At 67.0% G+C, this 48732-nt stretch carries 22 protein-coding genes and 1 tRNA gene; 10 read left to right on the top strand and 13 right to left on the bottom strand.

The features are described from left to right. A partial coding sequence (locus QH276_RS02675) for a hypothetical protein (RefSeq protein ID WP_280406585.1) occupies nucleotides 1-1777 on the bottom strand: 1777 nt, incomplete at its 3' end. A 365-nt stretch (nucleotides 1778-2142) separates the two neighbouring features. On the opposite strand from QH276_RS02675, the gene QH276_RS02670 reads away from it, so the two are divergent. The 9 genes from QH276_RS02670 to QH276_RS02630 all read left to right on the top strand — a co-directional run bounded on the left by QH276_RS02670 (nucleotide 2143) and on the right by QH276_RS02630 (nucleotide 37125). Continuing rightward, on the top strand, nucleotides 2143-2586 hold the full coding sequence (locus QH276_RS02670) for a GyrI-like domain-containing protein (protein ID WP_280401684.1): 444 nt from the start codon (nucleotides 2143-2145) through the stop codon (nucleotides 2584-2586). Next, nucleotides 2583-3038 (top strand): GyrI-like domain-containing protein, encoded by a 456-nt coding sequence (locus QH276_RS02665; RefSeq protein WP_280401685.1) that lies wholly within the window; start codon nucleotides 2583-2585, stop codon nucleotides 3036-3038. Before QH276_RS02670 ends, QH276_RS02665 begins: the two co-directional genes overlap by 4 nt. Before the next feature lie 266 nt (nucleotides 3039-3304). Then, complete coding sequence (locus tag QH276_RS02660; protein ID WP_280401686.1) at nucleotides 3305-4081, top strand: hypothetical protein; 777 nt, start codon at nucleotides 3305-3307, stop codon at nucleotides 4079-4081. Further along, nucleotides 4071-6221, top strand: a complete 2151-nt coding sequence (locus QH276_RS02655) for an Rv1355c family protein (protein ID WP_280401687.1) — start codon at nucleotides 4071-4073, stop codon at nucleotides 6219-6221. The genes QH276_RS02660 and QH276_RS02655 overlap by 11 nt, the downstream gene beginning before the upstream one ends. 16 nt (nucleotides 6222-6237) lie before the next feature. Beyond that, nucleotides 6238-8097 carry a bifunctional diguanylate cyclase/phosphodiesterase gene (locus QH276_RS02650; RefSeq protein ID WP_280401688.1) on the top strand — a complete coding sequence of 620 codons (1860 nt, stop codon included), beginning with the start codon at nucleotides 6238-6240 and terminating at the stop codon, nucleotides 8095-8097. An 89-nt stretch (nucleotides 8098-8186) separates the two neighbouring features. Further along, nucleotides 8187-9314, top strand: coding sequence for a glycosyltransferase (locus QH276_RS02645; protein ID WP_280401689.1), 1128 nt, complete (start codon nucleotides 8187-8189; stop codon nucleotides 9312-9314). A gap of 266 nt (nucleotides 9315-9580) precedes the next feature. After that, nucleotides 9581-10987, top strand: a complete 1407-nt coding sequence (locus QH276_RS02640) for a hypothetical protein (protein WP_280401690.1) — start codon at nucleotides 9581-9583, stop codon at nucleotides 10985-10987. Continuing rightward, nucleotides 10984-12648 (top strand): hypothetical protein, encoded by a 1665-nt coding sequence (locus tag QH276_RS02635; RefSeq protein ID WP_280401691.1) that lies wholly within the window; start codon nucleotides 10984-10986, stop codon nucleotides 12646-12648. The genes QH276_RS02640 and QH276_RS02635 overlap by 4 nt, the downstream gene beginning before the upstream one ends. 9 nt (nucleotides 12649-12657) lie before the next feature. After that, a complete protein-coding gene (locus tag QH276_RS02630) occupies nucleotides 12658-37125 on the top strand; it encodes a M3 family metallopeptidase (RefSeq protein ID WP_280401692.1) in 24468 nt (8155 codons plus the stop codon). Between the two features lie 16 nt (nucleotides 37126-37141). On the opposite strand, the gene QH276_RS02625 is transcribed toward QH276_RS02630, so the two are convergent. The 6 genes from QH276_RS02625 to QH276_RS02600 form a co-directional block, all read right to left on the bottom strand. Then, the gene (locus tag QH276_RS02625) at nucleotides 37142-37639 is read right to left on the bottom strand and encodes a DUF4254 domain-containing protein (RefSeq protein WP_280401693.1); all 498 of its coding nucleotides are present in this window, start codon (nucleotides 37637-37639) and stop codon (nucleotides 37142-37144) included. Nucleotides 37640-37826: 187 nt separating this feature from the next. Beyond that, a complete protein-coding gene (locus QH276_RS02620; protein ID WP_280401694.1) occupies nucleotides 37827-38306 on the bottom strand; it encodes a DUF5994 family protein in 480 nt (159 codons plus the stop codon). Further along, complete coding sequence (locus QH276_RS02615) at nucleotides 38303-38890, bottom strand: DUF5994 family protein (RefSeq protein ID WP_280401695.1); 588 nt, start codon at nucleotides 38888-38890, stop codon at nucleotides 38303-38305. Before QH276_RS02615 ends, QH276_RS02620 begins: the two co-directional genes overlap by 4 nt. 117 nt (nucleotides 38891-39007) lie before the next feature. Further along, the gene (locus tag QH276_RS02610; protein ID WP_280401696.1) at nucleotides 39008-39457 is read right to left on the bottom strand and encodes a DUF5994 family protein; all 450 of its coding nucleotides are present in this window, start codon (nucleotides 39455-39457) and stop codon (nucleotides 39008-39010) included. A 19-nt stretch (nucleotides 39458-39476) separates the two neighbouring features. Then, on the bottom strand, nucleotides 39477-40487 hold the full coding sequence (locus QH276_RS02605) for a glycosyltransferase (protein WP_280401697.1): 1011 nt from the start codon (nucleotides 40485-40487) through the stop codon (nucleotides 39477-39479). 143 nt (nucleotides 40488-40630) lie between these two features. Beyond that, nucleotides 40631-41938, bottom strand: coding sequence for a fatty acid desaturase family protein (locus QH276_RS02600; protein ID WP_280401698.1), 1308 nt, complete (start codon nucleotides 41936-41938; stop codon nucleotides 40631-40633). 520 nt (nucleotides 41939-42458) lie between these two features. On the opposite strand from QH276_RS02600, the gene QH276_RS02595 reads away from it, so the two are divergent. Further along, nucleotides 42459-43121 carry a TetR/AcrR family transcriptional regulator C-terminal domain-containing protein gene (locus QH276_RS02595; RefSeq protein ID WP_280401705.1) on the top strand — a complete coding sequence of 221 codons (663 nt, stop codon included), beginning with the start codon at nucleotides 42459-42461 and terminating at the stop codon, nucleotides 43119-43121. Between the two features lie 2 nt (nucleotides 43122-43123). On the opposite strand, the gene QH276_RS02590 is transcribed toward QH276_RS02595, so the two are convergent. The 6 genes from QH276_RS02590 to QH276_RS02565 form a co-directional block, all read right to left on the bottom strand. Continuing rightward, nucleotides 43124-43891, bottom strand: coding sequence for a TetR/AcrR family transcriptional regulator C-terminal domain-containing protein (locus QH276_RS02590; RefSeq protein WP_280401699.1), 768 nt, complete (start codon nucleotides 43889-43891; stop codon nucleotides 43124-43126). A gap of 324 nt (nucleotides 43892-44215) precedes the next feature. After that, nucleotides 44216-44291 (bottom strand) — tRNA-Ala (locus QH276_RS02585). A 118-nt stretch (nucleotides 44292-44409) separates the two neighbouring features. Further along, the gene (gene sepX / locus QH276_RS02580; RefSeq protein WP_280401700.1) at nucleotides 44410-45420 is read right to left on the bottom strand and encodes a divisome protein SepX/GlpR; all 1011 of its coding nucleotides are present in this window, start codon (nucleotides 45418-45420) and stop codon (nucleotides 44410-44412) included. Nucleotides 45421-45680: 260 nt separating this feature from the next. Next, nucleotides 45681-46331, bottom strand: a complete 651-nt coding sequence (locus tag QH276_RS02575) for a GNAT family N-acetyltransferase (protein WP_280401701.1) — start codon at nucleotides 46329-46331, stop codon at nucleotides 45681-45683. 11 nt (nucleotides 46332-46342) lie between these two features. Beyond that, a complete protein-coding gene (gene glp / locus QH276_RS02570) occupies nucleotides 46343-47602 on the bottom strand; it encodes a molybdotransferase-like divisome protein Glp (RefSeq protein ID WP_280401702.1) in 1260 nt (419 codons plus the stop codon). Nucleotides 47603-47639: 37 nt separating this feature from the next. Next, nucleotides 47640-48605 carry a UTP--glucose-1-phosphate uridylyltransferase gene (locus QH276_RS02565; protein ID WP_280401703.1) on the bottom strand — a complete coding sequence of 322 codons (966 nt, stop codon included), beginning with the start codon at nucleotides 48603-48605 and terminating at the stop codon, nucleotides 47640-47642. Between the last annotated feature and the right edge of the window lie 127 nt (nucleotides 48606-48732).

Genomic DNA, 48732 nt, shown 5'->3' with positions numbered 1-48732 from the left:
TCTGCAACGGCGGGAATCCGTACGGATTGCGCATGCGGGTGTCGTTACGGGTCTGGCGGGCTCGCATGTGGTGGTGGATACGCTCGTGGCTCGCACCGGCGTCGATCAGGACGGCCGGCAGCATTTCGGCGGGCACCCGGTTGTTGTCGAGGTATTTCAGCGCGCGGTTGAGCCCGAGTTCGGTATCGATACCACCCCACGCGTCGGCTTCCTGGCGCGCCAGCAGCCGCCAGTTCTGCCGGCCGAGGGCACGCCATTGATGCCCTTCCAGCCGGCTGGCCGCGGATGCGATATTCGCCCGGTCGCTGCGTGCCTTACCGAAGGCCAGCGGGTACAGCGGATTCAGCGTTCCGGCCGCCAACCAGGCGGTGAGCGGTGAGGTGTTGACGGTGTTGAGGGCGGCCAGCGCCGCGATCGATCCCATCCCGGAACCACCGCCGGAACCCTTACCGGCGCCGCCGCCCATTCCGAGCGCGCTTCCGCCCGACCCCGCCGGCGCGCCCTGGACAGCGAGCGCGAACCGGTTGGCCGCCCAGTCCGAGCCGCGGGTGAGGCTCTTGGACAATCGGCCCATCTGCAGGATCGCCACGATCTGCACCACCGCGGCGATCACGATCACCGCTACCACCTGCCCGCGGGCCTGCTGGAACAGATTGCCGAGGAACAGCAGATAGACACCGACGAAGAGGGTGTATGCGCACATCCGGGCCGCGGCGATACCCGAATTCACCAGGTTGCGAATCAGGAAAGTCTGGGTGGGCCCGTAGACGAAACCGCCGGCGGCGAACCCGAATATCGCCATGAACCCCTGGTAGACGGCATCGAGCGCGGCCCGGATCAGCCGAATCGAGAGGATGACCGCGAACAACAGCAGGATCGCCGCCGAGACCAGGAGCACCAGACCCGTCCCGAGCTGGCCGACCTTCGGCTGAGTCGCTGCCGCGGCCGCGGGGTCACCACAGGTATCGAGTGCGCGCCGAGTCTCCTCGGTATCACCGGCCGTCATCCCCGCCGACCATGCGGCGGCACAGGCGGACCGGTCGTCGACGATATGCCCGAAGTTCCACACTTGCACCGGCCGGCGCGCGAAGTTGTCGGCCAGCTGGGTCTGCAGGGCTGATAGCTGCATATCCGGATCCGCCGCGGCCGATCCGTTCAGACCGGCGGCGATAGCGATACCGGCGTCACGCCCGCGGGCGAGCAGCCCGTCCGAGCCGAGCGCACCAGCCAGAGGCGCGGCCAGGAAGAGCGGGCCCAGGACCGCCACGGCGAGCATGGTCAGCGTCTGGACAACGGCCCGGCTGTGGAATCCGCGGACCGTGAACCAGGCCACGAAGAACGCGCCGATGGCCGCGGCCGTGATCAGGACGGCGGGTGTCGCGATCTGGGCGGCGAAGGCATCGGCCGTACCGCGCAGCGCGTCGGCGAACAGGTCGAGCCAGGCGAAACTCAGGGTATAGCCGATGAACCAGATCGCGGTGGTCACGATGATCATGTATCCGACGAATTCGACGCCGATCAGCGTCCACAGGATCGTTGCGCCGGGATCGAGCAGTCCGCCGCGGTCGCTGACGAAGGTGTAATCGGCGAGACCCACGCCGGCGGAATCCCGGATATTCATCCAGGCGACCCCGTCCATCCGGCTCACTCCGGTGGCCCCCGACCCGTCCTGCGCGAGCGCCACCGCCCCGAGACCGCCCGGGACAACGGTGAACACACCCAGCGCCGCGAGAAAACTCAGAATGCGGCGCCGCCAGGGTGCTGCTCTGCCGATCATGCTGGCATTGGTAATGACGCCGAATGAAGTTCAGCTGAACTGGTAGTGGCCGAACATGCCCGCACCAGTGAATTACGAAACAATATCGGATGACGTACCCAGGGTTGAGAATACGGCTAGAATATCCCAATTTTCCTGCGCGGTCCGCTATTCGGAACATGCTGATCGAATTACTCGGCAATTGCTCCCCGATGGCGACTTCACCAGTTCCGGTACATGATGGTGGGTTTGCGGCGCGACGCTCCGATCGACGGCCTCGGCGTGGCGGGTGGACCACCGCGGCGGCCGCCGGTTGATAGCATGGCGAATCCGGCCGACCATCCGGTCGGCTTGTCCACCAGGAGACATCTCGAAAGAGTCGTTCCATGCAGTTTGAAATCGTCGAGCGGGACGAGACGTGGGTGGCCGGTCTTCCGGTTCGCAGCCCCAAACGTGCGCTCGGTGAACTACGCGACCGCGACCTCGAGGGAGCCTGGTCGTCGGTGCTGCATCACGAACTCGGGGGGCCGCTGGCCACCGCGTACACCGACTACTCGCACGATCTGGGCACCTACAACACCCAGATCGTCGGCTATCGGTGCAGTTCGTTCGACGAGGTCACCCGCGGACATCTGGTGGCCCGGCTGCCCCGCGGCACGTACGCGAAGTTCTCCTCGGTGGGCAATTTCCCGCAGATCCTGACCAGCCTGTGGGCCCAGATCGCCTACGCCGAGGAACAACACCAGATCAGCCGGACGTTCACCGGCGATTTCGAGTTCTATCCGCACGCGTACAAGATCGATATGTATCTGGCGGTCGAGCCGCGATGAGCTACACGATCGTGGTGCGCGGGCAAGCGCTGTACGCCGGCCTGGTGTTCCCGAAGGTCCGCCCCAGTTTCAAAGTGAGCAACAGCGAACTCATCGAGTTCCTCAAGGACCGGTTGCGGGAACGGGCCGCCGGACTGGCCGGATCGGCCGATTCGGAACGGCCCATGTACACCGTGTACGTCCGCACGCCGACCGGAACCTACAACGCGCTGGTGTGTTTCGAATACCCCGAACCGGAGGCCGCCCAGGTGGGTGACGTCCTGGTCCGGGTGCCGCGGGGCGTCTACGCACGGTTCGTTCCCAACGGCGATTATCACGATCCGGTAGAAGATGTCTGGGCACAGGTCGACGACGCGACGGCCTCGGCCGAGATCACCCGTGCCTATCGCGAAGAGATCGAGATCTGGCACGGCTCGGAGTCAGTGGAGCTGTTCATTTCCATCAGCGCGTAGCCGCCACCCCGACGTTTCGTTGCGGGGTGTTAACCAAATCGGAACCAACCGGTCTGCTGGTAATTGATCATTCTTGAATCAATCGGCCTGACCTGCAATAACAGCGTGATCTCGGAAACGTTTTCGGAAGATTAGCCAGAGTTCTGGTCAATTGTGTTCATATGACGGATACTGCACTGGGCACGCCGACGAGCCGGGGCGTCGACGAGCTGCTGGACAACAATCCCGTGTGCCTCCTGCGCGCACGGCGAAAGAGTAGGAACTGCATGACTGTCGAAACGATCGCAGTCGGCCAGGAAGACCACCCGTGCAAGGGCCGCACTGCGGGATTTCGCGACAACGTCTCCGGCTATGACATCTGCGCCACCACCCCCGACCGCTCCCCCGAGCTCTGGCAGCGCTACCTGACCGGTGCCTGGGAGACCTACCGGCATTTCGGCAACGAACAGGCGCTGGACTTCGACACGATGGCGGACGGCTCCACCACGGCGCTGTTCTTCGCCGCCACCGACAGCGCCGGCGAGGTGGTCGGCGGCCTCCGCGTCCAAGGCCCCTACACCTGGGTCTCGGACGTGTCCTCGCTGCGGCCCTGGGCCGGGCGGCCCGGCGCGACGGATCTCGGCCGCATGATGGCCCGGCGTATCCCGCGCGGCGTCGTCGAATCCCGGGCACTCTGGGTCGGCCGCGACGCGGCGTGCCGGGGCGATCTCACCGCCGCGCTCTCCCGCTGTATCGCGCACGCCCCCCACCTGCTGGGCGCCCGCTACGGATTCGCCACCGTCGCCTCGTTCACCGCCGAACGGCATCGCGCCACCGGGGGCGTGGTCGCCGAGGCGATTCCGCCGGTCCCCTACCCGGACGAGCGCTACCGCACCGTCCCGATCTGGTGGGACACCCGGACGTATCATATATTTGCCGATAAGTTGCAGTATCTTCTGATGCGTGGTGAACTTCGCGCAATGGGATTAGCTGAACCCAAGTCGCGGCGGCCCATCCGGCCCCTGCGCCACAGTGGGGAGGAATGCTGGGCTTATGGTCGGTGAAGCAGATCTGGGGGTGGAATATCGGCCGCTGGTCCTCGATCCGGGCGATCCGGACGACGAACGGGCCCTGGCCGGCCTGCGCGGCACGTCATATATCGAATTCAACGATCTGCGCGGTTTGCTGGCCGCCGAATTCGGCCGGCTCAACGACCCGCCGGAAACCGGCGAAGGCCCGGCGGACGACCGCTGGGTGTACTACCCGTGGCGGCGCAGTGTCGTGGTCCTGCCGGGTCCGCGGACCTTCCGCGCCATCCGGCTCGACCGCAACCGCAACAAGCTCACCCGCGCCGAACAGGAGCGGCTGGCAACCCTCACGGTCGGGGTCGTCGGCCAAAGCGTGGGGCACGCCATCGCCTACACGCTGGCCCAGGAGGGGGCGTGCGGCGCACTGCGCCTCGCCGATTTCGACGAGCTCGAACTGTCCAACCTCAACCGGGTCCCCGCGACCCTGTTCGATATCGGCGTGAACAAGGCGATCGTCGCGGCCCGCCGGATCGCCGAACTCGATCCCTACCTGCCGGTGGAGGTCCGCGGCGGCGGAGTGGACACCGATTCCGTCGACGATTTCGTCGACGGCGTGGGGCTCGTGGTGGAGGAATGCGACTCCCTCGACATCAAACTGCTCGTGCGGGAAGCGGCCCGGCGCCGGAAACTGCCGCTGATCATGGAGACCAGCGACCGCGGCCTGGTGGACGTGGAACGGTTCGATCTGGAGCCGGACCGCCCGCCCTTCCACGGCCTGCTCGGCGATACGGCGGTCACCCAGCTCCGCGGCCTGTCCACCCGGGACAAAGCGCCCTATGTCGTCGGGCTGCTCGGCGCGCGGGACCTTTCGGCGCGGATGGCGGGCAGCCTGGTCGAGGTGGGCGAAACCCTGAACAGCTGGCCGCAGCTGGGTGGGGACGTGATGCTCGGCGCGGCGGGTGTCGCGACGGCGGTGCGCCGGATCGGGCTGGGCCGGCCGCTGCGGTCGGGCCGGACCAGGCTCGATATCGAATACGCGCTCGATACGCTCACCGATCCGGATCTCGACCTCGTCGACGATCCCCCCGAAACCGATACCGAACCCGGCCGGCCGGCCGCGACACCCGTCGGCCGGATCCTCGCCTGCGCGCAGCGGGCACCCTCGGGTGGCAATATCCAGCCCTGGTCGCTGCACACCGCACCCGGCGAGATCAGGATCGCGCTGGAGACCCGGTACACCACCGCGATGGATATCGGGTACCGGGGCAGCGCCGTCGCGGTGGGCGCCGCGTTGTACAACGCCCGCGTCGCGGCAGCGGCCAATGAGCTGCTCGGCCCCCACGAATTCGTCGAAGCACCGGGCACACCGCTGGCCGCGGTACTGCATATCGGCACCGGCACGGATGCGGCGCTGGCCGCCGACTACCCGTACGCGCTCGACCGGGAGACCAACCGCCGGCTCGGCTACGGCGGCCGGATCCCCGAGTCCGTGCTCGCCGATCTCGCCGCGGCGGCCGCCGCGGAAGGCGCGCGGATGCGGGCCGTCACCGAGCCGCCCGGCCTGCGCACGGCCGCCGCCCTGCTCGCCGAAGCGGACCGGGTCCGCTACCTCACTCCGCAACTGCACCGGGAGATGTTCGCGGAGATGCGCCGGCCCACCGACGACCTCTCCGACGGGATCGATATCCGTTCGCTCGAACTCGCCCCCGACGAACGCGCGGCCCTGGAGATCGGGCGACGCGCCGATGTGATGGCCCAGTTGCACAACTGGTCGGCCGGTGCCGCGCTCGGCGATTACGCCCGGGACCGGGTACGTTCCAGCTCCGCCGTGGTAGCGGTGACCTTCCGCCGGGAATCCGGGACCGAGGGCGGCGGGTTGACCGGCTACGCCCGCGCCGGGGCGGCCGTACAGCGGCTGTGGATCCAGGCGCAACGGGTGGGGCTGGCGGTACAGCCGATGTCCCCGGTCTTCCTGTTTTCGCAAACCCGTACCGAACTGGATGCCCTTTCCCCGGCTTACGCAAGTAGACTGTGCACACTTCAGGGTCGTTTCCTTGAACTACTGGAAGTGCCGGAACAGGAAAGCGTGGCGCTGGTACTACGCCTGAGTTACGCGGCAGCTGCCAGCGTGCGGAGCAGACGTCGCCCGGTATCGGGCGCGGAGCCCCGCGGCTAGTGTGATCGGAGATCAGGTGCCTCGGCGGACACTCGACTCGCTGGTGACTGAGGTCGCCGCGGAGCTGATGGGCGTCGATTCGGCGACCATGGTGTCGGCCACCGAGCAGGTCCTGGCCATGCTGATCGACTACTTCGACGTGGACTTCAGCTACCTGCGGCACAACGATCCGAAGAACCGGTCGACGGTGCTGGTGGCCGAGTGGCCGCCGCGCCAGGACAAACCCGACCCGGATCCGCTGGAGGTCGTGTACTTCGACCAGGCCGATTCGGTGTTCCGATCGCTCGAGCACGCCACCGAACCCTTTCTGGTCCCGGCCAGCGCCGCCGACTATCAGCAGACCGTGCACTCCGCGTCCGGGCTCGGCGATATCAGTTCCGCGGCGGTCCCGCTGGTATCGCGCGGTAAATCCACCGGGCTGCTCGGTTTCGTCAAGGTCGGCGACCGGGACTGGAGCAACCGCGAACTCAATGTCCTCAAGGCCATCGCCACCCTCTTCGCGCAACTGCAGGCGCGGGTGGAGGCCGAGGAGCAGCTGCGGTTCATCGCCCTGCACGACGATCTGACCGGTCTGTCGAACCGCCGCGCTCTGCTCGAACATATGGAACAGCGGTTACAGCCCGGCAGTCCCGGCCCGGTGGCGGCCTTCTTCCTCGACCTCGACCGCCTCAAAGCGCTCAATGATTTCCTGGGCCATACCGCCGGGGACAAGTTCATCCGCACCCTGTCCGAACGGCTGCAGGACAATCTCGATCCGCACGATATGATCGCCCGCCTCGGCGGCGACGAGTTCGTGATCGTGCCCGCCAAACCCATGGACACCGTGGCCGCCGAACACGAGGCGATCCGGATCCAGGAACTCGTCAGCCGCCGGGTCACCGTGGGGGGTGAATCGGTGAGCCGCGGCGCCAGCGTGGGGGTCGCCGTCGGTATTCCGGGTGAGACCACAGTCGCCGACATCATGCGCCGCGCCGATCACGCCCTGCTGTCGGCCAAATCCGGCGGCGGGAACGGGGTCGCCTTGTTCACCGACGCGATGCGCGCCCAGTTCGAGCTCCAGGACGATGTGGAGCTCAACCTGCGCAGCGCCGTCGCCGACGGGTCGCTGATCCTGCACTACCAGCCCGAGGTCGATCTGCGCACCGGCCGGATCGTCGCCATGGAAGCCCTGGTGCGCTGGCTGCACCCGACCCGCGGACTGCTGCCGCCCGGCGCGTTCGTCACCGTCGCCGAGGCCACCAATCTGGCCGGTGAGCTGGGCCGCTGGGTTATCCGCACCGCCTGTGCGCAGTTCGCGCAATGGCGGCGCCAGGGGCTGGCGAGCAATATGGTCATGCGGATCAACGTGTCCCCGGTGCAGTTGGTGAGCCTGGACTTCGTGGAGCGGATCGAGGACATCCTGCGGCAGTTCGGGATCGACGGCAGCTCCATCTGCCTGGAGATCACCGAACACGTGGTGGTGCAGGATCTGGCCCGCACCCAGGTCACACTGCGGGGACTCAAACGGATGGGCGTCCAGATCGCCATCGACGATTTCGGCACTGGTTACTCCTCGCTGTCGCATCTGAAGGCGCTCCCGGTGGACGCGGTGAAGATCGACCGCGGATTCGTGCAGCGGCTCGGTGCCAGCACCGACGATCTGGCCATCGTGAAATCGATCATCGGCCTGGCGGGGTCGTTCGGGCTCGGCGTGGTCGGCGAGGGTGTGGAAACCCCGGTCGCCGCCCGCACCCTGGTGGGCCTGGGCTGCTACCGGGCGCAAGGGTTTCTCATCGCCCGGCCGCTGCCCGCCGAAAAGCTCAGTGAACATCTCAGCGTGGGCCGGATCCCGCTGAACCTCGATCTGCCCCGTTCCGGGCACAATCCCGCTCCGTAGCGGCCCGCAGTTCAAATAAAACCCGTCGTTAACCGCGAGTTCAGCGGCCCGGTTCCGGCGGGCACCCGGCCCGCGTCACGATCGGCGGCGTGCGCATAGTGCAACTGGCGAACTTCTACGGCCCGCGCTCAGGGGGCCTGCGTACGGCACTGCACCATCTCGGTGAGGGATACGTCGCGGCCGGGCACGAGGTCGTCCTGATCGTTCCCGGCCCCCGGCGCGCCGAGGAGTCACTGCCGACCGGGGTCCTGCGGATAACCCTGCCCGCCGTCAAGATCCCGTGGACCGGTGGTTACCGCGCCGCCGATCCGCGCCGGGTCGCCGATACGCTGACCGGCCTGCGCCCCGACGTCCTCGAGGTCTCCGACCGGCTGACCCTGCGCGGTTTCGGGCGCTGGGCCCGCCGCCGGGACGTGACCGGCGTGATGATCTCCCACGAACGGCTGGACCGGCTGCTCGGGCAGATCATGCCGGACCGCTACGCCCGGCACTGCGCCGATATCGCCAATCGCCGCACGGCCGCCGAATACGACATGGTCGTCTGCACCACCGAATTCGCGCAGGCCGAGTTCCGGCGGATCGGCGCGCCGAATGTGGAAATGGTGCCGCTGGGCGTCGATCTGGATCTGTTCAGCCCGAACCGGCACGACCGCGGGCTGCGCGCCGATCTCGGGGTGCCGGGTCAGCCGCTGCTGGTGCACTGCGGCCGGCTGTCGGTGGAGAAACGGGCCGACCGCAGTATCGAGGCGATCGGCGAGCTGCGGCGGGCCGGAGTGGACGCGCGACTGGTGGTCGCCGGTGACGGCCCGCGACGCGACGCGCTGGAACGGCGGGCCCGGTCGCTGCCCCCTCTGCCCGGCGGGCTGCCCGCGGTGCATTTCACCGGGTTCATCAGTGACCGGACACAGGTCGCGACCCTGCTGGCCACCGCGGACATCTCGCTCGCCCCCGGACCGCACGAAACGTTCGGACTCGCGGCGCTCGAAGCGCTGGCCGCGGGCACGCCGGTGGTGGCGAGCCAGTCCTCGGCGCTGGCCGATATCGTCACCGCCGATTGCGGCGCGGTGGCCGCCGACGATCCCGCGGCCTTCGCGGACGCGGTCACCGCTGTGCTGGCCCGGCCACCCGCGCAGCGGCGGGGTGCGGCCCGTCAGCGCGCCGAACAGTTCACCTGGCCGGCGGCGGTGTCGGGAATGCTGTCCGTACTGGACCGCTGAATCCCCACACCGAACTCAGCGATCGCTGTGGCCGCCCAGGGCCTTGCTCGGCCCATATCGTTCGTGTTGTGTAAAAAGTCGCCGAGACGAACCTCGGGACCCTTGCCATGGCTGGCAAGAAGCCGGTTGCGGCTGAACTCCGGGTTGCGAAATGCTTTCGTCCGAGTGTCATCCTGACGTGCAAGCCCGACGATCGCGCAAACCCCTCCGGGTCGATGTTCACCGGCCGGCTTGCGGGACAGGATTCGCCGAGGCGGGAGTGTGCTGTGATCAGGTCCGGAAACCCGGAACTTGCGGACCTGACCGATCGGATCGTCGCCCGGCTGCGTGAGCTCGCGCCGGACGGGTGCCCCCGGTGGGAGGCCGCGTTCGCGATGACCGTGGTCGCCGAATCTGCCCTGTTCCTCGCCGAGGACGGCGATCACCCGATCCGGTGCCAGGTGTCGGATGCGGTGTGGGAGTTGGTGCGCCTGCATCGGGATCTGTCCGCTGTCGTCGAGGACGAGCCGTGGTGGCGGTTGGTTGTGCACGCCGATACCCAGGGGGTCGAGGTCGTCACCGATCGGGGCGCCGAGCCTTTTCCCGGGGAGCAACTGTTTGCGCCGCAGGCGTATCTGGCCGATCTGGAACGGTATCCGCGTAACCGGCTGCCCGTGTGGCTGGCCGCCTACCTCGGGCGCGGCGAATCCCAATCGAGGTCACCGCGCGCGGCCGCGGACGGTGTGCGCGCGGATCTGAGTGCGGGTGTGCGGGCAGTGCCGGTGACCGGCGAGCTGCCGGATCTGGCGGTGGTGTGGGCCCGGTGGGCGGTGCTGGCCGCGGCCTTTGTGGCGGCCGGATCGGAACGAGGCCCGCGGATCGGCCCCTCGGTCGGCATCTTCGAAAGTTCGGGTCACAGCGGTTCGACGTTGACGCTGTTACCCGGCGACCGGGCGGTGCTGTCGGGCGGTGTCTGGGAGGCGCCGGTGTTGGAATCCGCCTACAACGGTCTCGGCGCAATGCCGAAAATATTCGCCGGAGCGCCGGATTGGGTGGCCGACCCGGTACTGAACCCACGCGTGATGACCGGCATGCTGTCGTTTTGTTACTGGTGGGATCAGGGACAGTGGTATCGCGGCGAATCGGCTCCGATGGTGGAATGCGCGCCGGCATTGCCCGCCGTGTGGACGGCCGGCGCGGTGGCGAAAGTGGTCGCGAGTGTGTTGGACGGCCCGTCGCCGGATGCCGTTGAACCTCTGGTGTCGGCCGCGCAGGCCGCGGGCGTGACCCGCGCGGCGATTGTGGAAGTTGTCGGTGCGGACGCCGACGCCGATATCGACGGCGCCCTGTTCCAGTTCGTGCTCGCCGATCTGGTCGCCGGCGATATCGCCGGGATCCGGGAAGCGGAGGCGTTGACCCTCGTCGGTGATCACGTCCGCAGCCGGGGTTACGACACGACCGGATTCCCGCTCTCGACGCTGCGGGCCGAGCGGATCAGCGTGGGCTGGATGGTGCGATCACCGGTGCCCGAGGGGGAGATCGCGCTCGATCGTGCGGTCTTCTATGTGGCCGACGACGGTGTCGTGGAGCGGTCGAGCTCATCGGTGCCGCTGTCGGCGTTCATCACCGATTTCGAGCGCCGGTTCCGGCTGCGTACCGGCGGACCGAGGCTCGCCGGCCGAGGTGGGCGATGAGCGGCGAACTGCGACTGGACCTGGATGGTCTGCGCGAGCGCGGCGCGCGACTGGCCGAGATCGCCGATCTCGTGCAGCAGACGCACGCCGGGCTGCAGTACTGCTTGCAGCAGGCGGAAGGCAGTTTCGGCGACGACTATATGGGCCGTACCTTCGCCGAACAGTTCACGCCGCGCGCCGAACACGTTGTTTCCACCGTGCAGGCCATGGCTGACGGAATGCGTAGTAGCGCGGCGGGAATCACCAGCGCCGCGAACAGCTTCGGTGCACAGGACAGCGGCAGCGCCGCGCAGGTGGCCGGAGCTGCCCAGGATGCGGGCGCGGAACCTGCCGGTATCGCCGAACCGACCCCGGTGGGTACGGCCGGTTCACCATCGCCGGCCGATGAACCCCGGCCGAACCCGTCCGATCAGGCCATGGCGACGCCGGAGCAGAATTCGCCGCTGTATCCTGCCGGCGGGCCACAGAGCACCGATCCACTCCCGGCCGATGGGTACAACCGGCCCGGTAGCGCACCGGCACCGGACGGATCCCCGGGGCAGGCGACAGACAACGGACCACGGTCCGAGTCGCCGTGGAGTCGTTCCGGGCCCGAACCAGGTCCGCCGAGCAACGCTGCGACCGGCGCCCCCGGCCGAGGGCCCGGATCGGCCGCGCCGCAACCGTCTTCCGCGATCTCGCCCCCACCCGTTGCAGCCCCATCCGATTCGCGTAATACGCCCTGGACCTCGGGAGCACCGTCCGGCAGCCCCGTCTCGGGACCCGCGGCACGGACCGCCGCCCCGCAGACCGAGCCGCCGCCCCGCACGACCGGTAATCCCGGAGTGCCCGGCTCCCCCGGCAACGCCGGAAGGCCCGCAAACGCGGAGGCGGATCCACGACCCGGTCCCCCACCACGACCGAACGCGCGGGCCGGTGACGACGGCCGCGAGCGCGATCGCGATCGGCGCGACGGCCGCGAGCGGTCGACAGCCGATCCGGAAATCGAACGGCTGGCCCGCGCATTGGCCGAGCGGCACGGCGTCGAGGTGGCGGGTTTCGATGACCCCGATCTTCAGCTCGCGCCGGTACAGGAGTTCGTGACCGCGGTGGACCGGGTCCTCACCGACTACCCGATGATCGTGCTCGGGCTCGTCGCGATCGCCGAGCTCGGTGATGAGCGCAGCACAGTGCGATGGGATTGTTCGTCGCCGGATATCGAGGGTGCTGTCCGGTCGATAACGCTCGACCGGCACGCCGCACAACAGCCGCGGGAACCTGCCCGACCGCCGAAGGAACCCGCACCCCCGCGGGACGCCCCCGACACCGCGGAATCGGGTGTGACAGCACAGCCGGATATCTACACGGCCACCTTGCGAGCATTCGGCCGGGCACTGGATGCCGCCGGTGGTGGAGTCGCGTGCCGGCGGGCACAACGCGTCCTGATCTCGGAATACCTCGACACCCAGCCGCGTCCGCGCCCTGCGCTGTCCGAGGTGGTGCGCGGCTACCGGGAGTGGCGTGCCGAATTGTCCGGTGATGGCACGGAACGAGACCGATTCCAGGTGGACGTGGCGCTCGGTGTCGCGTTCGCCGAGGTGGTGAAGCACGGCGAGAAGGCCGGCATTCAGGCACGACTGCTGCATGCGGTGCTGGTCGCTGCGGCGACGCGCCTGGGGTAGGTCGCGGCGATGGACGGTTCGCTGTTCAGCCCGGTGGTGCAGCTGCGCAACGCCTTCGAAACCCTGCCCGAGTTCCTGCGGACTCCGATCGAGTTGGTGGTCTTCGGCGGGGAGCTTCCCGGCGCCGACATTTCGGGGATGCGCCGGATGGCAGCCGAGCTGCGTGCCCACAGTCTGGAAATGGAGGGCCATGCGGCCGATCTCGACAGCCTGCTGACGCAGGAGGATTCCGTGGGCGAGACGGCCGAACAGCTGCGTGAAGCGTTGAGTTCCTATCGGCAGGGCGCGGCTCAGCTCGGCAACGATGTGAACGCTCTGGCCGATCAGGCGCAGGCGGCGGCCAACGACGCGGAGAAGTGGCTGTGCGTGATGTTCACGTTCGGCATCCACCTGGCGTGGCGGATCTACGGTTTGCTGGCCACCGCCGCGGCGGGGGGCCCGGCCGGTCAGGTTGCGGCCGCGCCGGCAGTCGAATCCACGCTGGTCAAGGGACGCGCCGAGGTCGCCGTGATGCGGGCCAACCTACAGCGGGCCATTCAAGAGGGTGGTGCCAGGGCAGCTGCCCAGCTGAGCGGTATGGGGCCGATGCAGTTCGCCAAGTGGATGGGTACAGCGGTCGCGCTGCCCGTGGGTGTCGAAGTGGGTGTGCAAGCGCTACAGGTCGCCACCGGGGACAGAACGACCGAGATCATCGGGGAGGACGGTTCCAACCCCACGGGCATCGATCTGAAGTCGATCGAGGTGGCCGCCGTGTCCGGCGCGGGCGGAGCGGTCGCCGGCATGCTCGCGGGCCGGTTCGCGCCGATGGTGTTCCCGCAGATCGCGACCAGTCGTGTGGCCATGGGTTTGGTGCACGGTACGGCGGGCGCCATCGGAGGCATGGGGGCGGCGTTCGCGGTTGCCGGCTGGCCGCAGCATTACACGGAGGTGCTGGGGCCACTGCTCAACGGTGCGTTCTCGGGGGGCGTCTATGCCCAGACCGCCCGTCCGCCGGCGGTCGACGGCGGCGCACCGTTCACGCCGCCCGATGCGATCTCGGTAGGGCCGGACGCGAATACCACGGCGCCGCGGCAACCGATCGATATATCGGCGGATTCGAAACGGGCGTGGGAGTCCGCGACACAGACGTGGAAACCGGCTGCGGAGACCACAGGTGAGCGTGGCGGGCATCCCACCGAGGCGGCGGCCGCGCAGCCACGATCACAGAATGAGCAGCAGGCATCGGCGGTGCCCGACGGCGCCGGTGGTGGTACATCCACCGCGACCGGTAGCCGAACGCCCGCGGAAGCCGCCGGTAGAGCGCCGGAGGGAGCAGGCGGAAGAGCGCCGGGGTCGCAGGCCACTGCCGGTGCCTTGGCCGACGCCGCCGCGGCTCGGCCGCGATCGGAGACGAGCCCATCGGCCGATCGGCCGCCGGCGGACAAGCACGGCACTGCTGGGCGGGCGCCCGTGCCGCGGTCGGTCGAGGCGGTGGGTGAAACCGCGCCGCCGCCGAAGATCCCGACGGACGCGCCGCCGGGCAGCGAGGTTCCCGGACAGGCCGGACCGGACACCGCGGTCGCGGACAGCGCCGGTAACGAGGCATCGGCACGACCCGATCCGGTCGCCGGGAGCGATACCGGGTCGCCGGGCGACCGTGCCGAACACGGATCGCCGGGGGGCGACGAGCATGCGACCGCGCCGCGGGATGCGACCGCCGAGCAGTCCGAGCAGCTGAGACCTGAAGGCTCGACCCGGCCCGAGACGGACGGCCCCGACGCGCCCACTGCGGGCGAACATTCGTCATCCGCGCGCGACGAGCAGAGTGTTCGGGATGCCGATCACGACAGCCTCGCCGAAGCCGCCGGAATGCCCCGTAGCGACCGCGACCGGGCGGTCGATCTGCTGATCGACTTCCACCAGGCCTCCGCCGACCAGGTACCGGAAAGTCAACGCCTGTCCAACCTTCCGGACGACGTACTGAAGGCCGGACTGCACAGCGGCGATGAACACCAATCGCTGCTGGCGACGGTGGAGATCATCCGGCGCGGCACGATCAGTGACGCGGTGCCGGGCGGCATGGTGCTGCGGGTCGAGCAGGCCGAAGCCGTCTACGCGATGAAATCGCGGCCGGTGGAAATGAAGCCCGGCGAAGGCAAATCGCTGGTATTCATGGCGGCCGCGATACAACGTGCGGTACACCATGGCTCGGTTCTGCTCGTGACGACGACCGATGGGCTGGCCAATCGGGAAGTCGTCACATACGAGAAGTTGTTGTCCGACTCCACGCATCAAAAGATGATGACCGACTTCGGGATCGACGTGTTCCGCGCCGATCAGGAGAACGGCTTCGGACCGATCCAGGAGGGCCGGCCGGCGATCGTGGTCGCGACCGGCGAAACCGTCGGGCATTTGTGCAATGCCGGCATCAAGCCACCACGGCATGCGCTGATCGACGAGATGGACGGCATCATCGACCGCGGCGAACGGCAGTTCCTGCGGTCCGAAGGTCCCGAGCAGGCGGCTCCGGAGGAAACCGCCCGGCAGGTGTTCGACGCGCACGATTTCCTCACCAAGGCGCTGGCGGACGGGTCACTGTCGCACAAAGATTTCGGCCTCCGGAGAATCGCCGAGGAAATCGGCGTGCACGCCGACGGCACACCGGAATTCAAGTACTGGTACGACGGTCAGCCCGAACTCACAGCCGCGGGGCGGGCAAAGGTCGAGGCGCTGCCGAACGGCCGGAACTGGCTGGAGGGAATGGGCGCTTCCCGGTTGGAAATGGCGGCCAATGCCGAATTTCTGGTTCGTAATGGCGTCCACTACAAAATGGATGCGGGCAAGATCGTCATCATCGATCAGGCCGAGCACGGGCTGCAACGGAATCCGAAAACCTCGAGCGAATCCCGGTGGAGCGCGGAGCCGGGAAAGGCGAGCCTCGCACAGGCCATCGAGGCGAAGGAATTCCGCGCGGCCGAGGCACGCGGAGAACAGGCCGAGGACCATCGGATCGTGGTGCGCGCGGATGCGGAATCCGCCAAACGTATCGACTCGGTGGAAATCTACCGCGTCGGAGAAGGTTCCTTCTTCGATGAGGTGACCGGTGCGTCCGGTACGCTCACCGACCTCAACCCCGTGCTGGAGAAAATCTACGGTCTGGAGCCGGCGTACGAGGTCGGACGGTCACAAACGCATCGGCTGGTGGAAGGCCAGCACGATGTGGTCGAAAGCACCCATGCCAAGCTGCGCACGATCGCCGAGTACGCGAGCGAGATGCGGAAAGAGGGTACGGGACGGTTCCAAGAGATTCTGTGTCACCGAGACGACCTGGTCGCCCGACAGGTAGAGGCGCTGGTGCGCGCGGGGGTGCCGCGCGAGGCGATCGAAGCGGTCGACGCCGAGCGGATCATCGGCTGGGGTGCCGACTGGGAAGCCCAGTTGCAGAACGTTTTCGACGCGGCCGGTGAGCAGGGCAAGATCCTGGTGATCAACCGGCAGGGCCAGCGCGGCGTCGACATCTCGGTGTCGGATGAGGTGAAGGCCCAGGGCGGCATGCATGTCTGGATGACCGAGGCGCCGGAGCAGTCCTACATTCACGAGCAGGCCAAGAACCGCACGGCACGTAACGGCCAGCTCGGCAGCGCGCAGGTGGTGATGTCGGCCGAAGACGCGCTGATCCGCAATGCCATGCACCTGCGCGGAGTACGTGAGACGGTAATCAGCTACGAACAGGCCGTGGCCGCGCATGCCGCCGATCCGACCCCGCAGACCCACGACGCGGTGGTCGAGGCACGCCAATCCGTTCGCGAGCTGGTGCCCGAACTGCAAGAACGTGCGCTGCGGCACTCCACCGCGGATTTCATCCGGCATCACGCCTTCTCCACCGCCATGCCCACCGTCACCCTCGCCGAGGCCGACACCGGACAGTATCGCCGTGATGACGAGGTCGACTTCCTACGACCGGATGAAGCTGCGGACAGGACCGCACGCCTGGCCGGCCTGCTGGGTATCCCGGCTCCGACCGTCGCGGACCAGATCACCGCACTCGAACGCGACGGTGCCGACGACCCGATTCGCGAGCTACTGCGCCGGGCCGGTATCTCGCCGGCGGCGGCCGAGGCACTAGGGCAACATGTCGACGAGACCGCCCCCGCCGCGGCGCGGGACCGGGCCATGTTCAACGACACAGACGCATTGATCCACCTGGGGCAGTTACGGGGCCGGCTCGCCGAACAACTCGGTATACCGATCCCGGATATCGACGGCGCCGAAGGTATGCGCATACTCGATCCCGCGCTGACCGAAGCGCGGGACGCCCTCGCGGCAGCTCTGGGCTACCCCGCTGCCGGCATCACGCCCGCCATCGCCCGCGACATCCTCGGCGAAAAACTGAGCGATCAGCTGGCCGCCACGAACACCGCGGAACCAGCAGTACACCACGATACTGCGCCGGCTGCGGCGGATTCCGCGCCGGCGGGCCACGACACCCACGGCGGGGCAGCACAGGATGCCGCTGCTCAGCATTCCGACACGCAGAACAGCGACGTCGACCACGGGACAGCCGACGATATCGTTGCCGCCGCGTCACGCTATCTGGCTCTTTCGGCCCTGTTCGATTTGGTTGTGCAGTTCCATCGGCGCAGTCCGAACAGTTGTGTCAACAATGCCGTGACCGGGATGCGGGTGTTGTGCCCCGACAACGCCGACCGTTTCCAGGTACCCAATACGAAGCTGGGGGGATACGGCCGCAACGATGTGCGCGACATCTTCGGCGCCGAACTGCGGAACGCCGGAACGCTGGACCAGGTGGCGGAATCGCTGAAAACACGGCCCGGCGGAATCACCGTCCTGACCTATAAATGGAAAGACACCCACGCCAACGGCACCAGCACCGAGGCCGACGACCATATGGTGCTGCTGGTCAACGACAGCACCTCGGTCGACGAACCGAACCTGGTCGTCGTCGATCTGGCCGCGTCACGCGATCGCCACACCGACAACGACTACGGCCCGCGCGATCTGCGCAATCGCCGCAGCTTGCTGAACAAGGCCGTCGGATTCGATGAGTGGCGCCGCGAACAGGAAGTATTCATCAACCGGCTGCACGTGAACAAGCGGCTGTTCGAAACCATCGAGTTCGACCGGGACGGAAACCTCGTCTCCGGCTCCCAGCCGCGGTCCCCCGCGGCCGCGACCTCCCGAGCTTCCCGGCGGGTGACGGTTTCACCCGCCACTGTGGACGAAATCAATGCAATTATCGAGGAGAAACCCGCGCGGGTCGGCAGCCGTCCGTCGGACAGTGCGGCCGAGCCGTCATCGCCGGATGCCGCGAACCGACGTAACGCCGGGCGAGCCCGATCCCCGTGGCACAGTCCGGCCGAATCTCGCTCCGGACCGCCACAGCCTTCCGACTTCCCTGGTTTCGGCGCGTGGCTGCGCGCGTACCGCGACTACCGGGAACTGAGTGTGGCCGAATTCGCCGCGGAAGCAATCGGCAGAAAGGCACTGTCGGCGTACGAACGTGGCGATACCCCGAAGCTGCAGGGTGTGCTCGCGCTGCTGACCGCCCGAGCGGTTCCCGACGCCCTTGCCCGCAACGTATTGCTCGAATTCTTCGACGGAAGAGGACTCGCCCGGTTCGATCCCGAGGGCAATTTCCTGCCGGATCCCAGCGCATACGAACCAGCGGATCAACACGCCGTGAACAAATGGCTGGTGTCCTTGCGACATTACGTGGGTGTCACGCAAAAGGAATTCAGTGGGTCGGTTGTTCACAAATCCTATCTTGCCCGGGTCGAACTCGGCACGGCGCAACCCGACTCGGCCACTGTGCATGCGCTGATAGCGGCCCACGGATTCCCGGAATCCGTCGCCGAGGCCGCGCTGCGCCGGTTTTTTCCAGAAGGGAGGCCGGCGTGGCTTCGGCCGAACCGGAATCCGTTGCCCGATCCGGTGGAATTCGATCCGGCAGATCGATACGCCGCCAACCGTTGGCTGACCGCCCTGCGCGCTCATCTGGCCGTGAGCGCGGCCGATTTCGCGGCGGGGGTCCACGCGTCGACCATCGCGGCGATCGAACGCCGAGCCGCCACCGTGACCCCGCGGATCCTCTACGAGGTCGTGGCCACGAACAACCTCACACATAAGGTGGCGCGCGCCGCCCTGCTCCGCTTCTTCGACGGTGAAGGACTCGGCCGATTCGATCCCGCTGGCGAATTCAGACCGTCCCCGAGCACATATGATCCAGGTGACCCGCACGCGGTCAGCAAATGGCTGGGCGCACTGCGAAAGTACCTCGGTACCACCACAGAAGAGTTCTCCGGACCGCTGCCGTCGACCCTGATCAAGCATTTCGAAAGAGAACGGCGCATTCCGAAGGCAAGTGCAGTCCGGGATATTGTGCGGGCCAATCGATTACCGGACGATATCGCGGTCGCAGCGCTGCGCCGGTTCTACGGCGGCGAAGGGCTGGCCTGGTATGATCCCGACGGTCGGCTGCTACCGCGACCGACGGATTTCGATCCTGCCGACCCGCATGGGGTGAACCGCTGGCTGACCGCTCTGCGACGCTATCTGGGTGTAACCCAGGCCGAGTTCGCGGGGCAGTTCAGTAGCGGCACGGTCAGTAGCCTCGAGGCGCTGAAGACCCATCCGATCCCGGCTACCGTACGAGATATCGTCCGCGCCAACAACCTTCCGGACGATATCGGCCGCGAAGCAAATGTATGGTTCTTCAATCGCGAGGGGCTGGCCTGGTACGACCCGGACAGCGTCCAAACGCCGATTCCGGCCGGCTATTCGACTGTGAACGAATGGTTGCGAGCCTGGCGTCACTACCTCGGACGCAGTCAGGAACGGTTTTCCGGTCGACTCAGTGCCGGTGCCCTCAAACACTCCGAGCACGGCCGCACCCAGCGCCCCCGGTTGTCCTCACTGCGCGTTCTGCGCGACGACAACGGTATTCCGCAGCATTTGCTCGATACCGCGATCGACCTCTTCTACCGGCACGACGGCGTCGACGATGCCGATCCGGATGAAGCGGCGCTGTTCCGGCGCTACATCGCTACGCGCGTCGACTCGCCGGAAGAGAAGATGATCCGGGACGAAATCTTCGCCCGGTTCTCCTGGGTTCCCGAAGCCGTCGTACGCAAGATGGGGCGCACTGGTGACGACCACGACGAACTGACCCAGCAAGCCCGAATCGAAATCCTGTCGGCGATCGCCAACCACGCCCCCGCCGGTGCCTTCGCCCCACACGCCTGGGCGGCAGCGGTATGGGCGGTGGTTTCGGCGCGTTACGAGGCGGCCTACCCGGGGCTGAGCCGCACCGAGCGCGCGCTGGTCGTCAGGGTCCATCGCGAACTGGGCATCCAGTCCCAGGCACTGCAACTGGACGAGGATCGCGTTCTCGACTCCGCGATCGCCGAAGCCCTGGGTGTCCCTCTGACGGATATCGCGTGGGCGCGGCAGACCCTTTCCGGTGGGTCACTGCGACTCGACCGGTCCGTGGTGGACGACGGCAGCTCACTCGACGAGGTCGTGAGCGACCAGACCGCGCGGTCCCCATTCGCCGATATCGAGCTGGAACAGGCCATTCGGGCCGGTCTGGCCGGCCTCCCCGAACCCGGCACCGCCTGGAATCTATTGGTGCTGAATCTCGTCGAGGGCAACCCCCTCGACGAGGTCGCCGGGCGGCTCGGCATGTCTCTGGATTCCGCCACCGACCTACTCGGTCAGGTCACCGAGGTGATGCAGACCGTGCTGGCGGATCCCACCGGCCGCCGCGCCGCCGCGGCGGATTCGGTCACCCCGGCACGCACAGAAACACCGGACAGCATCGGCAGCCGGCCGTCGGAGCGCTCGGCCGATCCGTCGTCACCGGATACCGGCTTGCGGTTCGATGGCCTCACCGCCGGTAGCGAGGCACAAGCCGACCTGGTGGAACGACAGATCATCGCGTTGCTGAAGGGTTGGTCGGATCCGGCGTATGTGCGGGAGATCGCCGCGGCCGTCGGTGCGTCGATTCGGTGGGGACAGGGACCGATAACGCTCGGGGTCGAGCTCGATGCCGACGCGCTGCACGTGGATCTCGTCGATATCACGGGAGAAAACTCCTATGTACGGGTCGAATGGCGGCTGGGGCGGACTCCGGGTCCGGTCGAGCGAGCCGCGGAACAACCGGCCGAAAGGTCCGTGGAAGAACTCGATCTCGACCGCTTGATGGAGATGTTCGGCGAATCCGAGACCGCGGAGATACCGCCGTACCAGCGGGAGGTGCGCCGGATCCGCAATGCCGTCGAGGGCCGGCTGTTCGAGGACGATCCGAACATCTCCGGCGAGTTGGTGGACAGCATCCTGCTGGCAGTGAGCGAACTGGTCACCAACGCGAAGAAACACCTGTACAGCAAGGCTTCATCGGCGGGCCTCCCTCCGGAGGAAGTCCTCGATCTGTCGATTCAGGGTACCGGCGACGACCGGCAGGTACACGTCGCGATCACCAATGACATCGCCGCCGGCGTCGCCGCGAAGCTACCGAAATGGACACCCGACGAACAAGACGAGGACCGGGAAGGTGGCCGCGGCACCCAGCTCGTGATCGCCGAGAGTACAGTCGCGGTCCGCCGCATCACCTTCGCCAATGGCCGGAACACCGTCGAGCACGCGGTCGAGTACCACGCGACACCTCCTACCGGTGATATCGCCGCCGCACACAGCCGCAACACGGCGCGCGTGCCCGCTACCACACGGTTCGCCACCACGGGCAGGTTCCTGCGCGACTCCGCAGCGGAACCGGGCGAGGCGGTGCCCGACCACATCGTCGCCTGCGCCGGTTCGACCATCCGGTCCGCGTGGGCCGACGGATTGGATGATGCGCTCATCCCGCACAAGGATGCGGCGAGCTGGGACACACTCGTCACCGGCCTCACCACCGGGCTCGCCGAACTCGTCGTGGCCGACGGGACTCTCGAGCAGCGCCTGGCTCGTGAGATAGACAGCCTGGCCGATCCCGAGAACCCCCGGCACAGTGCGGTCTTCGTCGTCGAGCGCGACGGTATCGCGCACGCTTTCTATGTCACCCAGCTCAACGATGCTCTGCTGGTCTACGACACCAACGTCCCGCGTATCGCCGACCCCGACCTGGGCGGCAAGCCCATCGCCCGGCTCCGCGACCGCGATACCTGGCAAACCTTCTTCCGGGAGTCGTTCCCCCGGCCGGACCGGGCCTTTTTCGCCCACTTCGAACGTACTTCGGGTCGTCTCGTTCCGCTTCCGCACGAGGCCGGCGCGGTGCTCGGTGGCACCGCGGCAACAATCCACGGACAACCGAATCCGGATTCCGGCGATATCTACGGCGCTTACGAGCAGACCAGCGACAATCTCACCGCAGTCCTGAGCGAAAGCCCCACCGATGTGATCGGCGCGCGACCGGGGGACGCCATCGGGAGTAGACCACATGACCCGAACGTTCGCACTGCGCTCATCACCGATGGACTGAATTCCGGTGTAGTGCACATCGATCCATTGCCGGGGGCGCGTGGGGTCACGGTCGAGCGAGTGCGTTTCGGCAACGGCTACCAGTGCATCCGAGAAACCTACGACGATGCCGGCGAGGCGGCGAAGCAGTGGCTGATATCGGAGATCGGTGGCGCCATGGGCGCGCCTGTCGCCGGCACGTACCCGGACTCCGCCGACAGTGCGGTGCTGTATCGCGAGATTGTTCCCGCGCGCACGGCCGGCACCGTCCTGCCACAGAAGCTGTCGCGAGCTTACGATCCCGGATCGATCGACGGAGACCCGGCGGACGAAACGCGCGTGGCGCTCGGCCCCCTCGACCGCGGGTACCTGGATTCGGTGTCGGGTGAGCTGCTCGGACTGTTGGACGCGGTCACCGGCGTCCGGCGCGGCACGCTCCACTGGAATATCGGTGCCGACAACGAGGTGACCGGCGGGCGCGCGGCCATCAACTCCGAGGCTGCCCCGCCGAGCCCGTTCGCTGCCGAGTTCACCCGGATTGCCGACGACAGCGTGCAGTGGCAGAACCATTCGATCCCGCGGTCGGCGATCACCGCGATGCGGGAACGGGTGGCCCATCTGGGGCCACGGATAGAGATTTTCTTCGACGCGCAAAAGGACCTGCTGTCCGACCTCCACCAGCGAGTGCTGACCGAGCTGACTCGTGCGGAGCGGCACGCGCTACACACGCCGGACGAGGTGGCGAACGTCAGCGGAACGAGCGCCGACGCGCAGGCCAAGGCACGGTTGGTGGAGGAGTTCACTCTCGACTATCCATACTTCACCATCAGCGGTTTCGACCACCCCAGGGTGCCCGTCGACGCGGTCCGGGAAATTCTCGAGACACTGGCCGACCTGCTCACCCGGTACCGGTACGCGCCCGGTTCTGCCGCGCACCTGACCGATATTCGCGGTCTGGCCATCGATTTCCTGGGCTCGGAGCAGATCCACGCCGCGATGTCGGAACGGGCGGCCGAACGCCGGGCCGGATGGATGCAGCTGAACCTGTCCCGAGTGGCCGACCGGGCTCGGGCGCTGAAGGACGATGCGAAAGACCGCGATACCGGCTTTCATCCGAGGAGCGGACAGCCCTACCGCGACGATGTGATCCACGAATTCGCGCACGCGATCGACCTTGCGGCCGGCCAGCGGCTCAGTCAGGAAGCCGAGAGCACGCTGCGACAAGCCTGGGCCGCACTGTCCGCCGCCCGCCTGATCACCGAACCGTTCGAGGAATGGCGACAGCGCCTGCCCGCGGCAGCGTTCACCGACGAAACAAAGAACACACTCGACCCGGCCGAGGCGGTCGCGGTCGGCTTCGCCGATGTCGAGATCAACGGTCCCGTCGTCGGCAGCCCGCAATGGGTGCTCCACCACTTCGTCACCACTCTGAGGCCCCCCGAAATCACTCCAGACTTGGTGGTGAATCTTCCTCCGGCCGATACGGCATCGGGTAATGCGGGGAATCGGGCCGGGGACACCGACGGCAGCATCGGGGCGAGGCCACCGTCCGAACCTCCGTCTGGTCAGCCTCTTCGGGCCTCCGCACCGCGGAAACGCGGTCCGAACGCGGGGCCCGAACAGCTCACCGTCCCGGAGGCAGTCGAGGCCGTCCCCGAGCAGCAACTCCTCGATCGGAGTCCGGTTCGGCGAGACCTTCAGCCGGTCGACGCTTACCGTGTTCTGGGCGGCACCGCAGGTGTGCGGATGTCGCATGAGGAGGCCGCAGCGCTTCGGGAGACCGCACGTCGATACGGCCGGAAGACCTCAGGCAAATACAAGGATGTTTATCTGTTCGGCGACTTCGCGGTGTTGAACTACCGGGTAAACAATGATCTGCCGGTGGACTTCACGCTCTGGCCGCAGGAACACCGCACATTGCAGGCGATTGCCCAAGCGATGCCGGAGGGGATCGAATCTCCGTTCCAGCAGATCCTCTATGTCGAGCTGGACGAACAGGGGTGTCCGGTATTCGAGATTCAGCGCCGCATCCACGGTGAGCCCGTCCAGACTCTGGCCGATCGGGGCGTGGGTGAGGCGCTTGTTGCCGTTCACCGGCTGCTCCGCCGGGTCCCGGTGCCGCAGGAGTTGCTACCGCTTCCCGATGACTATCCCGAGGATTCGGTGGGCTTCTTCCGTATGCTGAGTGACTATCACGAGCAGCGCTATCAACGTCTCCGTACAATCCCCTTGTATCGTGCGATGTTCGACCGACTGGGTTTCCCCGAGCAGTTGACAACGGGATTGGACGTATTTCATCCCGCTATCAGATCTCAACCGTTCCAGCTTTTGCACGGGGATTTGACCAGGGGCAATATCGTCCGCACGCTCTCCGGCACTATCAAGGTCATCGACTGCGGCCTCATGGTCTACGGTCCGTCCGATTACGACGCGGCGATCATCTGGCAGCGCGACCCGGGCAACTCCGACCAGATGGACAACGTCCCCCATCGTCTCCGGCCGTGGATTGCCCAACTCGATGCGTTCCGTGTTCTCAATGACGTGGTTGGCCTCGTGGACGAGGTGAACACCGCTGTTCCCGACAGGAGCCGGACATACTCGGCCGCTTGGCATGTCCTTACCGTTCTCGGCGCAGTCCAATTCAACTGGTACGGCCGTGTCCACACCATGCCGACGTTGGGTGAACTCATCGATCTCGCAACCGAAGCCAGGACGTCGATCGAGCGCGAGAACGACCAAATCGGCAGCAGGCCGACGGATGATGCGGACTCGGGAGCGTCTCGGCGCTATCGAGACCGGCTCGGGGAGCAGTACCGTGAGCTGGCGGAGCGGTTGAGTATTTCCACAGTCCGGCCATTGTCGTCGTCTCTGCGACCGGAGTTGCCGCCCGTACCGGGCGCGGTACTCGGGGCGCCCGCTCCGGATTCCGGTGCGCTGCGGGCTGTGGTCGACCCGGAACGCCTCGCGACGGTACGCGCCGCGGTAGCGGCCGAAATCACCGCGGCGCGGCACAACCAGGAAGCCACCGCTGATGATCTGACCTGGCTCGAGAACCTCGCGGCCCATCTCGACGAGCTGCACACCGACTTGGCCCGGCGCACCTCGGCCGTCCCACCACAGCGACTACAGCTCCTGGTTCACCTGTTTCAGGCCGCGGACGAGCGTGCGGCCACGCGTTCCGAGGCCGATGAGGCGCCGGTCGGGAAATTCGCGACCGCCTCGCCGGACGCGCTCAACCGCTACCGTGCCGCAAACGAGCGTGTCAGCGCACTCGGCGGAGCACTGAACGAGGTTTCGGAACAACAGGGTCCGTCGGACCACGAGCCCGGCACCACCCCGTGGTCGGCGCGGCAGCGCGACCCGATGTCCCGCGAAGGTAAAGCCGGCGAGGTCGATGTCGTATCGCCCGGCATGCAGGAATCCGTGAACCCGCTCGACGGCGCTCAGGTGGTGCAGTCGATCCTCGTCAGTCCATCGATACCCGTGCAATGGGATCCGCGGGCCGCGGAACTACCGGATGATATTCTGCTCGCCTCGGCGGCTGTCCCCGATATCGCCATCGATGTGATCCGCGGCAGATGGCAGGAACTCGGTGTCGACTATGTTCGCTCGGGTTGGCGGGTCGGCGGAGGTCTGCTATATCGTGGCGACACACGACCCAGTAACGAAATCTGGCGAACGGGGTTCGTGCCCAGGAACCAACGACGCGACGGTGAGGTCGTCTACACCACCGTGCGGGTGGACCGTGCGGCCGTCTACGGGGAAGCGGTAGCGGGCAGCGCTCCACTGAACCCCGAATTGGTGCACCGTATCTACGTCATCGATGCTCCCGGCGGCTTCGGGGTGGTGGACGAGAACGGGGGCGTCGTCTCCGTGCATTGGCCGGGAGGCGTGCGCGGCAACCGCATCATGGGCTGCTTCGAAATTCCCGCAGCGGCCTGGAATGGCGAATTCGCAGCTGTTGCCGACGAACTCTCAAGGTACTGGCAACCGAATCCCGGATACCTGCCGAACGCCGGTGGTCCCGACGCCTCCGTCCCACAGGTTGCGCCCGAGTTCACGCCGCGGCCCGCGCCGCCCCCGGCACAGCTGATGGTCAGCGGGCCGCAATCGGTGGTCGAGGCTCGTCGACACATCCGAGACCTTTTGCAGGATTGGCCGGCCGAGCATGCCGAGACCGCTGAATTGCTGGTGTCGGAGCTGGGCACCCGATTCCTGGATGCCGGACCGGGAGGCATGTTTTTCACCCAGGTGACCGGCAGCCGGGGCAATCGGGTGCTGCGCGTCGAAGCAACCGGCCGGGCGACGGAGTCCGCGACGGTGACCCGTGCAGGCGAAAGCGTGTCCACCGAGTGGACGCTCGAGTTGCTGAACGCCCACGCGCCGCGGTCGGACAGAATCGTCTCGGGCATTTACGAGGCGCTTTGGTTCGAACTCGACGAGGTCGCGCCCGTGGGCTTTCACCACGACGAGTACGAACGCGAACGGGACGGCGCGGAACGCGGCGACGGACAGCCTGGCGCGTTCATCGGGTCACGTCCGCACGACCCGCAGTCGGATCACTCCTCTGTCGAGCCTGCTACAGCTGCCGGTGCCGATACGTCCCGCAATTCACCCTCGTCGAATCCATGGAGTCGCCGGACCGGTCTGTTCGGGCGCGGCGTCAAAAAGGATCCGTGGCCGGGCCTCACCTCGGACCTGCCCGCTCTCATGGCGCTGGCCGATGCGATCTCGTCCAACAAGTGGCTGGTCGGCAAGCTGAACGAGGCATTGGGGACCGACCTGCGGTGGGCGGAGGAGTTCCAGGCCCCCGTCGGTGCGCTGCTGGAGGAGGGCAGCGGCGACACCACGGCGCAGGTTCGCTATTGGTTCACGAAACTCGCCGAGGCCGAAGCCCGGATCGGCCGGCTGGTCGGTGGCACCGCACGGCAGATCATCGACGGCGCGGTGGTGGGGTGGGACTTCGGCCTCCGGCTGCACACGGTGTCGGGGAAAGAGGCCGAACAGCGTATCCAGTACCTGCGGGCGGGGCAGGACCACCGGCTGACGAGATTCACCCCGCGGATGCTGGCCTGGCTCGACGGATACCGTGATTTCGGCCGGCATCCGAATCCGTCGCTGGCCTATGCGACCGAATGGATGCTCGAGGCGAACCTCGGAGATTTCGCCGACTCCTACGGCACGATTACCAAGGCCCGAGCCGAATGGACCGACCTGCCGCCGGTGACCGAGCTCTGGCATGACCTCGACCACTTTCCGCAGCCGGATCCGCAGCGTGCCCTGCGTCCTGTGAACGACACCGTGTTCTCCTGGTCGTGGTACTACAACCGCGTCTTCTGGACAGCGGGGCCCACGGTGCAATTGCGCACCGCCGAGCTGCCGGACGGAGAGGTGGTGCGCGGATGGTGGATTCACCGAGAGCAATACGTTCTGGTCATCGACGAGAACGCCGGCCGGGAACAGATCCGCACCGCACTCGACGAGCATCTGCGCGGCTTCATCGGGGAGTACGTGCCCCGCCAACCGCCCCCGAGCACCACGGTGCGTGGCAACCTGATCACCGTAGGCGCGGGGAGCGCCGGAATTCTGTCGGGAACCGGACTGTCGGCCGCCCTCGATATCGGATTCCTGCCGTGGCCGGTCGCCGGCATGCTGCTCGGCGGAGCCGTGCGCCAGGGCTTCGGAATGATCACCGACTACGCGGCGGACAACCGGAAAATGCAGCGCACAATGCTGGCCGAGCTCTACGACGCCGCGACCGCGGGTGGTATGGCGCCGGTCGCGCGGAAGATCACCGCCGACCAGTACCGGACCGCGCAGCTGCTGAATCCGGTCGCGGAAGCATTGGGCCGCAGCGCGTTGCGGTACAGCCCTGCCGAGGAAACCGCACAGCTGTCCGAGGAACAGCGGGCCGAACTCGGGCACCGGGCGGAGCAGGTGATGCGCGGGTTCCGGCGTGCGGTAGAGGAGGGAACGTGGCGGCTGCTGGTGCCGAAGTCGATGGCGGACGAGCGGCTGTTGAAGCTCCACCTGCAGCCGCTACGGGGCACCTCGCTGCCGGAAGATGAAGGGAGATTCATCTTCCCGCTGGTCGGCAACCAGTTCATGAAGCACGTGACGGTGTCCTACCGGGTCGAGGTCGGCGCGGTGGAGAAAACGCACATCACCTTCCACGACACCGGCAAACTCAACGAATTCGACCTCACGATCGGCGTATCACCGAACCTGTACTACCGCACCGACGAACAGTTGGCGCAAACGTTCTTCACGGCCCTGGCCAATTCGCTGTCCACTGTCGGTAGCGCCTATGCCGATATGCCGGGAACAGGGACCCGGATCAAGCGACCCGGAATCATCAACGGTGTCCTCTACGCGCCGACCACTCTCGCGCTGTCCACCGCGCTCGGTGTCGAGCCCCTGGCCGCAGCAATGATCCTGGGACGGGCCGGTACCGAATTCGGTGCGATCCCCGGCGAGGTGATGGCCGAATCGGCAAGCGCACACCACAGGAAGAACGCCTTCTACACCATGCAGAAGCGGATGCAGTACGACACCTCCACCGGGCTGGGCGCGGCCCTCGGCTGGAAAGCCATCGAGCTGCACCAAACTCAGTACGAGCTGCACCGAGAAGTACTGGCGCTCCTGGCAGTCTCGGCGGACCACGAATCCCCGAATACGCTCCCTGTCGGTGAGAACGTTCTCACCACTGTCGGCCACCTGGTCCGGGAGTGGGCCGAACAGCACGATGAGATCCGCGCCGTCAGGGTCGAAATCCTCGGTGAGACCGGTCTGACCGAGCTGTGCGGTGTCCCGGTAAAAGATGTGGCGGCAGGGGCCGACGATGCGCGGCTGGCCACCATCCGCACGACTTTGCAGGACGGCCGTTCGCTGGTCCTCTATGCCGCGATCTCGGTCAACAGCAACCGGGAGTACCAACTGCCGCTGGTGTACTTCGCCGGTGCCGGCTACCACCGCGGCCTGGCATTCGAGCGCGGAGTGCGGTGGGAGCAGCACCGGGAACGGCTCGTCGAGCTCCGGCTGCCGGCACAGTGGCGACGGCAGGTATCGGAGACCGAGCTGGCGAAACTGCGCCGCACCCTCGACGATCTACTCGCTCGTGAGCGGGTGATGCACGGAGTGCCGGTAGGTGAGCTGGTCCGCCGGGGCGTGGTGCGGGCCCTCGGTCAGGATGTGGCTCCCGGCCTGATCGCCTTGTCCGGCGGTGATCCCGCGGTCGCGATCCAGGCGCTCACGAACGGGTCGATCACCGTGACCAATGATGGCCTCGGCGTGATCCGCAACGCGGCCGAGGAGCAACGCACCTTGAACAGCCGGGCGGGCGCTTTCCAGCCCGGGCCCACCGCCCGCGCGGTCACCGATGCCTGGGAACGCTCGCTCCTGCAGACCTACGACGATATCCGTGCTGCCGCGGCCCGGCTGCGGCAGCGAGCCGAGGCACATCCGGACGAGCCGCGGGTGCGCGACCTCGCCGACAAATGGGCAGGCCGCGCCGCAACCCTCGCCCGGTCGCCGTGGGAAGAGGTCGACGCTGCCCTGGCTGTGCTGCAACAAGCGGTGGCCGACGACGCATACGCCGAAGAACTGATCCGCCTGGACATCTCGGGCATCGTGCAGGTGAACATCGCGCGCCCCGGCACATTGCCGCCGCGCCGGGAGATCGTGCAGATCCTGCCGGGCATTCCGGGTGCCGGCACCGTGGTGCGGCCGAATCCCGACGCATACGCCGACGTGGACACCTACATCGTGTACGACCCCGCCGACCCCCAGGCGCTGCGCGGACTGCTCACCGAGTGGTTCGCGGTATGGCATGGATCGCCTTTCGGCGAGGTGACCGCCCGCGGACACGGACCCGACGCGGCGGTAACGGAGGCCGGCGCCGCCTCGAACCGGGTGCTCGCCGGTCGCGGCGACGGCGGATCCGGTACCGCGGACCTGGCATATGTCGGCGCCAGTGTGGTCAACGGCGTCGGCCAGGCCTGGGCGGACCGCCACTCCACCGATAAAACGACACAGGCCGACCGGTTGTTCCAAGCCCTGATGCACCGCGACATCGTGACGGCCACCAAACCGCTCGAACTGATCATGCACCGGCTCCGCGGCGAAAAGGAGCGGCTGTTCCGGGAACTGGTGGCCGATATCGCCACGGCCGACGAGCTGGCCGGAATCGCCATATCCGATCACCAGCGGGCCGTTCTCGACAGCCTTCACCGAACTCCGGAGCACGACACCGCGGAGGAGCCGCGCCGTGCGCCACGGGGAATCGTGCGGGAGGGAGAAGCGGATCCGTCCCTGCAACCGCGCCCGGAATTCTTTCCCGGCCGCGATTCATGGCAGGAACGTGTGCGCGGGTTGGCCGAGCACGGCGCTCAGGCACTGGCCGGACAGTTGGGAATGCGGCCGGAGGAGGTACGCGCGATGCTCGATGCGGCGATGGCGCGTACGCGCCTGCTCACCGAACACGAGGTGGATCCCGCAGAACAGCGGCTCCCCGAGCACGAGCGCCGACGGTTGGAGCCCCACGTCGGCGAATCGCTCATCGACTGGGCTACGACCACGATCTGGCTGGCACCGCAGCGAACCGACTGCATGGCCGCCGCCTGGATCCGGCAGGTACTGCGGCTGCTGCGAGGTTCACCGGTGGATGAGCAGACCCGGACGGGGGACACCGCTCTCGAGGTGGCGGCACGCCGCGAAGAACAAGTCGCCGAGCACTCGGCGCCCTGGCTGAGCCACATCGTGGAGCTGTTCGGTGATGAAGCGTCGAAGTCGGTCCACGACGCGCACAAAGAGCCACCCGGCTCGACAGCAACGGCGCGTATCCACGAGCGGCTGGGCGAGCTTCCGAAGTATGCGGAGCAGTTCGAGGCCGATATGACGCAGCGCCATCCACCGGTGGAACTCGATTTGCAGACGATCGGAAGCCGCCCACAGCGGCAGGCCGGCGACGGTGCCCCGGCCGATCCGGGGGCCGGCCGGGAGGTTCCCGCGCGGCACACCGCTACCGCAATTCTCCGGCGTCCCGCGCGCGGAGGCACAGTGGAACCACTCGTCCACGGCCTCGACGACCGTCCACTCGACGACTGGCGCAGTCTGACACAACAGCAGCGCGATCAGTTCCGCGGCCTCGGCATCGTTCATATGGATGGAGGCGGCGCGGCACCGGGCAACCGTGCCGGACTCATAGGGGCCTCACCCCACAGCTCGCCGGGTACCGAAGGTGCCGCGGACAAGCCTGGGCAACTCGGCTCGTCCGCGGGCGACGGCCGCGACACCGGGTCGAATCCCGTACTCGCGGCGGTACTCGAGCCCACCTCTGCCCCGGCTTTCGACCGGATGGCAGCGGAGCATTTCCTGCCCGCATTCGAATACGCGATACGGGTGCAGTCGGCCGCGATCGCCGCCCTCGTGGCAAATCCGGGACCGTGGAACGGGGCGAACACACTGCGGCAATTCGCCGATTCGGGCTTGTTGCTGGGCGGGGTGAGTCAGTTGTTCAGTGCGCACGCGGCGCTGCGCCGAGACGCCGCGACAGCTCAGGTGGAACCCCGGATCGCGGAACTGAAGTCGGCCCACGAGAGCCGTATCCTCACCGATCCGAAGCTGGCCGCGATCTTCGCGTACCTGTACGAACACCGCGGTGACCTCGGGTTGAGCGAGCGGGACCGAGGGTTTGTGGAGCGCAAGTACCAGGACTTCGCCCACGCCGGCGCCTACCTGGCCTCCGAACAGGAACGGGCCCGGCTCGCCCGGCTCGACGCCAGAGTGTCGGAGCTGCAAGCCGAATACAAGGACAATCAGGAAAACGCGCTCAAAGATTTCGAATTCCGCGTAGCCGAGGTGGCGAAGCTGGATGGGCTGACTACCGACCAGATCGCCGCGGCTCGGTCGCGTGCCGGCACGGCCGGGGGATATCTCCTTCCCCGGCCGCCCGGTATCAGTGGGACCTGGCACCCCTACCTCGGCCTCCTGAAGGATCCGGAACTCCGACGGCAGATCTACGAAAAAGTGGACAATTTGGCCGTGGGCGGAGAGCACGACAATTCGGCGAACGTACTCGAGCAAGTGAAGAATCTCGCGGCGCGTGCTCGACTGACCGGTCACGAGAATTACGCAGATTACCTGATGTCGACCGGGATATTCGAATCCGTACAGATCGCCAGGGAATTCCTCGACGAAATTGCGCGCGTAGCCGCTTTCGCTGCGCGGCTGGAGTTACCCCGGCTCGCCGAATCGATCGATGCGACGAGGATCGAACCGCATTCCCGCTACCGGGCTCTCGAAGTAATGACCCAACGCAAAGCCGGATTCGATACACAACAGATGCGTCAATACCTCGAGCTGGACAGTGTTCTGAAAAAGGGCGTGTTCGGCGTGGCCGAAGACCTTTTCGAACTGACCATCACCGAGCTGCACGGAACGGACAAGCCGCCGGTCTGGCACGAGGATGTGCGGGTGTTCAGCGTGACCGGAGCAGACGGGAAGTGGCTGACCGACTTCTACCTCGACCCGTACTCGCGCGAAGGGAAGAACGGTGGCGAATGGACGGACCCGCTCCGCCTAAACTATTCCCCGCTCGGCCAACAGCCGATCATGAGCATAAATTTGAATATCGAGAAACCGTCTTCCGGAAAGCCCACACTCCTGACACCCGCCGAGACGGAAACCGTGTTCCACGAGTTCGGGCACGCGTTCCATTTCCTCTTCAGCGAAGGCACCTACGAACCGGCAAAGAGACACCTCGTATTCCCCTGGATCGAGTTCACGTCCAAGCTTTTCCAGAAGTTCTGGAAACATCCGGACGTGCTCGCACGGTACGCGGTGCAGCACGGGACCGGGGAACCTATGCCCCTGGATCTCCTGGACAAATTCGAAGACTTCCGGACGGCCTATCGCGGCACCGGAACCATCTATCGCCTGGCCGGCGCCTACGTCGATCTGGCGTGGAGTTCCATGTCCCCGGAGCAGGTTCCGGAAGGCGCGGACGCAGTGGCACTGGTTGCGGAAACAGAACAGAACGCCCTCGCCGAACCGGGTATCGATTTTCCGGAGATCGGCCGGCCCTACAGGTCGCAGTGGTTCCGTCATCTCTTCGCCCAGATGGGTGGTTTCGGCACCTACTTCGGCCAGTACTGGGCGTACCTGCTCAGCGATGTGCTCGCCGCGATCGTCTTCGGGCGGCATATCGCCCCGAGCATCGAACGACACGGGCTGTCCGCGGAAACCGGGAAGGTCATCCGGAAAATCCTCGAATCCGAGGAGGACAATCTGGCCCAGGCATTGCGGCGGCTGATAGGAACGGATGTCTCGGTCGAACAATTCCTCATAGACCAGGGGCTGCTCTGGGCTTCCGCACTACTGAAACTCGATCCGGACGCGACCCCCGAATGGCTCACCGTGCCGGAAGCCCGCCCGCCGGATACCGACCTCGGCTCGTGGTGGAACAGCCTGCTGACCCCTGCCGAACAGGCGGCGATACTCGACCTATTCCCGGATGTGTTGCGGACAATGGGTGTCGAGCTTTCCCCGGAGCCGGAGCCGGCCGACACAGCGCCGGACGCCGCAAACGGCCGGAGCGTTCGGGCGGCGGACGAATCCGAGCCGGGAACGGCGCCGACGCGGGATTCCGGCCCGATCGGTAGCAAGCCGACTCCCGGCGACGGTGCCGAGGTACGGCGCGTGACGCCGGCGGCCGGACCGGTAGCCCCTACCTCATATACACCCCGAATCGGTCGACTCGCCGCGGAATTACGCGGCTTCGGCCCGAGCTTCGCCTACATCGATGACCTGCTGCGCATCGCCGAGGGTGAACCGCACGGAAGCCACTGGATCGACAGCCCCGACTACTGGGATTGGCAGTTGAACTGGCTGCGGGAACGCAGTCCCCGCCTGAGCATGCTCGCCGCCTTCTCGGCCGCGGCGTTGGAAGCCGAAATAGTCGCCGGCCTGCCTAATGCCAGTGCGGGACCGCTGCTCATCCAGCAGAACCGACCACTCACACCGGACGAAATGCTGCTTCTCTACAAGTACCGGACGATGCCGACCGATACCCCGGAAAAACCCAGCGGGCCCGATATCGCGCGACGCTCCAGCACCATCGGCCGCGTCGAACGGGAGCTCTCGCTGGACGAAATCGTGCAGTACAACTACCTTGCGATGGTCGCGGCGCGGCCGATACTCCAAGAGGACCGCGACCTGACCCGGCGATTCCTGACACCGGCCGAATTCGGCCACTTCGATCCGATTCCCCGCAACGGGGTGTACGGGGCGAACTATCCGGGCTGCCGAGACCTGCCCCGGGATCAGCCGGCCTACTTCCGAGCGCGATTCGCCGGTGACAGCCTGCTACCCGAGATCGCGTGCCGGGCGGTATACGACCGCTTCCTGAACCATTGGATCGAGCCCTACCAGCTTCGGCACGCCACCCAACTGCGCGACAGCTTCCGTGGCACGTCCCCGGAACCGGAAGACCACGTCGGCCGTTGGTTCGCCGCCGTCGTCACGGAGACACTGGCCGCACCCCCCGATGCCGCGCCCGAGATCCTCGACCGCGCCTTGCGCACTCACCTCCACCACCGCACCGGCAGGTCCGCACCGGCGGACGACACGCTGTGGCACTTCGTATCCACCACGGCCGAGTTACTGGCCGGCGACTACGACTTCGGGCACTACCTGCAGCGACGCAACCACCCGGAAACCGAGGGATACGCACGGACGGTCCGCGACGTCGTGCTGAGGCGGCATTCACCCGCAGCGGTCGCGCGAGTCCCGTTCATCGCCAACGTCATCGGCGCAGTACCCAGGGATTCCGCTGACGATCGCCGACGGGCGCGGCCCGATAGCCCGCGAGCCACCTCCCTGCCGCCCTGGGCAAAGGCATCGACGGGACCGGATCGGGAAACCCCCTCGGCAGCCCGGTCCGGCGACCGGGCGGCCGGAACTGCGTACTCGCGGCATACGCCGGACCACGACGTGATCCCCGGCGATCTTCCTCGCCCGGAGAAGTGGGGCCACTCGCACAGTTCCGGCGAGTACTTGGACCGTCGCCGTGCGACACTGGCCGCGGCCCTCGGGGTCCCGGCCGACGTGGTGCAGATTCCATTGCTTCGCCAAGCCCTCACCTTTGTACAGGCTCCGCTGCCGGATCTCGGCTCGGAGGAATGGGACGCGGTCTGGCAAAGTCCGCGACTCGGTGAACTACCCGCCCTGCTGGGCGAGTGGATGACCACCCACGCGGCGCTGGGGCCCGCGCCCAGCGACACCGAGAAGATGCGGTTACGGACCACCAGCAGGCAACTGGAGCAGACCTTGTCCGAGGTCCTGGGGGTCGAGGTTCCCCGCACGCCGCTGTATCCCACCACGAACACCGTGTCACTACAGGAATTGGTGGCGTATTCGGGCAATCGCGTGCTGGAGCACGCGCTGCACATGATCGACGATTTCCTCGATCTGGTCACCCGCGCCGAATGGAATCTCGCACCCACCGGAACACCGGCCGACCTGGCACGAACGTTCCAGCACCTGCACCGGATACCGATCAATGGCGTCGACAAACTCGGCGCCGAGGCATTCCGCGAATTGATACAGCTGCTGAACACGCTGCTCGACCGGTATCCCACCCGCTTGCGCAGTGTGGAGATCGTGCACCGAGATTTCGACGGCGATACGCTGGTGAGCGCGCAGACGCGACCGCATGTGAACGGCCGCGAACTCGAGGGCGCCGATCTGCATCTGTACATATCCAGGACTCATGCCCGGGCGATACCGCGCGACGCCCTCCGCACGGCCGTACTCGAGGGCTTCGGCAGCTTGTTGTCGGCGGCCGGGCGATGGCGGGCGGAGACGCATACGCGTGCCGTCCTGCGGCAGATCCGGCCACCACAGGAGAATGCGAACACGGAGAACGGCGACACCGAGTGGCTGCGCGATCAGTTCGGCGCCGGTAGCGTCGACCCGGCCGGGAACCTGGATGTGCGTGGAGCCCTCTACAGGTCGTTCGCGCGTGTACACACGGATACTCTCGGCGACGATATCTCCGCGCCACCTATCACCGACGGCCAGCGGGCGTTGTACGACCTGCTCGTCGGTATGGCCGAGCGCTTCGATTTCCGTAGCGATCACGCCTTCCGGCCCCCGGCGATCGAGGCGGAGAAGGCGCTGCTTCAGCAGAAAAACGAGTTGATCGCCACTGTGCGGACCACCCTCGGAATCGACCTCGTAGGACTCGAGATGGTCGATGTCGACCTCGAAACCGTCCGCGATATCGTCGGTGAGTTATCGGCCCATCACCGCGAGTTCGGTGCTCCGACAGACCCTGACGAGCTGGTCATCATTCCTTTCTGGGACGAGGACGACTTCGGTTACACGACCTTGTCGCCGGCGGGAAAGACCGTCGTCATGCTGAACGAACGCTGGCTGGTCGACCGCGAAACCATGCGCCTGGCCGTCAACGCCCACATCGCGAACCGGCATTTCATCGGCCCACGCGACCAACCGGTCCGCCTGGTCCTGGCGCACGAACTCGGCCACGTCCTCTACAACTTCGTGCAATACACCAGGGTTCCGGAAGAAACACTCACGACGCTGCTGCAACGGGACCTGGAGAAGGTGATCGGCGAGCTGTACGACTTGTTCCGCCGCTCGGATCCGGCCGACGACTCCGCCGAAGCCTTCTACGCCTGGCTGAAAAAAGTGCTCAGCGGGTACAGCTACGGCCGGCACAAACGTATCGATATCGACGAGGCACTTCCCGAAGCCCGTGCGACTTCCCACACACTCGGCGCGGCCGCTCCGGAGCCGCAGCGGATCATGAGCGCCTATCTCGAACGGCTGGTACGCACCGAGCTCGCACGGTGGCACGCCGGCGACCCGGAGGGCGACCAGGCCGCCCCCGGATCCCCGCCTGCCGACGGCAAACCATCCCGCACGGCCGATACGACTGCCTCGACGCCGCAGCAACGCCGGCCCGCCGGCCCCTCGCGGGCTGCCGAGCCACCCAGTCGATAGTTTCGCCCCGCACTGCTTACGCCGGTAAGCGGACAGGCAACCGCCGGCGGCCGCCGACGACCTCGGTGATCAATTCGGTGTAGCCGTCGATCAATTCGGCCAGGCGGTGCCAGCGCTTACGGGCGTGGTGGTCGCGTGAACCGTCGGTTTCCACCGCTTGGTTGGCATCCACCCAGCCCCAGGCCATGCGGTCGATCACCGCCCCGAGGGTTTCGATATGGATCAGCCCGTCGTGACGCAGTGGTGCCCGCTCGTGCACCCAGTCGTCGATATCCTCGACCAGCTCCCGGCGGCGGTTGTCCACCTCGGCCACCAGTCGCGCATCGTTCATCGCCGCCCGGTGGGTATGTAGTACGGCCAGCGCATGAGCCGAACGCAGCAGGTCGTGATCGGCGAACTTCGTCCCCTGGAAACTGCACAGCAGCTGGGTAGCCGTCGGCAACCCGCCCCGCGAGGGCCCCACCTGCGTCCCCCGTCGAACGTCACCCGGCACCATCACACTCTGTTCAAACATGATCGGCTCTCGATTCGGTCGTCCCGCGCATCGGATAGGTTTTATTCAGTCGCTGACGATAGCCGATCTACATCACTAGACAGGGAGGAAACGCACTATTGCGTTCGCGTTTTTGAGTAAATAACCTCGGGCGGGCGCCAACCGGGCACCGCACCAGCAGCGGCCCGCCGTTGGTAGCCGGACCGGTTCATGATTTCGTACGGTCCGCGACACTGCGCACGGCCGCGCGCATCTGCGCGTCTGCCAGGTCCGTGTCTGTAGCGGGGTCGATCACCAGTAGCCGTATGCGCCGGCCACCCCGGCCGAATACGTACATCACCCGGCTGGACTGTCCCGGACGCGGTCCGGTGATTTCGACCCCGTCGGGAGGGTCGATGCCCCGCTGCGCCGCGCTGAGCGAGTTCCAGTCGAACGCGATCCCGGTGGTCGCCCCGAGCCGCGGCGTGAGTGCGGCGATCAGGTCGTGCAGTTCGGTGGTCAGGTTGTCGGTTCTGGGCCACCACGCGCCGTCGACGCTCTCGGCGGGTTCCTCGAGGTCGCCGAGCAGCAGTCGCGGTGTGCGAGTGGGCGCGGCGAATGGTTGCTCGCCCCGGGGGGTGGGCTGGGATCGGTCCGGATCACGGCCGCCCGCGCGACCGCCGCTCACGTTGTATGGGTGCTGAGTCATATCGGGCTCCTGGCTCCAGCGGAGGAAGTCGCGCGCCGGGGTGGCTGGGCATCGTGTCCACCTTCGTCGTCCCAGCGACGCAATGCGGCCGCATTCTCGATGCGCTCGAGGCCGCGCCGGTCGGCGGCTGCTATCAATTCATCGGCGGTGAGTTCGTTTCCGGGTCGAGAAGCGGCGGCCAGCAGCGCTCGCGCGGTGGCTGCGTCTGTGTGCGCGGGGACGACCAGCAGCACGAGACGGGTGCGGTCCGAACCCAGGAAACAGAGAGTGTGGGCCGGTAGGTGCCGGTAACCGTCCAACCGAACCGAACGCCCGCCCACCGTCGAACGCTTCGGCGCCGGTCGCCATGCATCCAGGTCGTACATGATGCGATCGACTGCGCCCATGCCCCCGGACAGCGGCGCCTCGACCCGCGCCAGTTCGGTGAGCAGGTCGTCGGTGTGGGGCCACCAAGCGCCGTCTACCGCCCCGGGACGGGGCGCTCTCGGTGTCGGTAACCGCCGCGATGCGGGCGGCGGGCCGCTGCGGAGGGAAATACGTGCGGAGCCGCCCGGCAGGGCCTGCTCGTGTGATTGCGTCATCATGACGCTCCTGACTGAGACCGCGCCGCGGCCCCTGTTGGTTCGCCGGATTCGACGAGACGATGATTGTCTCAGACAAAGCGACCCGGCTCTTTCATCCTACCTTGCTATCCCACCTGATCAGCGGCTCCGCCGGCGCCAGGCCCGGAGCCACTCGTCGATATCGGGTCCGGCCGCGCCATCACGGATCGAACGGTGCTGTGCCGCACCCGCTGGGGCGCCGGCGACCGGCGTGATGAGCCGAAGCCTCAGCGTGGCGCCGATGCCGATCACATCGACAGTGCGGGCCGGCATCCGCCGGTATCCGTCGAGTCGGGTCCACAGTCCGCCGCTGACCATTGCCCGTGGTGCGGCGACCCACTCGTCGCGGTGATAACTCACGCGCCGGACCGGACCGAATCCGGGCCGCAGCACCGGTAACAGAACCTCGAGTTCCGCGACGAGGTCACGGCTGTGCGGCCACCAGACCCCCTTGGCATTTCCGATGCCCGCGGTATCCAATTCGAGCCGCACCGGCCGGGCAGACCAGTCCTGCCGGCAGGATTCGATCGCGCTCGATCGTGACGTCATGGTGGATACTCCTGTCTGCCTACCGAGGTTCCCCCGCCAGGCGCCGGGCCTGCTGTTGCGTGGAAATCAGTGCCAGCGTCGCCTCCGCGCCCTGGTTCTCGTTGCGACCGATGGCTTCCAGTCCGTCGGAACAACCGAAGCTGTCCGGGTCGAGCAGCGGAACACCGATATCGTTGCTGCCGCGGAACCACGCCTCACACAGCATGACCGCGTCCTTCCAGTGCCGGTCGCCGGTCGCGTCGTAGGCGCGGGCACAGGCATCGGCCAGGCACGCGACCTCGACAGGCTGTTGATCGAAGCCCGGCCGGGGCTCACCGATCGTCCAGCCGTCGACCGGAGTCACCGAGAGATGATCACCGGCCGTCTCGGTCGCGAGCAGCCAGCGCAACATCGCCAAGCCGTCGGCCAGGACGCGCTCCTTGCCGGGTAGCGAGCCGACGGCGAGCAACGCCTCGGCCAGCACCGCATTGGCGTACTGCAGCCGCGGCTCGGGCCACCGCCAATCGGTCCGGCGGGTCGGTGGACCGATCAGCGCCGCGGTGTCGCCCAAGAAGTCACGAGCACAGCGGTTCCCCGGACGCACCCGGAGGACCTCGGCCGCGCCCAGGGCGGCGAATGCCATCGCGCGCGAGGACCGGGGTCGCTGCCGGGCAGCGACCGTGAAACGCGCCAGCGCCGTCTCCGCCAGGTCGGGCCGGTGCGCGACAGCGGCACCGAGTGCCCACAGCGCGCGGCCCCAATGATCGTCGAGGCTCGGTTCGTCCTGCCAGTTGCTGTCCGGCCCGCGACGGTTGTGACACCGCCCGTCCGGGGTGAGCGCGTCTGTCAGGAAGTCGAAATAGACCGTGGTGAGGTCGAGCAGCTGCCGGGATGGCTCGGGTTCGCGCACGGCGACGACCAGCCCACGAGCGACGTCGTCGACGCAGTAACCACCGTCGAGACGGGGCTCGGCGAGCCGCGCGTGCTCGAAGATGCCCTGGTCGTCACTGAGCCGGAGCAGGTGCTCGTAGGAGATGGTGATCGTGCTCATGGGCATGAACTCACCTCGCACTCCGCTGCGGGGGACCGGCCGCGGTGGGACGCCGGTGTGCCGATCGACGTTCCGTTGATTCGAATCTGCACATATCTGCCTTTCTTCGTCAGGTGGTGTCGACCGCGCCGCTACCGAGCTCGTCAGGGCTGCAATGCCATACGGCGCTGTCGAGGTCGCCGGTCTCCACGGTGCGGATGGCCGGCCGTCGCCGGGCCACGAATCGGCCTGGCCGACATCGCGCGGAGCGTCGAGCGCAGCCCTCGCCTCCCAGCCGATGCCGAGGGGGTACTGCCGGAGACGTCGCCGCTACCCGGCTCGTTGCGTCCGTGGAATTTTCGCTCCGACGCTGTTTCGGGTGCATCATCGCTGGTCGCGATCAGCAGGCTGTCCGGTAGCGCGAGTTTGTGAATGGTACGCAAGGTCAGCAGATACTGGCGCAGCAGTGGCCCGGTGGTGTACGGAAGGTCGTACTTCTCGCACAGCGCCCGCACCCGGTGGCTTATCTCGGCGTAGCGGTTGCTGGGCAGATCGGGGAACAAATGGTGTTCGATCTGGTAGCACAGGTTCCCGCTCAGGAACGCCAGCGTAGGGCCGGCGTCGAAATTGGCGGTGCCCAGCATCTGCCGCAGATACCACTCGGGTTTCGACTCTTCCTCGACCACGGTCGAGGCGAATTTCTCCGCGCCGTCCGGGAAATGGCCGCAGAATATGACGACATACGCCCACAGGTTGCGTGCGGTGTTGGCGGCCGCATTCGCGGCGAGGGTGCGCCGCCAGCGTCGCCGGCTCAGTGCCGGAAAGAGCAGATAGTCCTTGCCGACCTGCCGGCCGATCTTCTGGGCGAACGCCTTGGTCTGCACCGCCTTTTCCGCAGGCGTGGCCGCGCGGTCGCGTTCGGAGTACAGGTCGTGCAGGGCGATGCCCCATTCGAATGTGGCCGCGAGCAACAGATTCTGCAGTGGCTGCAACAGCAGCCGCGGCTGCCATCGCTGGTCGCGGGTCACTCGCATCACGCCGAAGCCGATATCGTCGTCCATCCCGAGCACGTTCGTGTACACGTGATGCCGGAAGTTGTGGGCGTAGCGCCATTGCGCCGACAGCCCCGCCATATCCCACTCCCAGGTGCGCGAATGGATCTCGGGATCATTCATCCAGTCCCATTGGCCATGACCGATGTTGTGCCCGAGTTCCATGTTCTCGATGCTCTTGGCGACCGCCAGGCCGCCGGCTCCGAGCAGCCAGCCGGCCTTACCCCTGTTCAGGGCGATGAGGAGGCGTGAGGCCACATCCAAGCCCCGCTGAAAAGCGATGGTACGGCGGATGTACGCCGCATCCCGTGCGCCCCGTTGTGCCACGATATCGCGCCGTATCGCATCGAGTTCGTTGCCGAGCGCTTCGACATCGGCGGGACTCAGGTGCGCGTAGACACCGACTTCGGTAATTGCCATTGTCAGAACCTCGAGTTTGCCGGGTACTGTGCCACGGCCGAACCAATGCCGATGCCTGCGCGTATGCGCTGCTCGCATTGCATCGGTCAGCGTCGGAACGCGTTTCCTACCGCGTTCCTGGCTCGGTCTATAAATCCACGGGCCGTTGGGGCGATCCGCGGCTCGCCAGCTCGATCGCCGCTGCCCGTTTTGTCGAACAGCCTGGTCAGGCTCACTTTCATGGTTTGAACGCGGCGTGTGATCTTGTTTTCTTCGGCCATCGGAATGGTCCCGTCTCCGGATGCGCTGTCTGGCCGCGGTCGCCCGGATCGGCCGACCGGTCGACGCATATATCCGGTTGAGTCAACAGCCTAGACGGAGATACGTCGTATGTCTACAGTGTAGATATACGACGTATCGAGCAATAGGTGAACAGGCGGTGTACGCAACGAACGACACGAGAGCCGGTCTGTTCGCCGGCCGGCAACAATCGGACGGCCGACCCGGCAACCAGCGCACCCATCCGTTGACCCGCGCGGCGATGTTGGCGGCCGCGCTCGAGATCATCGACCACGACAGTGTGGAGCAGCTGTCGATGCGCCGGCTGGGCAAACGACTCGGCCGCGACCCGATGGCTCTCTACCGGCACGCCGCCGATAAATCCGCGCTCCTGGACGGCATCGCAGAGTTCGTGCTGGAGCAGCTGAGGGTCGACCCTGCCGACCCCGACTGGCGCCACCAGCTCCGCGCCGTCGCCCGGGACTTCCGCCGGCTCGCCGTAGCACACCCACATGTGGTGCCGCTGCTGGCCACTCACTCACTCGGCACACCGCTCGGCCGGCGGCCACCGGGCACCCTGCGGCCGGTGGAGCGAATTCTGGAATTGCTGACCCGTGCCGACTTCAGCGGTAGCGACGCGCTGTTCATCTACCGCGCGCTGTTCGGCTTCCTGTACGGACACGCCCTGCACGAGATACAGGAAAGCGTCGACCGCCCCGAAGAGGCCGCAGACCTTCTCCGGCTCGGGTTGTACCGGTTGCCCATCGGCGAGTTCCCACTGCTGCGCGGGCTGGCCACCCACCTGTCCACCTACGACGGCAGCACCGAACTCGAACGCGGTCTCGATGTCCTGATCAGCGGTCTCACCGCTACCGTAACCCCGGACCCACCACCACCGCAGCACCCAGGCGGGCCCAGTGGATGACGTCATCGAGGGGCGGGCGCATCCTCGGGTCCGGGCAAAGTGGCCACACCGGACCCGGGCAACGGCACCTGATCCGGTCCGGGCAGTGTCGCCGCCAGCCCGGCCAGCAAGATATCCAGTCCACGCTCGAGTTCCACCGCGCCGTCGTAGGACGCCAGCACCGGCGCCAGCGCGCGCACCAGCGGAAATTCCCCGATCGGCAACCGGTACAACCCGAGCCGCAGGAGATCGTCGGTTTCCTCCGGGCGTTCCACGATCTCCTGTAACTCGTTGAGCACATGCCCGTACAAGAACCCGAAGAGCGCCCGATAGATATGCAACGCATCGACCTCGGTGTACCCGACCCGCGTGAGCAGCGCGAGCATATCTTCCAGCGGTCGCACCACGACCGGCGGCCGGAGACCGAGCGGCGTGGCCAGCGGCCGGGTCACCAGTAGCGGCACCACCCGCGGATGCGCCAACGCCACTCGCCTGAACTCCCGAGCCACGCGGCGCAGTTCAGCGGCCCAATCCGAGGCCTCGGCGTCGACCGACAATTCCCCGAACACCACCTCGGCGACACCGTCGAGGACAGCGGCCTTGTTCGGTACATGCCGGTAGATCACCATCGGATCGCGGCCCACCGCTTCGGCCAGACGCCGCATCGACAGAGCATCGACCCCGTCGCGGTCGACGATCTCGACCGCCGCAGTCAGTACCGCCGCCCGAGTGACCGGGCTGCCGCGGCGGCCGATCCCGGCCTTCCTGCGGTTGTTCGGCGGTTCAGCCACCACGGCCCCTTCCTGCATGCGCCTGACGCAACGTAGACCTACAACGTTGACACACCCGTGTGTGCCGTGTCCAGGAGAGGAAACGGTGATCGACCAGCAGGCCCCGGCCATCCGGCCACACCGCCCGATTCGACCGGCGCCGGTGCCCACGATCGGCTGGACATGGCCGCCCAGATGGCGCGCAGAGCGCGAACCAGCGGCTGACGTCGAGCGCCGTAAGCCCGGGTTGCGGGAGTCCGGAGTGGGTATGAGTCCTGATCTTGTGCGGTTCGCTGGCAGAGCGCCATCGAAAAAGCGAGCACTCGTGATGAGCGCTCGCCTCTGTGGTGGAGCTAAGGGGAATCGAACCCCTGACCTTCTCGATGCGAACGAGACGCGCTACCAACTGCGCTATAGCCCCGTGCGGCCTGCCGACCGCGCTGTGCCACTCTAGCAAACCCGGTAAGAATACACCGAATCGGGGCGTTGACCTGGGGTTATACTGACACACCGTAGCGGGACGGTGCCGTCCGGCGGGTTCACGCTCCGGCGGCCCGCCGGATATCCCCGCCGCTGGCGCGGTGACGTACCGTCCGGGCGGTGGTGGCGTCGTAGGCGTCCAGGTGCTCGAAGGCCGGGTCTTCGTCATCCGGCTCGAGCAGTTGAGCGCGGCGGCGCAGCGCTCGGGCGGTATCGCGGTCCATACCGGGGCGGGCCGCGGAATGGCCGTCCCGCTCCTCGTCCTCAGCCCGGAACTCCTCCGATTCGTGGCCGCGGTCGGCCAGCCGGGCGCTTCGGCGCCGCCGGATCTCCTGTTCGATACGCACCTGTTTGCGCAGGTAGCCGAGGTAGGTGACCAGCGACAGCACAGCACCACCACAGCCCCACCAGAAGATCGGGCCGAGGGCCGCGGCGAGGCCTCCGCAGAGTATCGCGGCGAGAATCAGCGCGACCACGGCGCGCTGCCGGAAGGTGTAACGGGTAGCGCGGGCGATGGCGTCGGCTTCGGGGTCGTAGCCACCGCGGCCACGCCGGGAGGGAACGAAATCCGCCGCGTCGTCCGGGTCGGCGAGCATGTGCCGGGCGCCCGCCCGGATCGGCGGGATCCGTGCGGGCGCGGCGTCCTCGAACGACGATGCGAACTCGATATCGTCCGTGTCCTCCCCGGACGAGTCGGCCTCTTCGCCGGCGCCGGAATACAGGTGGGCGGATTCGGATGCGATATCGCCGTCGTCCAACCGACCCGCCCGATCCTCGTCGCCCCGGTGCAGGTGTTCGTCCTCGGCCTCGGTAACTGTCTCCTCGGCTGTTGTGGTCATGCGATCCTCCGCATCGTTGCCGTGGTGACGCTTTCGGTATGACCGGCCGGACCGCTTCTTACGAGCATGGCCACTTCCTTTGCGCCGTTTGGAATCTCCACGGTGCAATACCCGCGTGGCCAGGGCGGTATCGGTGGTCCGCCGGATTCGCGGATGCCGATCGGCGAGGATGGGAAACAGGACGAAGACCCACAGCACGACCAAGCCGATCCACAGGATCGAGTTCGGCATCGTCGTCAGCACCTCCGTCCCGCATGGTCGTCGTCGCAGCTCAGGCCAGACCTTGTGCGACCCGACGCCGGTTCTTTCCCGCGGGCACGTCTCGCAGATCGTGGTACGAGCTTCGGTGCCGGTGACGCAAGACGCACCACCGACGTCCGTAGGTTAATTCCGAGTAGGGGTACAGCACGGCAGGCGCGCCGTGCACTTCCGCCACATGAGTCACATTTCCACCATCGCCGGTGGCGAACAGGCCGATCCCCGGCCCGGTTTCAGTGCAGCGTCAACCGCCCTTCCCGGGCCAATCGGTCGACGACCCTGCCGGACAACTCTTCCGCCGTCATGGCGACCAGCAGATGATCGCGCCATGCCCCGTCCACATCGAGATACCTACGCAGCAAACCTTCTTCGCGGAAGCCGACATTGCGCAACACCGCCTGGCTGGCCAGATTCTCCGGCCGGACAGTCGCTTCGACCCGATGCAATCCGACCGGCCCGAAGCAGTGGTCGAGCCCGAGCGCCAACGCCGCGGTCGCTACCCCCTGCCCGCCGAGGTCCCGGGTGACCCAATAGCCGATCCACGCCGAACGCAAGGCCCCCCGCACGATATTGCCGACCGTGAGCTGACCGCTGAACGCGCCGTCCACCTCGATCACCAGCGGCACCATCACACCGCGCCGGGCCTCGGCCTTCAGGCTCGACCACAGCGGCGGCCAATTGGAAGCGTGATTACGGGCATCCCAGGCGCCGCGGCCGGTCGGCTCCCAGGGCTCCAGATGATCCTGATCGCGCAACCGGATCCGGCTCCACGCCGCCGCGTCGCGCAACCGTACCGGCCGCAACGTGACCTCCCCGGCCGCCACCCGCACCGGGCCCAGGTGCGCGGGCCACCCCGGATGCTGCGTAGCCCGGAATACGTTCATGGACTCCACTTCTAGCCGCGCTGCGCCAGGAACGCGACCCGAACCTTGTCACCGGTGCGAATTTCGGTGTCGTCGGGCTCGACCACGATCAGGCTGTTGGCCTCCGACATGGCGGCCAGCAGATGCGACGAAGCGTTCGCGCTGTTCCCCAGCGGTTGCACCAGGTATTCGCCGGTGGCCTCGTCGCGCATCAACTGGGCTCGCAGATATCCCTTACGGCCGGCCATCGACTGGATCGGGGTGATCGTGCGCGCCCGCACGATCCGGCGCATCGGCTGCCGCCGGCCCAGCGCGATCCGGATCAGCGGTCGCACCATCACCTCGAAAACCACCAGGGCGCCCACCGGATTCGACGGCAGCAGGAAGGTCGGTACCTCGTCGCGGCCGAGCCGGCCGAACCCCTGTACCGAGCCCGGATGCATGGCGACCCGGGCGATCTCGAGTTCACCGAGCCCTTCCAGGGCCTCACACACCTGATCGGACGCCCAGCCGCCGACCGCGCCCGCGATCACCACGACCTCCGCCCGCACGAGTTGCCCCTCGACCACATCGCGTAACCGCCGCGGATCGGCGTCGACGATCCCGACCCGGTTCACGTCGGCACCGGCATCCCGCGCGGCGGCCGCCAGCGCATAGGAGTTCACGTCGTAGACCTGCCCCGGGCCGGGGATGCGATCGACATCGACCAGTTCCTCGCCGATGGAGATCACCGACAGCCGCGGCCGCGGATGCACCAGCACCTTGTCCTGTCCTACCGCGGCCAGCAACCCTACCTGCGCGGGCCCGATGATCGTGCCGGCCCGCACCGCCACATCCCCCGGCTGTACATCGTCGCCCGCGCGCCGCACGTAATCGCCGGACCGCACCGGCTCGAACACCTTCAGCCGTCCCCGGCCGCCGTCGGTGAAGTCCAGCGGCAGCACGGCGTCGGCGAGCGTGGGCAGCGGCGCGCCCGTTGCCACCCGCACGGTCTGGCGGGGCTGCAGCCGGATCGGCTGGCGGGAGCCGGCGAGTACCTCGCCGACCACGGGCAGGGTCAGGTCGACCAGCTCACCGTCCTCGTCGCGGATATCCGCGCCCGCGGACGCCACATCCACACTGCGCACGGCGTATCCGTCGATCGCGGCCTGGTCGAAACCGGGCAGCGGTCGCTCGGTCACCACATCCTCGGCACACAACAGGCCCTGGGCCTCGGAGATGGCGACCCGCACCGGGCGCGGCGCGACGGCCGCGGCCGTCACCTTGATCTGCTGATCCTCGACAGAGCGCATCCAGCCCTTCCCGATGTCCTCGCCGGCGCAGGCGAACTCATTCGTCCACGGTGAGCTGTGGGTCCCAGTCCGGACTCAGCCGCTGCTGGAGCCACTCGCGCAGCGCGGGACCGTATTCATCCCGTTCCAACGCGAAATCCACCGCAGCACGAAGATAGCCGCCCGGGTTACCCAGATCGTGGCGCGACCCACGATGGACAACCACATGCACCGGGTGTCCCTCGTCGATCAGCAGCGAAATCGCGTCGGTGAGTTGCAGTTCCCCGCCCGCGCCGGGACCGATCCGGCGCAGCGCGTCGAAGATCGCGCGATCGAGCAGATAGCGGCCCGCCGCGGTGTAGGTCGACGGCGCATCCTCCAGACTCGGCTTCTCGACCATGCCCTTGACCCGCAGCACATTCGGATTGACGGCGTCGGGCACCGGGGCCACATCGAAAACGCCGTAAGCGCTCACCTGTTCCTTGGGAACGTCGATGGCGCACAGCACGGAACCACCGCGCTTGCGCCGGACCCGGTTCATCACATCCAGCACTCCGCACGGCAGGACCAGATCATCCGGCAGCAGGACCGCGATGGTCTCCTCGTCGGGGTCGAGCACCGCCTCGGCCTGCGCCACCGCGTGACCGAGTCCCAGCGGCTCCTCCTGGACGACCGAGGTGACATCGAGCAAACCCGGCGCCTTGCGGACCTTCTCCAGCAGCTGGAACTTCCCACGCTCGGCGAGCGTGCTCTCCAGTACCAGGTCCTGGACGAAATGCGCGACGACCCCGTCCTTACCGGGAGAGGTCACGATCACCAGCCGTTCGGCGCCGGATCCGGCCGCCTCGCTCGCCACGAGCTCGATACCGGGGGTATCGACCACGGGCAGCAGTTCCTTGGGGACCGTCTTGGTGGCGGGCAGGAACCTGGTCCCCAGCCCGGCCGCAGGTACGACGGCCGTCCGGAATTCCGGTCCCGGCGGGCGGACGCCCCCGCTATCCTGTTTTGCGGCCTCTGCTGTCATATACACACCCTAGGCTGTGTTCATTTGCGTCGCCTCCGGCGACGCGGGGTTTGGGCCCCCCGGGGCCCGGGGGGTTACCCCCGCGCAAACCCGGGCCGCCCCCGGAATAGCACGGCGGGGCCCCCGG

This window comes from Nocardia carnea, from assembly GCF_029869215.1.
GTDB lineage: Bacteria > Actinomycetota > Actinomycetes > Mycobacteriales > Mycobacteriaceae > Nocardia > Nocardia carnea_B.
The sequence above is the reverse complement of the archived record's forward strand: the minus strand, read 5'-3'. Positions and strand labels throughout refer to the sequence as shown.

Coding starts and splice junctions, on each gene's coding strand:
- QH276_RS02670 (WP_280401684.1), top strand. CDS start 2,143: ATGCAGTTTGAAATCGTCGAGCGGGACGAGACGTGGGTGGCCGGTCTT.
- QH276_RS02665 (WP_280401685.1), top strand. CDS start 2,583: ATGAGCTACACGATCGTGGTGCGCGGGCAAGCGCTGTACGCCGGCCTG.
- QH276_RS02660 (WP_280401686.1), top strand. CDS start 3,305: ATGACTGTCGAAACGATCGCAGTCGGCCAGGAAGACCACCCGTGCAAG.
- QH276_RS02655 (WP_280401687.1), top strand. CDS start 4,071: ATGGTCGGTGAAGCAGATCTGGGGGTGGAATATCGGCCGCTGGTCCTC.
- QH276_RS02635 (WP_280401691.1), top strand. CDS start 10,984: ATGAGCGGCGAACTGCGACTGGACCTGGATGGTCTGCGCGAGCGCGGC.
- QH276_RS02630 (WP_280401692.1), top strand. CDS start 12,658: ATGGACGGTTCGCTGTTCAGCCCGGTGGTGCAGCTGCGCAACGCCTTC.
- QH276_RS02625 (WP_280401693.1), bottom strand. CDS start 37,639: ATGTTTGAACAGAGTGTGATGGTGCCGGGTGACGTTCGACGGGGGACG.
- QH276_RS02620 (WP_280401694.1), bottom strand. CDS start 38,306: ATGACTCAGCACCCATACAACGTGAGCGGCGGTCGCGCGGGCGGCCGT.
- QH276_RS02615 (WP_280401695.1), bottom strand. CDS start 38,890: ATGATGACGCAATCACACGAGCAGGCCCTGCCGGGCGGCTCCGCACGT.
- QH276_RS02610 (WP_280401696.1), bottom strand. CDS start 39,457: ATGACGTCACGATCGAGCGCGATCGAATCCTGCCGGCAGGACTGGTCT.
- QH276_RS02605 (WP_280401697.1), bottom strand. CDS start 40,487: ATGAGCACGATCACCATCTCCTACGAGCACCTGCTCCGGCTCAGTGAC.
- QH276_RS02600 (WP_280401698.1), bottom strand. CDS start 41,938: ATGGCAATTACCGAAGTCGGTGTCTACGCGCACCTGAGTCCCGCCGAT.
- QH276_RS02595 (WP_280401705.1), top strand. CDS start 42,459: ATGTTGGCGGCCGCGCTCGAGATCATCGACCACGACAGTGTGGAGCAG.
- sepX (WP_280401700.1), bottom strand. CDS start 45,420: ATGCCGAACTCGATCCTGTGGATCGGCTTGGTCGTGCTGTGGGTCTTC.
- QH276_RS02575 (WP_280401701.1), bottom strand. CDS start 46,331: ATGAACGTATTCCGGGCTACGCAGCATCCGGGGTGGCCCGCGCACCTG.
- glp (WP_280401702.1), bottom strand. CDS start 47,602: ATGCGCTCTGTCGAGGATCAGCAGATCAAGGTGACGGCCGCGGCCGTC.
- QH276_RS02565 (WP_280401703.1), bottom strand. CDS start 48,605: ATGACAGCAGAGGCCGCAAAACAGGATAGCGGGGGCGTCCGCCCGCCG.